Genomic DNA, 54,435 nt, shown 5'->3' on the forward strand with positions numbered 1-54,435 from the left:
CCCTGCGCATCCAACGCCGACTCCGACGACCCCGTCCGCAACTCGAACGCGTTATCCACACCCTGCGCAATATCCGGCGACTGCGCCCCAATGGAGATACTCACCCCACACGACGCCCCATCGAAACCCTTCTTCGACGAGTCATACCCGATACCCAGGATCGTCTCCCGCACGATCGACGGAATATCGGCGTACGCCTTCGTGGTCACCTCACCCGCCACATGCACCTGACCAGTCGTGATCAGCGTCTCCACCGCCACACGACTATGCGGATCCTGAGCGAGCAGGGCATCGAGAATACCGTCGCTGATCTGATCAGCGATCTTGTCCGGGTGGCCTTCCGTGACCGATTCGGACGTAAAGAGGCGGCGTGACACGCTTGTCCTTCCCAGAGCGAGACGGGGTCAGTGGATCGGGCGTTCCGTGGAATCACCCGTCAACGCAGCCTGCCATGCGGCGACCGGTGGCGGCGAGTCCATGTGTTCGGGAACGCGGACATGGATGACGGAAGGACCGCTTCGGCTGACCGACTCCTTGACGAGAAGGTCGAGTTGTTCCAGGTCGGTCGCCTTGCCGCCGGGCGGGCCCATGCCGGCGGCCAACAGCACCGGATCGATGCGGCCGGGGTCCACTCCGAAGTACCGCCCGTCGAGGTAGAGGTGCTGGATCATCTTGATCCAGCCCATCGACGTGTTGTCCAGGACCGCGTCGGTGATGGGCAGGTCGAGCCGGCCCGCCGTCTCCCAGTCGCCCAGACCCATCGCGACGCTTCCCTCGGTGGTCAGGCAGAGCACCCGTTCGCCCGGGTGTCCGACGGAGACGCCGATCGCGGCGGAGATGGCGAAGCCCATCGGGCCGTGACCCCGGGGGATCACGACGCGCCAGCCGTCGCCCGGCGCCTCCCAGTAGGAGGCCAGGTAGGGCGTGGGCGTGCCTGCGTCGGCGACGACCCAGGTCGTCGGGCCGAAGGCGCGATACAGGGCGTGGACGACGTCGCGGGGACGCAGCCGGTCCGCGCCGGGGTCGGGCTGCGGCCCGCTCTCCTGCTCGATCCAGCGTCGACCTGGAATACCTCACCGACGACGCGGGTCGACGGGTCGCGGCCTTCGGTCACTGGGCCGGTTACGTCGGCGCGGCGCTGGCCGCCCTGCACGTACGCGGACAACTGGTGGCCCCGCTGCGCGCCACCGACCGCGCGGAACTGGACGCGGCGCTGAGCAAGGGGCACGGCGACCAGGTGCGGGCGTTGGTGATCGGGGCGCGGGGACGCAGTGGCCGAGGTGCCGTCGCGGCGCTGACCGTCGCCGGGGTGGCGGTCACCGCGTGGGATCTCGCGGAGACGCGTGAGCTGGACCGCGAAGCGGTGCTCGATCACGACGTACTGGTCAACACCGTGCTGACGCAGACGCCCGCACCCCCGTTCGTCCGTCCCGAGGACCTCGACCACCCGCACCGCCGGTTGTCCGTGATCAGCGACGTGACCTGCGACGTCACCTCCGAGTGCAACCTGCTGCCGATCTACGACCGGCCGACGGACTGGACGCAGCCGGTGCGGCGGCTGTGTGCCACCGCACCGCTGGACCTGATCGCCATCGACAACCTGCCGTCGCTGCTGCCGAGGGAATCGAGCACGGCGTTCTCCGCGGACCTGCTGCCGCACCTGTTCACCCTCGCGGACGGGTCGCCGGTCTGGCGGCGTGCACGCGACCGGTTCGAGGCGGCGTCGACCGCGTCGCACGACACCCCTGGGAGGAAGTCTTGACGGTGGCTCTGATTCCGCCGACCGGACGAGTGCACTGGCTGGGCACCGGAATGTCGACCGGTAGCGGCCTGGGCATCGTGTGCGACCTCGCCGTGGAGACCACGGTGTGGGCGCGTACCGAGGTGAAGGCTGCGGCCTGCCTGGAGCGTCTCGGTCTGTCCGGGCGGGCACACACCAGGGCCTACTCGGCGCCGGACCTCGCGGCCCGACTGGCCCCGGGAGACCTGGTGGTGTCGATGCTGCCCGCCACCGAACACGCCGGGATCCTGCGGCTCTGCATCGCCGGATCGGCGCACTTCGCCAGCTCCAGCTACGTCTCGCCGGAGGTGGCCGCGCTGGCGGGGGAGGCCGAGCGGGCCGGTCTGGTCGTGTTGACCGAGGCGGGACTCGACCCGGGCATCGACCACCTGTTCGCCCATCGCCTGGTCGACCTGGCGGAACGGGCGACCGCCGACGCCGGGGCGGTGACCGCCCGGTTCGTGTCGTACTGCGGCAGCTTTCCGGCGGTGGCCAACGACTTCCGCTACCGCTTCGCCTGGGCGCCTCGCGGGGTCCTGACCGCGTTGCGGACGCCGGCGCGGTACATCGAGGACGGCCGGGAGCAGCGCGCCGATCGTCCGTACCGGACGGTCCGCGACGTCGTCCTGGACGGCGAGTCGTTCGAGGTCTATCCCAACCGGGACAGCCTGCCCTATCTGTCCACCTACCGGTTCCCGGCGTCCTGGAAGGTCGACACCTTCGTCCGGGGGACGGTCCGGCTCGACGGGTGGACCGAAGCGTGGGAGCCGGTCTTCGCGCAGGTGGAGCAGGGCGACGACGCGCAGATCGACCGGCTGGCCACGCAACTCGCCGAGCGCTATCCGGCCACCAGCGACGACCACGACCGGGTGGTGATGTTCGTCATGCTGGACGTCACGACGGCCGACGGTCGCACCTGGTCCGGCGAGTACACCATGGACGTCCGAGGCGACGAGCGGGAGAATGCCACGCCGCGCCTGGTCTCGGTGGCGTTGGCCGGCGGCATCGGGAGTTCCTCTCCGGCGTGGAGTACTACGTCAACTCGGTCAGCCGCGACGGCGCGCACCGGGTCGTGGGAGGTGTGGCGGTATCACAAGCGCCCGGTGTCCGGGCGCACCGTGTACGACTTCGAGGACCTGCTGGCCTGGGAGGACCCGACGGCCCGACGGATCGCCGACTATGCCACGGCGGTCCTCGACGCGCTGGAGATCCACAACGGGGCCGGCCACACCGAGGTGATGCTGACCGAGCGGGGGCCGGTCCTGGTCGAGTGCGGTGCCCGGCTCGGCGGCGGGCAGATGCCCGAACTGCTGTCCCGGTGCACCGGCACCAACCAGGTCGACAGCCTGGCCGAGGCGATCGCCCGTCCGGAACGCTTCACCGGCGCGGACGCGGGCGCGGGCGCGGACGCGATCAGCGGCTACCGGCTCGGCGCTCACCTGCGCTGCGTCAACCTGCTGAGTAACCGACCCGGCACGATGCCACCGGACGAGGCGTGGGCGCCGGTGCGCGCGCTGCCGTCCTTCGACAGCATGGTGCTCAACCTGCCGACGAACACGCCGCTGGCCCGGACCATCGACATGGCCACCTGCCCCGGCACCGTCTACCTCTGCTCCAGTGACCAGGACCAGGTCGAGGCGGACTACCAGCGGTTGCGTCGTCTTGAGGACGAGGGGCTGTACGAGCAGGGGTACTGATCGTGGTCGCCTCCGTGCTGTCACCGCAGCACGGAGGCGGCCAGCAGGCGCAGTTCCTTCTCGTCCTCGACGTAGTCGGTGCCGATGGTGATCGTGGCCAGTTCTCCCAGGTGGGAGACGTGGGTGCCGCCGCACGGCATCGTCGCCACCGGGGTCGTCTCGCACCGCCAGGTCCGCTGCGCGGTGAACAGGTCCGCTCCGGCGACGGTCACCGGGGCGGCCGAGGCCACCCACTTCGCCAGGATCTCGTTGGCCCGCTCGACGTAGTCGTCCAGTTCGGCCAGCAGCCGGGCGTGGTCGAAGCCCTTGCGTCGCAGCGACCTGCCCAGCCGGTAACGGTCGACACTGCCGCCGAGGTGGTGGCGGCTGTCGATGAGGGCGGCGGCGTCGAAGTTGCGGCTGCCCCGGGAGTCGCGCGGCGCCTCTTTGGACCACAGTTCCTCGGTGGCCTCGTTGAAGGCGTAGGCGACCAGGTGACAGCCGGTGTGGGCGGCGCTGAGGCTGCGGCGGCGTGCGACGTCGACGGCCAGTGTCGCGGTCCGTCCCCGCCAGCGGCTCGGATCCTGCTCGACGAGGTGGGCGACGGCGAAGACGTGGCCGTCGTCGCCCCGGCGTGCGGTGACCTCGGGACCCACCCGGATCTGTCCGGTGTCCCGCTCCGCGGTGAGGATCTGGGTGTCGACCACGGGCAGCACCTCGGTGTCGACGGTGAGCGTGCCGTGGTCGGCGGGTTGGTCGGGCCAGACGGTGTCGATCGGGTGGAACGGGGTGCGGTCGGTGACCACGGCCCAGCGCCCGGGGGACACCGGCAGCACCTCGATGATTCGGGCACTGCCCTCGGTCTCGCCGCGGTGGTAGCTGATCCGGCTCTCGGTGATGCGGGTCGCCGCACGCGGGTCGGTGGTCGATCCCGGTCGGACGGGGGGAGCGGTCGGCTCCGGCGCGTACGCCACGGGCGGCTCGGCAGGGGAAGAAGTCACCGGTGATCCTCGACATGACTGACGAACGCGGTCAATGTATCAGCATCCGCGGGTCGCGTCGGGGACGGTGGGCGGACACGGGGTGCGTCGACTACCGGTCCGTCGCGGCCAGGTCCAGCAGCGTACGCACGACGGCGTTGCGGGCCAGCGGCACCTTGAAGGCGTTGTCCGGCAGCGGCTGCGCGTCGGCGAGTTCGGCCTCCGCGGCCCGGCGCAGTCGGTCCTCGGTGGGCGGCCCACCGCGCAGCAGGTCCTCGGCGCGTCGGGCCCGCCACGGACGGTGCGCCACACCGCCCAGCGCGATCCGGACGTCGCGGATGCGCCCGTCGGCCAGGTCGAGGGCGGCGGCGACCGAGACCAGAGCGAACGCGTACGAGGCGCGGTCGCGGATCTTGCGGTAGTGGGAGCGGGTGGCGAAGGGCAGCGGGGGCAGGTCGACGGCGGTGATCAGTTCCCCGTGGGCCAGCACCGTGTCGGTCTGGGGCGTCGATCCGGGCAGCCGATGCAGCTCGGTCAGCGGGATGGTGCGGCTGCCGTCCGGGCCGGTGGTCTGCACCAGGGCGTCCATCGCGGCCAGCGCCACGGCCAGGTCGGACGGGTGGGTGGCGACGCACTCCGGGGAACTGCCCAGGATCGCCAGCTCGCGGTGGTGTCCCTCGACGGCGGAGCAGCCGGTGCCCGGGGCGCGCTTGTTGCACGCCGTGGTGACGTCCTGGAAGTAGGGGCATCGGGTGCGTTGCAGCAGGTTCCCGCCCACCGTGGCGAGGTTGCGCAACTGGGTGGAGGCGCCGGCGAGAAGCGCCTGAGCGACCACCGGGTAGCGACGTCGGATCACCGGTTCGGCGGCCAGGTCGCTGTTGGAGACGCCGGCTCCGACGCGGACGCCGTCGTCGGGCAGCTCCGTCACGCTGCGGGAGGTGACGTCCCGCAGGTCGACCAGGAGATCGGGGCGGGCCACGTCGAGCTTCATCAGGTCCACCAGGTTGGTGCCGCCGCCGAGGAAGGCCGCCTGTGGTGAGCGGGCGAGCAGGGCGACCGCGCCGGCCAGGTCGGTGGCGCGCTCGTACCGGAAGGGCCTCATGGCCGGGCCACCTCCTGGATCGCCGGGATCATGTTCGCGTACGCGGCGCAGCGGCAGAGGTTGCCGCTCATCCGCTCGCGGATCTCGTCGGGGTCGGCGGTGAGATCGACCGGGCCGTGCCCGTCCGGCTCGCGGGCGGTGACCGCGCTGGGCCAGCCGGCGGCTGCCTCGGCCAGCATGGCGACCGCCGAGACGATCTGTCCGGGCGTGCAGTAGCCGCACTGGAAGGCGTCGTGCGCGATGAAGCTCTGCTGGACGGGGTGCAGTCGGCCGTCGCGGGCGAGTCCGGCGGCGGTGACCACGTCGGCGCCGTCGTGGGCCACCGCGAGCGCGAGGCAACTGTTGGCGCGTCGTCCGTCGAGCAGCACCGTGCAGGCACCACACTGGCCGTGGTCGCAGCCCTTCTTGGGGCTGGTGTTGCCCAGCCGCTCGCGCAGCGCGTCGAGCAGGGTGGTGCGGGTGTCGACGGTGAGCCGGTGGTCGGCGCCGTCCACGCGGAGCGTGATCTCGGTGTCCATGGATCGTTCCCCGGGGATCGTGGGTCGGCGAGTTATCGCCATTAAACGGATCCGCAGCGTCCAAAGTTGTTGAAAGCGATAAAAAGGTACGCAACGACGTCTGGGGTGGGGAGTGGTCGGCGGATGTTGGCGGAGGTGTGGCCGTTCGTCGAGCGGCGGTACGCGGTCGGGCAGCCGGTCGTGCTGGCCCGGCTGGTGCGGCGGACCGGCCCCGGTTCCCGGCCGCTGGGCGCCACCATGGCGGTGGCCGCGGACGGTGGCTGGACCGGCTCGGTCTCCGGCGGTTGCGTGGAGGGGGCGCTGCTGGCCGAGGCCCGCGCGGTGCTCGACGGTGCCCGCCCCCGCCTCACCGCGATCAGTCCCGGCGCGGAGCTGATGCCCTGGGAGGCGGCGCCTGCCTGCGTCGCCGAGCTGGGGGTGTTGATCGCGCCGGTGCCCTCCGGTGCGGTGTACGCGACCATCGGGGCGGCTCTGGCCGCGCGCCGTCCCCTCGCGGTGGCCGTCGCGTTGCGGGAGCCGTTCGACTGGTCGGTCGCGGCGAGCCGGGACGGGCTGCCCGCCGACGGGGAGCATTTCGTCGAGCAGTGGCGTCCCGGCCCGCTGCTGGTGCTGGTGGGGGCGACGGACCTGGCCGCCGCGGTGGCCGCGCTGGCCGTGCCGATGGGCTACCGGGTGGTGGTGGTCGACCCGCGTCCCGCGTACGCCGATCGGGAGCGGGTTCCGGCGGCCGACGACGTGGTCTGCGACTGGCCCGACCGGTGGCTGGCCGCCGCCCCGGTGGGGGAGCGGGACGCGGTGCTGGTGTTGAGCCACGACCCGCGCATCGACGACCGTGCGATCCGTGCCGCGTTGTCCGGTCGGGTCGGGCATGTGGGCGTACTGGGGAGCCGGGAGTCGCATGCGCGGCGGTTGACCCGGTTGGCTGGCCTCGCCGGTCTCGACCGACTCGCCGGTCCGGCGGGTCTGGACCTCGGCGGGGACTCGCTGGCCCAGACCGCGTTGTCCATGCTTGCCGAGGTGGTGGCGGTGGCCAACCGGCGGGCGGGCGGCCGGTTGCGGGACGCGCACGGTCCCATCCGCATCGGCGATGCGCTGCCGGTGCCCGGGTGAGCCGATCCGTCCGGGCGGGTGGGTGCGGCATACGTCCGGCCCGCACCGAAGGATGAGCTAGTTACCTAATTTATCCGATTTGCCCCGCCACTCTCCTCCGGCCGTGGTCGTTGCAAACGATGTGCGTCGGACGGGACGGACAGCGCCACGGTGCTCACCCGGTCCCACACTGGAGGGAGCGCGGTTCTGAACCGGATCGCAGGAATGATCATCGCGGCGGGCGGCGGCCGTCGCATCGGCGGCCCCGAAGCACTGCTGCACCAGGGCGACAAGCCCCTGGTCGACCAGATGATCGACACGCTGACGGAGGCGGGCTGCGGGCAGATCGTCGTCGTCCTCGGCGCCGCCGCCGACCAGGTCCGCGACACCGCGGACCTGGACCACGCCACCGTCGTGGTCAACCGGGCGTGGGGCACCGGAGTCGGCTCGTCCATCCGTGCCGGTCTGGCCGGCATCGACGACGCCCGGGTGGAGGCGGCGGTGGTGGTCCCCGTGGACATGCCCGGGTTGACCGCCGAGGCGATCCGCCGGGTCACCGCGCTGCCCTTCCCCGACGTGCTGGTCTGCGCCACCTACAACGGACTGCGCGGCTACCCGATGCTGTTCGGCCGTCGACACTGGCCGGGCATCGCCACCCTGGCCAGTGCCGACGTCGGTGCCCGGCCCTACCTGCTGGCGCACAAGGACCAGATCGTCGACATCGCCTGCGACTCGGTGGCCGACGGCAGTCGGGTGGACACCCCCGAGCTGATGGCGCTGTACGGTCTGACCGTGCCCGAGCAGCGTGTCGGCGTCTGACCCGCTCAGTCGGGCAGGACGTTGCCGGCGGCCAGGCGCTGGTACCAGTGGGCGCTGTCCTTCCAGAGCCGCGCCTGGGTGTCGTAGTCGACGCGGATGATCCCGAACCGGCGGTCGTAGCCGTACGCCCACTCGAAGTTGTCCAACAGCGACCAGACGAAGTAGCCCCGCACGTCCGCGCCCGCCGCCATCGCGTCGTGTGTGGCGGCGATGTGCCGGCGCAGGTAGTCGACGCGGCGGTCGTCGTGCACCGCGCCGTCGGGCGAGACCATGTCGTCGAAGGCGGCCCCGTTCTCGGTGATCATCAGCGGCAGGTCGGGGTACTCGCGGTGCAGCCGCAGCAGCAGCTCGGTCAGACCGGCCGGCTCGATGTTCCAGCCCATCGCGGTGTACGGGCCCGGCTGGGGCAGGAAGTCGACCCGGTCGGCGCCGACCCAGGCCGAGTGCGCCGACCGGCCGTGGCCGTCCGCGCTCGACCGGGCGGAGACCCCGTCCCAGGCGCGGACCAGGGTGGTCGAGTAGTAGTTGACGCCGAGCACGTCGAGCGGGATGCCCGCGGTGCGCTCGTCGCCGTCGTGCACGAACGACCAGTCGGTGACCGCCGCCGTGTCGGCGAGCAGGTCGGCCGGGTACGCGCCGTCGAGCATCGGGCCGAGGAAGGCCCGGTTGGCCAGCGCGTCGATCCGGCGAACCGCGTCGGCGTCCGCCGCCGAGTCGGAGGCCGGGCGGATCACGTGCAGGTTGAGCGTGACCGACAGCCGCGCCGCCGGGGCCAGGTCGCGGATCACCCGGCCGGCCAGGCCGTGCGCCAGGTTCAGATGGTGTACGGCGCGCAGCGCCGCCGCCGGTTCGGTGCGCCCCGGCGCGTGCACGCCGGAGGCGTACCCGAGGTACGCCGAGCACCACGGCTCGTTGAACGTGGTCCAGGTGTGCACCCGGTCGCCGAGCGCCCCGACGATCGCGGTGGCGTAGTCGGTGAAACGCAGCGCGGTGTCCCGCTCCGGCCAGCCGCCGGCGTCCTCCAGTTCCTGCGGCAGGTCCCAGTGGTAGAGCGTGGCGACCGGCTGCACACCACGCGCCAGCAGCCCGTCCACCAGCCGGGAGTAGAAGTCCACGCCGGCCTGGTTGACCGGGCCGGAGCCGCCGGGCTGCACCCGGGGCCAGGCGATGGAGAAGCGGTACGCGTCCAGCCCGAGCGCGGCGACGTGGTCCAGGTCGGACTCCCACCGGTGGTAGTGGTCGGCGGCGACGTCGCCGGTGTCCCCGTTCAGGGTGCGTCCCGGTGTGTGACTGTAGGTGTCCCAGATCGACGGTCCCCGGCCGTCGATCCGGGCCGCCCCCTCGATCTGGTACGCGGCCGTGGCCGACCCCCAGACAAAGCCCTCGGGGAACACGACATCACTCACTTCGCCACCTCCGTGACCTCGCAGCGGTACCCCGACGAGTCGCCCGCCACCACCTCGGCGGTGGCCGTCCCGTCGCGGTGGTACACCTCGAACTCCGTGCCGGACCCGCCGTCGGGCGCCGGCACCCGGACCCGGGTCCGCTGGCCCGGCGCCGGAGCGTACAGGCGCAGCGTGACGTCGTCCGCCCAGCGGTAGTCGGGTCGGTCGGTGACCTTCCCGAACGGGATGACCGAGCCGGGCCGGGCCAGCACCGGGACGCTGTCGAAACCGTGCTTCTCGGTGACCCAGCACGGGCCGGTGACCTGCGCGCCGCTGGTCAGGTGGGTCCAGGTGCCGGCCGGCACGTAGTAGGTGACCTGCCCGTCGGCGCTCATCACCGGGGCGACCAGCAGGTCCGGGCCGAGCATGTACTGCCGGTCCAGGTACGCGGCGGTCGGGTCGTCCGGGAACTCCAGGACCATCGGCCGCATCACCGGTACGCCCTCCCGGTGCGCCTCGTCGGCCGCCGCCGCCAGGTACGGCATCAGCGACATCTTGAGCCGGGTGAACCGGCGCAGCACGTCGACCGCCTCCGCGTCGTAGGCCCACGGCACCCGGTACGAGCCGGAGCCGTGCAGCCGCGAGTGGGAGGAGAGCAGCCCGAAGGCGATCCACCGCTTGAACACCGCCGGGTCGGGCGTGCCCTCGAAGCCGCCGATGTCGTGGCTCCAGTAGCCGAAGCCCGAGGCGGCCAGCGACAGGCCGCCGCGCAGCGACTCGGCCATCGCCACGAAGGTGGACTCGCAGTCGCCACCCCAGTGCACCGGGAACTGCTGGCCGCCCGCAGTGGCGGAGCGGGCGAAGACGACCGCCTCGCCCTCGCCGCGTTCGGCGGTCAGCAGCTCGAAGACGGTCTTGTTGTAGAGGTGGGAGTAGTAGTTGTGCATCCGCTGCGGGTCGGCGCCGTCGTGCCAGACCACGTCGGTCGGGATGCGCTCGCCGAAGTCGGTCTTGAAGCAGTCGACGCCCATGTCCAGCAGCACCTTGAGCTTGTCGGCGTACCAGCGGGCCGCGTCCGGGTTGGTGAAGTCGACCAGCGCCATCCCGGCCTGCCACTTGTCCCACTGCCAGACCGACCCGTCCGGGTTGCGGACCAGGTAGCCGGCCTGCCGGCCCTCCTCGAACAGGTACGACCGTTGGGCGATGTACGGGTTGATCCAGACGCACACCTTGAGGCCGCGTTCGTGCAGCCGGCGCAGCATCCCCTCCGGGTCGGGGAAGGTCGCCGGGTCCCAGATGAAGTCGACCCAGTGGAACTGCCGCATCCAGAAACAGTCGAAGTGGAACACCGACAGCGGCAGGTCCCGCTCGGCCATCCCGTCGATGAACTCGGTGACCGTCTTCTCGTCGTACGAGGTGGTGAACGAGGTGGACAGCCACAGCCCGTACGACCAGGCCGGCACCCGGGCCGGGCGGCCGGTCAACGCGGTGTAGCGGCGCAGCACGTCCTTGGGCGTGGGTCCGTCGATCACATGGTAGGTCAGCGACTGCCCCGGCACGCTGAACTGGGTCTGCGACACCACCTCGGAGCCCACCTCGAAGGACACGTGCTCGGGGTGGTCCACGAACACGCCGTATCCGGCGCTGCTGAGATAGAACGGCACGTTCTTGTACGCCTGCTCGCTGGCGGTGCCGCCGTCGGCGTTCCAGATGTCGACGGTCTGGCCGTTCTTGACGTACGCGCCGAAGCGCTCGCCGAGGCCGTAGATCGTCTCGCCGACACCGAGCGAGAGCCGGTCGTGCACGTACTTGTGGCCCTCGGCGTCGGTGACCACGCCGATGCTGCGTTCGGTGGACGAGGTGACCAGCTTGTCGCCGCGCAGGAAGTCGACCCGCCACGGGCCGGTCAGCGCCACCCGCACGGTCAACTCGCCGGTGGTCAGCCGGGCGCTGAGCCCGGTGACCTCCACCTGCACCGGGTGTGCGGCGCTGTCGGCGAGGGCGAAGCGGGGCTGTTTGGGCAGCCCGCCCGAGTGGTGTCCGACGGTCACCCCGACCACGCCGGGGGCGGGGGAGAAGAAGCGCACGGTGACCACTGGGCGGTTCAGGGTGTCACCGCGTCCGGTGATCCTGCCGATCGGGGCGAAGACGGTGAAGGACCGCTCGTCCGGCTCGACCGACTCGACCGTGCCGGGGCGCAGCACGCTCACCCCGGGACGCAGTTGCCAGTATCCGTCGGTGAACTTCACTTGTCGGCTCCTGCCGTGATGCCGCGCGCCAGGGTGCGCTGGAAGACGAGGAAGAACAGGATCGCCGGGAGCAGACTGAGCAACGCGCCGGCGTTGGTGGTGGGAGCGTCCATCAGCCGATCCCCCTGCAACGAGGCGAGCGCGACCGGGATGGTCTGGGTCTGGTTGTCGATCAGCATCACCAGGGGGATGAGGAACTCGTTCCAGGTCCAGATGAAGAAGAAGACCAGCAGCACCGCGATGGTGGGCCGGATGTTGGGCAGCACCACCCGCCACAGGATCCGCCACCTGCCGGCGCCGTCCAGTGCGGCGGCCTCCAGGAGTGGACGCGGGAAGGTGCTGAGCACGGAGGCGAGCAGGTACGTGCCGAAGGCGGCCTGGATGACGGTGAAGATGATGATCACCGCCAGGCGGGTGTTGTAGAGCCCGGCCTCCTTGGCGAAGTGGTAGAGCGGGTAGATCAGGGCCTCCTGCGGCAGCATGTTGGCCAGCAGGAACAGCCCGATGATCCAGAGCCGGCCGCGGACCCGGCCGATGCCGAGCGCGTACGCGCTGAGTAGGGAGACGACCACGGCGAGCACCGCGACGGAGCCGGAGATGAGGACCGAGTTCCACAGTTTGACCGGGAAGTCGACCTGGTCCCAGTAGGTGCGCAACCCGGTGGTGTAGAACTCGGTCGGCCAGCTCAGCGGGCCGTTGGTCGAGTAGTCACCGGGTGACTTGAACGCGTTGAGCAGCATGAACGCGAACGGCACCAGCATCACCAGCGCGGCGACGGTGACCAGGGCCAGCACGATCCAGCGGGTGATGCCCCGATGGTGCCGGTCGGGCACCCGCCGGGTACGGCCGCCGGTGCGGGGTGGGGTGAGCGTGACGGCCATCAGATTCCTCCGTCGCGGCGTTCGGCGCGGTTCTGCGCGCGGATGAACAGCACCGCCACCACGACGATGATCAGTGTCAGCACCATCGAGATCGCCGAGCCGTAGCCGACGTTGAGCCGCTTGAAGAAGGTGAAGTAGGCGAAGTAGGAGGGCACGTTGGTGGCGTTCTCCGGGCCGCCCCGGGTCAGCGCGTAGATCGGACCGAACACCTTCATCGCGGCGATGGTGCAGGTCAGGCCGACCACGAAGGTCTCCGGCCGGATCTGCGGGAGGGTGATCGCCCGGAACCGTCGCCACCAGCCGGCGCCGTCGATCTCGGCCGCCTCGTAGAGTTCCGGGTTGACCCGTTCCAGCGCCGCCATGAACACGACCACCGGGTAGCCGAGCTGCACCCAGATCATCACCGCCATGACCACCGGCAGTGCGGTGCCCGGGTCGCCGAGCCAGTCGTGACTCAGCGCGCCGAGCCCGATCGCGTCGAGCAGTCCGTTGAGCGCTCCGTCGGGTCGCAGGATCCAGCCCCAGACGATGCCGGCCACCACGACCGGCAGCACCTGCGGCAGATAGAAGGCGGCCCGCAGGGCGGCGGCGGTATGCGGCCGGAAGCGCCGTCCGATGGTGTCGAACAGCACGGCGGCGAGGACCAGGCCGATCAGGGTGGGCACCACCACCATCGCGACGATCATCGCGACGGTGTTGCGGAACGAGGTCCAGAAGACGTCGTCGGTGAGCAGGGTGCGGTAGTTGTCCAGGCCGATGAAGCTGGGGTCGCCGACGCCGGACCACTTGGTCAGGGACAGGTAACCGGTGTAGATCAGCGGGCCGCCGATGACGAGCAGGAACAGCACCGCGCCGGGCAGCAGATAGAGCCAGTAGCCGGCGTCGGGGCGTCGGGGGCGGCGCGGGGTCTTGCCCGTCGGGGGTGACGGGGTCGCCCCCGGGCGGGCGGCGACGGTGTCGGGCACTGCCATGGGAGGTCCTTCCAGGGTGGGGCGGGCGTCACCGTGGTGACGCCGACGGGTACGCCCGCCCCCGCCGCCGCTCAGTCGCGCGTGATCTCCGCGACGCCGTCCTGGTAGGGCTTGGCGATCGCGTCGAGGACCTGCTCGGGCGACCGGGACTGGTTGATCAGGCCCTGGAAGCCGGAGACCAGCACGTCGTAGTAGCCGGGCACCGGCCAGTCCGGGTAGAAGGCCAGGCCGTCCTGGCCGCTGATGGTGTTGAAGTTCTCGATCAGCTTGCGGTCCTTCTCGTCGCTGATCGTGGCCGGGTCGCCTGCCACCGGCACGCCCCCGTTGTTGCCGATCAGCGCCTGGATCTCCGGCCGCATGGTGATGTCGATGAAGTCGTACGCCAGGTTCTTGGCCTTGCTGGTCTCCGGGACCACCCAGAGGTTGCCGGAGGAGCCGGCGTGCATCGTGTTGCCGGGGAAGAGGAAACTGTCCCAGTCGTAGGAGATCTCGCTCTTGAAGCGGCCGTACCACCAGCTACCGGAGACGATCATCGGTACCTTGCCGGAGATGAACGAGGTGCCCATGTCCTCGGCCTTGAGGCTGGCGGAGTCCTTGGCGATGTAGCCCTTGCGGACCCACTCGGCGAAGGTGTCCGCGCCGTACCTGAGCGGGTCGGCCTTGAAATCCACCGGGTTGGCGTAGAGCTGGTAGTCGTTCACGAAGCTGCGGTCGGCGCGGGAGAGCGCGAGCTGGTAGAAGAGCTGACCGGCCGGGTACTCGGCGCCGGACATGCCCAGCGGCGTGACGCCCTTGGCGACGAAGGTGTCCATCGCGGCGGTCATCTCGGCCAGCGTCGTCGGCACGGTGACGCCGTGCTCGGTGAAGAGTTCCTTGTTGTAGTAGACCATCACGTACTCGCCGTAGTTGGGCACGCCGTACCAGTTGCCCGAACCCATCACGCCGTTGTCGTACCGGGCGGTGGTCTGCAGGCTGGGGCTCAGTGCCTTGTCCCAACCGCGTTCGGTGGCCTCGGCGGTCAGGTCGGTGAGCAAGCCCTGCGAGGAGAGCAACCCAGCGGTGGCATTGCCCTTGTTGTACTCCATGATGTCGGGGCCCTCGGCCGAGTTGATGATCATCCCGGCGTTCTGCTGGATCTGCTCGAACGCCTTGCGCTCGAAGCGCACCTCGACCCCGGGGTGTTCGTCTTTGAAGATCTCGATGGCCCGGTCCCAGGCGATGCCCATCGCGCTGTTCGCGCTCTCGTAGTGCCAGAGCTTGAGGACGTTGGCCCCGCTGTCGTCCCCGTCACCGCCGCAGGCGGCCAGGCTCGTCGCCGTGAGCGCGGCCACCGTGGCCGCCACGGCTACGCTGCGGAATCGTCGCATTGCTAGTCTCCCTGTTGAGTATCGAGCCGGTACTCCTCAAGCCCGTCGTCGCGTGGCAGCGCGACGGCGGGCTGCTTCACTGTCCGGAGCCGGCTGGTCGCCGCCGGCCCCCGTGTCACTCGTGCCGGCCGTACGCGGCGGAGCGCTGGATCCACGGACCTCCAGCGCGCACGGCAACAGTTGCTGGTGGATCTCGTCACGACCGCCGTCGAGGTGACGCAGCAGCGTCTCGATGGCGATCCGGCCGACCGCCGAGCCGGGTGAACTCATCGCGGTCAGCGCGGGCGTGGCCAGTTCGGCGACCTGGGGCGAGGTGACCATCGAGACGACCGAGACGTCGTCGGGGACCGTCCGACCCCGGGCGGCCAGTTCGCCGAGCAGACCGAAGACCGCGTTCTCGTTCATCGCCAGGATCGCGGTCAGGTCCGGTGCCTGCCGCAGCGCGGTGTCCAGCGCGGCCCGCCCCCCGGCGGCGCTGTCCTCGGCGGGGATCATCAACGGCTCCAGGCCGTGTCCGGTCATCGCGGCGGTGAACGCGTCCCGGGTCCGCAGCGCCGGGCCGTAGCCCTCGGCGAGGGTCCCTGCGGAATGGTTGACGTAGACGATCCGGCGGTGCCCGAGGTCGACAAGGTGGCCGACGGCGTCCTCGACGGTCTGCGCGAAGTCGATGTCCACGTAGGACAGCCCGGTGGTGTCCGCGGTGCGACCGATCAGCACCAGCGGTACGCCGACCTCCCGCAACACGTCCACCCGAGGGTCGTGCACCTGCACCTCCATCAGCAGCGCGCCGTCGAGCATCCGCTGGCTGGCCAGCCGGCGCAGCTCGTCGAGGTCGCCGACGCCGATGGGGGAGAGCACCAGGTGGTAGCCGGCCGCACCGGCGGCGGCCGCCGCGCCGGTGACGAAGGCGGTCTCGGTGGCCCCGAGACCCCGCTCGTCCATCGGCAGCAGCAGGCCGAGGATCCGGCTGCGGCGGCTGGCCAGCCCGCGGGCCATCGCGTTGGGCTGGTAGTCGAGCGCGGCCATCGCGGCGAGGACCTTGTCCCGGGTGGCCTGGGAGATCGGGCGGGTGCCGGTGAGCACGTACGACACGGTGCTGACCGAGACCCCGGCGCGACGCGCCACGTCCTGCATGGTGGCCACGGGCACCTCCCTCGCGGGCTCGTCGAAACGCTTCGACTAAGCGGTTCGACAGAAGGTAGGTCACGTGTTACAGCCACGTCAATACCCCATGACAAGCCGACGTCAAGGCCCCCGGCCGCCCCCTCGCCGCTCTCCCGCTACCCCTCGCGACACTGCACTCGCCCGTCGATCATGGAGTTGTGGTCACCGCAGGCGTCACCACGGTCGCCGAGGCGGCCTTTCAAGATCGCCTATGGCACCCCGGTCTGGAGCCACTGGTCGGGATCGCCGACATTCGGGTGGTGCACTGCCAGGTCTCCGCGCAGACGGCCTTCGACCGCGTCCGGCGACGACAGGACGAGGTCGCGACCCGGCGGGCCCATGCGGATGCGCACCTCGGCGGCCGACAGACCCATGCCGTCCGCCACCACGAGTTTCAGCCCGTCCGGCTCGACGTACCCGAGATCGAGGTGGACACCAGCGACGGCTACCGTCCCGGACTCGACGAGATCGTCGCCTTCGTGGACGCCGGGCGATGAGCCGATCGCCAGCGGCCCGGCCGGTGGATGGTTCCCGGCGCGAGGAGGGGTCAGATCAGATATCGAGGTGGAACTTCTCCAGCACCGACGGGGCGACCAGGCCCAGCGCGGCCAGTGCCGAGACGACCATGAGCCCGGTGCGTACGAAGACGGTCTCGGTCCGTCCGCCGGCCCGCATCGCGATCTTGTCGGGCAGGCTGATCGGTGTCCACATCCGCCGTTTGATCGGGATCGGCCACAGGATGGGTACGCCGGCTCGGGTGATCATGTCGCCGAGGATGTGCACGAACGAGCCGACCCCGACCGCCAGCCCGATCATCGGATAGCCGCGGTCACCGGGCAGGTTGACGGCGGTGAATACGGCGGCGCCGGCCGAGACCAGCGTGACGATGACCCAGCCGGCGCGCGCGGCCCACTTGTCGAACAGGCCGCGCAGCGCCAGACCGATCATGAAGAACAGGATGCCGATGACCGCCCACTTGCCGTACTGGACGCACAGCGTGGTGGTGCCCCAGCCGACCAGCACGGTGAACGGGATGGTGTGGGTCAGCGTCCGGTGGCCGTTGTTGCGCTTCGGGTCCCGACTGAGTTTGGTGGCGTAGTAGACGCCCAGCGAGATCTTCTCCACCACCTCGGCGACGAACAGCGAGAAGACACCGAAGGTGCGGGCCACGGTCGCGCCGCCCCGGTTGCGGGTCACCTTGCCGGACAGGTCGATGTCCGGCAGCAGCGCGGCACCGGCGCAGACGGCGGTACCGACGGCCAACGCCAGCGGCGACTGCTCGTAGTCGTAGAAGTGCTGGAGCGCCCAGGACCCGCTCAGCCATACCGCCGCGCCTGACAGCGCGTGCGACGGACCCATCATCTCGGCTCGCCCTCCCCAGGGATCTTGAGCGCCAAAACTACGTCACTGTAGTTCTCCGCCACGCCGCAGGGGGACCGGCGTTCTCCTCCACAAGGGACAGCGCCGTGGCGCTGCCCGGGGAACGGCCCGACCACCAGGGAGTATGGCAGCGCCGAAGGGCTCACCGAACCGCTTGTGTCGGCCATGGGACGCGGCGTACCGCCGACCTGTCGTAGCGCGGCGGTACGGTCTCCGGGACGTCGTCGCCGCACATCGGCGCTTCCGGACGGGGTGCCCGCATGCCCACAGAGATCACTTTCGACAGGATCGCCCCGGTGGTGCCGGTGCGTGACCTGGACGCCGCGCTGGACCGCTACCGGCGGCTCGGCTTCACCGTGCGCGCCCACACCGGGCCCGAGCGGTACGGATTCGTCGAGCGGGACTCGGTCTCGTGGCACCTGACCGAGTGGGCCGAACACGACCCGACCCGCACGGCGTCGGCGCTCTACCTGTACGTCTCCGATGCCGACGCGCTGCATGCCGCCTGGGCCGCCTCGGGTGTCGACGGCCGGCTGGGCGAGCCTCACGACACCCCGTACGGGCTGCGCGAGTTCGCCTACGTCGACCCGGACGGCACGCTGCACCGCATCGGCTCACCCGTTCCCGCGCCGGGTTGACCGGACGGGCGGGCCAGCCACCGTCGCACGACGCGCCGCGCCGAGCCGGCTACGCCCGGTGCGCCGGTGTCACGTGGGCGTGCTCTCCCTGCGGACCGAAGAGCGTGAGCAGTTCCGCGGGCCGCTCGTCGGCGCTGCCGATCCAGTGCGGGATGCGGGTGTCGAACTCGGCCGCCTCGCCGACGCCGAGCCGGAACTCCTGATCGCCGAGGACGAACCGGACGGTGCCGTTGAGCACGTAGAACCACTCGTATCCCTCGTGGGTCTGCGGTTTCGTCGTCGGCGACCGCCCCGCCGGCGGATAGATCACCTTGTACGCCTGGACGCCGCCGGCCCGCCGGGTCAGCGGCACCAGCACCAACCCGGCGCGCCGGATCGGCCGGAGGTGGATGCGCGGATCGCCGGTGGGCGGCGCCGCGACAAGATCATCCAGCGGTACGCCGTACGCCCGCGCCAGCGGCAGCAGTTGCTCCAGTGTCGGGCGCAGCTTGCCGTTCTCGAGGCGGGACAGGGTGCTCGCCGTCAGGCCGGTCTCGCTCGCCAGCGCCGCCAGCGTGGTCTGACGCGCTCGGCGCAGCGCCCGCAGTCGCGGCCCGACACCGGCCAACACGTCCCCGGCAGAGTCGTCCATGCCCCGATGATTGCGGATCTGCAAGAGAAATTGCAAACGGGCAAAGGTGCTGGTGATGCTGGCGGCACCGCACCGCGCGATCGGCCTGCCGGACGCCGGTGCGCCGACCTGACGAAAGGGCACCAATGGACGCCACCGGAGCATCGGACCCGAACGGGCCGGACGACGCCGTTCGGTTCTGGGAGCGGCACTACCGCTCCCGGCGTACCTGGGGCGGACGGGCCAACCCGCTGCTCGCCGAAACCGCCACGCCACTGCATCCCGGCGACGCCCTCGACCTGGGCTGCGGTGCCGGCGGCGACACCCTATGGCTGGCTCGCCACGGGTGGCACGTCACCGCCGTGGACATCTCCGCCACCGCCGTCGACCGGGTCCGGGCCCGCGCCCGCGAGCTCGGCCTCGGCGACCGGGTCGTCACCGAACGGCACGACCTGACCAGCGGCTTCCCGGCCGGCCGGTTCGACCTCGTCTCCGCCCAGTACTTCCACACGCCGTTCGCGATGCTGCGCAGCCGGATCCTTCGTACCGCCGCACGGGCCCTGCGCCCCGGTGGACACCTGCTGATCGTCGACCACGGCTCCACCGCCCCCTGGTCCTGGAACCAGGACCCCGACGTCCACCACCCGACCCCGCACGAGGTCGCCGCCGACCTCGAACTGGACCCCGCGCACTGGACGGTGCTGCGCGCCGATGCGCCCCATCGTCGCGCGACCGGACCGGCCGGTCAGGTCGCGACCGTCATCGACCACGTCCTGCTCATCCGACGTGCCACCGGAACGGAGTGACGGACGTGCCGACCGGCCGCCCACGACGAACCCGCGCCCGGGCCCGGGACACCGGACCGGCCTGGACCGGCGCCGACGAGAAGGCCACCCTGCGAGGCTTCCTCGACTACCTGCGTACCTCGATAGCGAACAAGGTCGCCGGCGTCGACGAACCGCAGGTCCGTACGGCCGGGGTGCCCTCGGGGACCAACCTCCTCGGGTTGATCACGCATCTCACGCACGTCGAACGCTTCTACTTCCTCGGCGAGACCGTCGACAACTGGCGGGCGACCATGCGGCCGTCCGCCGACGACACCGTCGAGGGCGTACTCGCCGAATACCGGGCCACCGTCGAGCGGGCCAACCAGGTCATCGACGCCTGCCCGGACCTGTCCCATCCCGCCCCGCGACCGCCTCGACGCGGACCGGCACCGTCGATGCGGTGGGTGCTGGTGCACATGATCGAGGAGACCGGCCGGCACGCCGGCCACGCCGACATCCTCCGCGAACGGATCGACGGCTCCACCGGCCGCTGACCGGCCCGTCACCATCGACCCCAACCATCGGTGTGCCCTCTGACGTTCTAGAGCGGTGAGGGGGTGGGCATGGTCCAGTCGTTCCACGAGTTCGTGGTGCATCGTTCGCCGGGGTTGTCGCGGACGGCGTATCTGCTGACCGGGGATCATCAGCTCGCCGAGGATCTGTTGCAGGTGGCGTTGGCGCGGACGTATCGGCATTGGCGGCGGGTTGCCGATGGTGACCCGGAGGCGTACGTGCGTCGGGTGATGTATCACCAGCAGGTGTCGTGGTGGCGGCGGCGTCGGTTGGTGGAGCGGCTGGAGGCGCAGCCGCCGGAACGGCCGGCCGGTGACGGCACCGAGGCCAGCGAGTTGCGTCTCAGCCTCGCTGCCGCGTTGCGGCAGCTGACTCCGCGTCAGCGGGTGGTGATCGTGTTGCGGTTCTACGAGGACCTGACGGAGGCGCGGGTCGCCGAGGTGTTGGGTTGTTCGGTCGGCACGGTCAAACGCCATGGCCATGACGCATTGCGGCGGCTCCGGCAGATCGCCCCCGACCTGGTCGACGACACGGCCGAGAGGAGTGCACGGTGACCAGCCGACTGCGCGAGGCGTTGCGGGACACGGCGGAGGACGCGCCGGTCTACCCGGTGTACGAGCGGGCGCTGGCCACCGCACGACGCACCCGACGCCGGAACCGGGGCGCGGCAGCGCTGGTCCTGGTCCTGGTCGCGCTCGCCATGACAGTGGCGCCGGTGGGACGCGCCCCGAGCGTGGACCCGGCCGACGGGGTCGCCGGTGCGCTGCCGGACCGGATCGGCCTCCCGCCGATCGGTGCGCTGCACGTCACCGACCGACCGCGCCTCGGCCCGGCCGCCGTCCTGTTCAGCGGGGAACGAGGGCGGCTGAACGGGCCGGACCCGACGGGTTACGTCGGGGCGGTCGGTGCCGACTCCGATCGCTATCGGATCCTGCGGATGGGAGCCCATTCGCCGGCCGGCGAGAAGGTGCTGCTGTCCCCGGACGGCCGGTACATCGCCCGGTCCGCCGACGATCCGGAGCGGCCGGGTGTCGACGTCATCGACCTGGTCACCGGTCGCACCCGGCACGTCGAGAGCACCTCGGAGCACGTGACGTTCGCGTACCCGGCGGGGTGGACACCGGACGGCCGGCACATCGCCATGGTGGACATCGTGTTCGCCGACGCGCGGCAGTCGAGCCTACGGTCGGTGCTCAGCGTCGTCTCGGTCGACGGGCGCGAGCGGACTCGCGTGCGCGAGGCAGCCCACCAGCAGATCTTCGCTCACCCGGTCGCGTTCACGCCGGCCGGCGACCGGCTCGCCTACCAGGTCGGCAACACGGTCTGGGTGGCCGCGCGGGACGGTACGCGGCTGTCGTCGTTCGCGGTGCCCTACGAATCCACGTTGGCCGGCAAGGGAGCGTGGACCCCGGACGGTCGATGGCTGACCCTGGCCACCCGTCGCGTGGACAGCACTGAATGGCACCTGCGCCGGGTGGACCCGCTGACCGGCCGCGACGCCGGAACGCTGGACCTGCCGGCCGTCTCCGACGTGACCACCATCCGCCTGCTCGGCTGGGGACCGGACGGGTCCGCGCTGGTCGCGGGCTTCATCCCGAACCCACTGTCGCCCGCCCGGTTCGACCAGCCGTTGGAGATCGACCAGCGCACCTCGTCCGGCAGCGTGCGGGGTGTCCGGGTGCTCGCGCTGACTCCGGGTGCTGACGAGCCGCGTACGGTGCTGACCGCTCCGGATCAGATTTTCGCGATCGACGTGGCCGACGGTGTGATCGAGAGCGGTCGGGTGCGGGAGGCGAGTCCGCCCGGTGGGGTGGGCGGCCGGTTCTGGTGGTGGACGGGGCTGATCATCCTGGTCTGGGGCGGGATCGCCGCCTATCGGGGCCGGGTCGGGCTGGCGCTCTGGTTCGATGACCGGCGGGTCCGGCGGGCCCGTGCCGCAGCGGGCGAGGAGTGATCAGCTCCACCAGCGTTTGCGGGGCGCCCGGACGGTCACGTCGCCGAAGATCGCCCGGCAGGTCACCTCGATCACCGGGCTGCCGGGGGTGACCGGACCGGTCAGCTTCGACTTCTTGTCACCGAAGACCGCGCTGCCGGTGAGCCGGACGTCGGTGCCCTCCGGCACGACGATGACGACGCTGCCGAAGATCGCGTCCGCGTCGATGCGGATCACGCGGGCGGAGAGCTGGGCCTCGTGCAGCTCGATCCGGCAGTCGCCGAAGACGGCCCGTGCTTCGATCAGTTCCGGTGCCGCCCAGGCGCCCTTGCGGACCTCGCTGCCGAAGATCGCCAGGAGCTTCTCCGGGGTCGGGGCGTGCCCGCCCAGGGGCTGCACGCTACGGCCGGGGTGATCCGGCAGGTCCGTGGTCAGCCGGGCCAGCTCACCACGCGTCTGGGAGGCGTGTGCGGCACCGGCCCGCTCGGTGTACTCGTCGAGGGTGATCCGGCCCTCGGTCACCGCTTTGCCGAGCACCTCCACGACCTCCTCCCGTTCCCGGTCGGAGACTCGCAGCCGGTCAGTGTCGTCGTGCCGTTCCCGTTCCACGCCCCCGAGCCTAGCGGCGTGCCGCACCGACCCACCCCACCCGGCCTCCGTCGATCCTCCGGGACAGCCGGTGATTCAGGCGCCGAGGAGTCAGCGGCGGGGGCGGAAGCCGGAGCGGATGGTGGCGAACTGGGCGGTCGAGGGCTCCCAGTCGTACTCGTGGGTGATCCAGCCGAGCGTCCAGGCGCGGTCGCGGACCCGCCCGTCCGGCACGAGTTGCGTGGCACGGAGCCGGTCGCCGTGCGGGGTCAGCCAGCCGAACTCCCACGCGGTGGCGTCGCCCATCCGGCCGAGCCGGAACTCCTGGTACCCGGGGAGGGTGCCGGCGGCCAACTCCCGGTCCCGGACCGCGCGCAGCCGCGCCACCGGGCCGAGGCTGGTGTCGGTGCTGCGGGCGACGGTGAGCGCGCGCCCGGTCGCCGGGTCCTGGAAGCAGGCCACGTCGTCGTCGCGGGAGTACCGCCACTGTTCCGGCAGGGCCACCCGGAAGTCGGTGCGGTCGGTGTGCCAGGCCCAGCCGGACGGTGGCCGGAACGTCTCGTCGTCGGGCACCGGCGCGGCGGTGTCGAGCGGCCCGCCGTCGACCCACGGTCGCACGCAGGGCAGCGGCGGTGGTACGAGTCCGCCCGGCGGCGGTGGGGGCGGGCGTCTCCCGTCGGGTGGGGGCGGACCACCCGGGCCCGGGTGAGGGCCACCGGCTTCGTAGGGGGCCGTCCCCGGCCACGATTCGGTGACCCCGTGGGGTGCGTCCGGGTGGTCGTCGCCGGTGCCCACCACGGTCAGCGCGGTACCGATACCGGCGGCCATCGCCACCAGGACGGCGACGGCGGCGAGCGCCCAGGGCCGTGCCACCGCACCTCGCTCGCGGTCCGGCTCGCCGGTGCGGGTCCGCAGCTTCAGCGGAGTGGTTTCGTCCGGCAGGTCGTCCCGGTCGTCGGGAGCGGCCGTCCTTTCCTCGATGGTGGGAGCGGCCGGGTCACCCTCCGTCCGATCGTCGGCGTGGTGTCCGGAGGTGGGGTGGTGCGGGCCGGGGTCGGGGGATCGCCCGTCGCCGGGCAGGGGAGCGGTCTCGTCACCGGTCTGCGGTGGCGTCTCGTCGGGGCCGGCGGCGGCGAGCAGTCGGCGGCGGGTCTCGGGGTGGTCGGCGCGGTGCGCGGGGTCGCGGTGCAGCAGCCCGGCCAGGACAGCCGAGAGCGGCCCGGCGTGGCGGGCCGGGTCCGGTGGTGCGCAGGCCAGCGCGCTGAGGGTGGCCATGGCGGTGCTGCGGGCGTACGGCGAGCGGCCCTCGACGGCCGCGTAGAGGGTGGCGCCGAGCGACCAGAGGTCGGCCGGCGTGCTGGACACGCCTTCGGCGGCGCGTTCGGGGGCGACGTACTGCGGGGAGCCGAGGATGGTACCGGCGCCGGTCATCGCTCCGTCGCCGTCGAACACGGCCAGCCCGAAGTCGGTCAACAGGACCCGGCCGTCGTGGGCGAGGAGCACGTTGGCGGGTTTGACGTCGCGGTGCAGGACGCCGGCACTGTGGGCGGCCTGCAACGCCTCCAGCAGGGCCAGGCCGATGCGGGCGGCGCGTCGCGGAGGCAGGGGCCCGTCGGTGTCGAGGACGTCCTGGAGGGTGCGCGAGGGCACGTACTCCATGACGATCCACGGGGTGCCGCCGTCGGAGACCACGTCGTAGACGCGGACCACGTTGGGGTGGTTGAGCCGGGCGGCGGTGCGGGCCTCGCGCAGCGTCCGGGCGCGCAGGTGGTCGAGTTCGTCACCGCCGAGCCGGGCCGGCAGGACGACCTGTTTGACGGCGACCTGCCGGTGCAGCAGTTCGTCGTCGGCCCGCCACACGGTGCCCATCCCGCCGCGACCGACCAGGTCGAGCAGTCGGTACCGGTCGGCGATCAACGCTCGCACGTGTCCCCCATCCACCGTCCGGCGTACACCTTAGCCAGCGGATCGGGGATCACCTATCTCGCGCGCGCGTGTCTCGACGGTGAGCCGGCGGCCCCTCACACGGCCAGCAGGTTGCCGTCGGGGATGGTGATGGCGCGGCGGCGGGGTACGGAGTCGACGACGGGGTGCCGGGAGTGCGTGGGCCCGTGGTCGCGGCGGGCGACGGCGTAGGTCTCGGCGGTGCGGGCGGCGATGGTGGCCCAGCCGTACCGGCGGCCGACCATGGTGCGGGCCGCGCGGGCGACGCGGCGGGCGAAGACCTCGTCGCCGAGGAGTTGGCCGACCGCGCCGGCCAGTGCCGACGGATCGCTGTGCGGGAAGGTCACGCCGGTGACGCCGGGTTCGACGATCTCGGCCAGGCCGCCGGTGCGCGCCACCGCCAGGGGTGCGCCGGCCGCTGCGGCCTCCAGTGCGACCATGCCGAAGGGCTCGTAGAGGCTGGGGACGACGGTGGCGTCGGTGGCACCGAGGACCGCCGGGAGCTGGGTGTTGTCCAGGAACCCGGCGAAGCGGACGGTACGGCCGAGCCCGAGCTGCCCGATGCGGTCCTCCAACTCGCCCCGGTACGGGCCGTCGCCGGCGATCAGCACCCGCAGCCCGGGGTGCCGTTCCCGTAGCTCGGGTACGGCGTCGACGAGGTGCTGCACGCCCTTCTCGTAGACCAGTCGGCCGGCGTACCCGAGTAGTGGGCCGTCTCCGGCGAAGCGGGCACGGGCGGTGGCGACCGCGCGGGGGCGGGCCCGCCAGGCCCGGTCGTCGACGCCGTTGGGGACCACGTCGACGTGTCCGGCGGGTACGTCGAACAGCGTGGTGATCTGCTCGCGCATGTAGCCGGAGCAGGCGATCAGTCGGGTGGAGGCGTTGCTGAGCCAGTGTTCGACGCCGTGGATGGTGCGGTTCATCTCCTCGGGCAGCCAGCCCTGGTGTCGGCCGGCCTCGGTGGCGTGGATGGTGGTGACCAGTGGCAGATCCAGGTGTTCGGCGACGGTGATCGCGGTGTGCGCGACCAGCCAGTCGTGGGCGTGGACGACGTCGTAGTCGCCGGTGTCGGCGGCGCGCAGCGCGGCGCGGGTGAGGGTGTGGTTGAACGCCATCGTCCAGGCCAGCAGGGAGCCGGTGGCCAGGGGAAAGGTGACCGGGTCCTCGGCGGCCCGGACGACGCGTACGCCGTCGACGTGTTCCTCCAGCGGCGCGCCGTCGGCGTGGCGGGTGACGACGGTGACCTGGTGGCCGGCGGCGGCCAGGGCGACGGAGAGGGCGTGCACGTGGCGGCCGAGTCCGCCGACGAGGACGGGTGGGTACTCCCAGGACAGGATCAGCACCCGCTGCGAGCGTGCGGGGTTGATGTCGATCACGTCGGCGTTCGGTGACATACGCGCCCCCTCGGAGTCGTCCCCGCGCGCCCGGCAGCAGGCCCCCCGGCGGGCCTGTCGGTGTCGCGGCTGGATCGGGACCAATCCTGGTCGGGCCTGGATAACCAGCGGAGACGTAGCCGTTGCGGTGGTGTAAAGGGCTGCCGGCGGCTGGGCCGGTGTGGGGTGGCGGTACCGCCCGACACCGGTCTGCGACATTCGTAGGAGTCGATCGGTGGTTTGTCCCGCAGGTGTCGGATGACCTACCACGTCCGGCTTCGTAGGTTCTATTCGGACGGTGTACCGACCGACCCTGGGTCCGCCCGCCAGCCGGTGCGCGGCGGTCGACGTCGGGTGCCGGGAAGGAGAAGCAGGATGCGAACCACGAGGCGATGGTGGGTTCCGGCGGTGGCGGTCGCGGTGATCGCCGCCGTCCTGCCGGTGACCCCGGCGGCGGCGCAACCCGTGTCCGCCGGCACGGGACCGGTCGTCGCGGACGGCGTCACCCAGCCGGTGTTCGGGTACGCCGATGCGATCCGCGAACGGATCTTCGTGACCTCCGACGTCGACACCGACGCCGACGGCGCGCTGGACGTCGTGGCGATGGACATCATCCGGCCCAAGGCCAGCGATCAGGGCCTGCGGGTGCCGGTGGTGATGGACGCCAGCCCGTACTTCTCGACGGTCTGCCGGGGCAACGACAGCGAGTGCAAGGCGGACCTGGACGGCGACGGCCTCAACGACCGCTGGCCGCTGTTCTACGACAACTACTTCGTCCCGCGCGGCTACGCGGTCGTCCTGCTGGACATGATCGGCACCAACAACTCGACCGGATGCCCGGTGACCGGCGGGCGGGCGGACAACATCAGCGCGCCGACCGGCATCGACTGGCTCAACGGCCGTCGCAAGGGCGTCGACGCCGACGGCAACGAGGTCGTCGCCGACTGGCACAACGGCCGGACCGGCATGATCGGCAAGTCGTACGACGGGACGCTGGCCAACGCAGCCGCCGCCACCGGCGTCGACGGGCTGACCACCATCGTGCCCATCTCGGCGATCTCCAACTGGTACGACTACTCGCGCAGCAACGGGTTGGTGACCCGGGCCAACAACTACTCGGGCAGCCTGGCCAACACCGTCACCGATCCGGACCGGCGGCAGTACTGCGCCCCGGTGCGGACCCAGCTCGGCCAGGGCGGTGACGACGCCACCGGCGACTACAACGACTTCTGGGCGGAACGGGACTACCTGCCGCACGCGGGCCAGGTCAAGGCCAGCGTCTTCGTGGTGCACGGCATCAACGACGACAACGTCCGGGCCGACCACTTCAGCAAGTGGTGGTACGCGCTGGCCGAGCAGAACGTGCCGCGCAAGCTCAGGCTGACCGGCACCGGGCACATCGACCCGTTCGACTTCCGGCGCGCCGAGTGGGTGCGGACCCTGCACCGCTGGTTCGACTTCTGGTTGCACGGCATCGACAACGGGATCATGCGGGAGCCGACGGCCGACGTCGAGCGGCTGCCGGACGTCTGGGAGACGCACGCCGACTGGCCGCTGCCGGCCAGCCGACCCACCCAGGTGTTCCTGCGGCCGGGCACCGACGGTGGCCCCGGCGGGCTGTCCGTGCGCTCGGGCCCGGGCAACCGCTCGGCGACGTTCCGGGACACCCCGATGATGAGCCAGGCCACCGCGATCCGGCACCCGTCGGACCCGTCGGCCAACACGGACAACCGGCTGGTGTTCCTCTCCGCGCCGCTGACCGCGCCGCTGCACATCTCCGGTACGCCGATCGTGCGGATCAAGGCGTCGGTCGACGGAACGGACACCAGCTTCGCCGGGCTGCTGGTCGACTACGGCACCCGGGAGCGGTTCAGCACCAGCGGCGACGGCATCCAGACCCGCAGCACCGAGGACTGTTGGGGCGAGGCGGCCACCTTCGGCGGGTACGCGGAGGAGGGCTGCTACCGGCAGACCGTCAAGACCGTGGCGAGCAACCCGCAGGAGCTGGTCACCAAGGGGATCGTGGACGGGCTGAACCTCGACTCGCTGTACGTGTCGACGCCGCTGGTGCCGGGCGCGAAGTATGGCGTGGACGTGCCGCTGATGCCGGAGGACTACGTCTTCGAGACCGGGCACCAGATCGGCGTGGTGCTGCTCGGCTCCTACTCCGGCTACAGCAGCCGGGCCAAGCAGACCCGGGCGCAGATCACCGTGCACTTCGACAGCACCCGGATCACCCTGCCGGTGGTCGGTGGCCGTCCGGCCGCCGTCGCGGCGGGTCTGGGCTGACCGACGGGCCCGGCTGACCCGCCGGGCCGGGGCTGACGTTGGTGGGGCGTCCCGTGCGGGCGCCCCACCTTCCGGGTCAGCGGCGGGCGCGCAGCAGCTCCGCCACGGACCAGGCCTGGAACGGGCAGCCGGTGGCGATGTGCGGGGACGCGCCGTCGGCGGTCTCGCTGACCGACCCGAGGCCGTACTCGGTCAGGTGCGCCTCCAACCCGGTGAACAGCGTGTCGACGGCCAGACCGGCGCGTCGGCCGGCGTCGGCGTACGGGCCGATCAGCCACGGCCAGACGGTGCCCTGGTGGTAGGCGCTGTCCCGCTCGGCCGGTCCGCCCCGGTGCCGGCCGAGGAAGCCGGGGCAGTCGGGGGAGAGGCTGCGCGGGCCGAGCGGGGTGAGCAGCCCGGCTCCGACCAGACCGACGGCTCGCGGGTCCGGCTCCAGCGGCGCGAACGGCAACGACCAGGCCAGGAGCTGGTTGGGGCGCAGCAGGTCGTCGTCGTGGAAGGCCGCGCCACCGAGCGGGTACGCCGGGGCGGGCGCGTCGACCACGTCGTTGAGCCAGCCGCCCGGGGCGGGGAAGCGGTCCCGGAACGCCTTGACCGCCCGTTCGTGCAGTCGGTGCAGCCCGTCGGAGTCCTGCCCGGCCAGGTCCGCCAGTTCGGCCACGCCGGCCACCCCGTTGATCCACAGCGCGTTGACCTCGACCGGCTTGCCGTGGCGAGGGGTGACCGGCACCCCGTACACGCGGGCGTCCATCCAGGTGAGCGCGGCTCCGGGGGCACCTGCGGTGAGCAGTCCGTCGGCCGGGTCGACGGCGATGCCGTAGCGGGTGCCGGCCAGGTGGGCGTCGAGGACACCACGCAGCGCCGGCAGCAGTTCGTCGCCCAGGTCGGTGTCGCCGGTGACGGTGACGTGGCGGCTGACCGCGTGCAGGAACCACAGGGTGCCGTCGACGGTGTTGTACTCGACCCGGCCGGTGTCGGCGGTGTTGGCCAGCATCCCCTCGGACAGCGTGGCCGCGTACGAGCGCAGCAGCTCACGGCCGCGATCGGCCCAGCCGGTCCGCAGGAACAGACCCTCGTAGGAGATCATCGTGTCCCGGGACCAGGCGCCGAACCACGGGTAGCCGGCGACCACCTCCACCGGCGCGTCGTCGGTGCGCACGATGAACGCGTCGGCGGCAAGGGCCAGGGTGGCCTCGACGTCGTCGGCGGGCTTGGCGGAGGCGACCACCTCCCGGTTGCGGCGGCGGGCCGCCGCGACCACCTCGGTGGCCGGCGGCGGTGCCGCAGCCGCGTCCTGCGCCCAGGCCAGCACCGACACGGTGTCGCCGGGGTGGCGCAGGGTGTCGCGGAACTGGCCCGCGTACCAGAGGTCCTCCTCCGGGTGCAGGCCGCGTGCGGCCTCCTCGCGGTGGTAGACGCCCCGCCACCAGTGGCCCTGCGGGGTCCAGCCGGGCCCGGACAGCCGGTAGGCGCCCTCGATGACCGCGCCGCCGTCGACCGGGTCCATCCGCAGCGGCGGACCGTCGGCGCGCCGCTCGCCGTGGGCGTCGCGCCAGGTGCACGCCGCCGCCAGCTCCAGCTCGACCGGACCACCGCTGATCAACCGGTGCACCACCGCCACGCAGGAGCGGCCGTGCGACATGGCCAGCTCCCGCTCGATCACGACGTCCCCGATGCGCCACCGCCACCGGGGCAGCCCGTCGGTCAGGTCGAAGCGCTCCAGCAGCTCGAAGCCGCGCGGGTCGACGTCGCCGGAGACCCACTCGTGCGCGCCGAGGCGGACCCGGGCCCCGGAGGGCAGCAGCACCGACGGGTCGAGGCTGACCAGCCCCACCTTGCGGGCGGCCGGTGTGTCGCCCGGCACCACCAGCAGCCCGTGGTACCGGCGGGTGCGCAGCCCGCCGACGGTGCCCATGGCGTACCCGCCGAGGCCGTCGGGCACCAACCACTCGCGGCCGGCGGCGCTGGTCAGCTCCCCGCAGACCTGCGAGCCGAAGCGAATCTCGATCAACTTTCCTCCACCGGCGGCGAGGTGTAACACGACACGACGACAATGGCCGCTGTGGTGAAGTACCCCAGCGGCGTCGAAGATGTAAAGGTGATCACCGAAGGTTCACCCTCCGCCCCGGCCCCCGACGCGGAACGGCTCCGGCTCGCCCAGGCTGATGCCGGCGAGCAGGACTGGCGTGCATGGGGTCCCTATCTGTCCGAGCGGGCGTGGGGGACGGTACGGGAGGACTACAGCGAGCACGGCACAGCCTGGGACTACTTCCCCCATGACCACGCGCGGTCCCGAGCCTACCGGTGGTCCGAGGACGGCATGGCGGGCGTGTGTGACGATCGACAGACCTTCTGTTTCGCCCTCGCGCTCTGGAACGAGCGGGACCCGATCCTCAAGGAACGGATGTTCGGTCTCGGCGGGGACGGCGGCAACCACGGCGAGGACGTCAAGGACTACTGGTGGTACGAGGACTCCACGCCCACCCACTCGTGGATGCGCTGGCGTTACCACTACCCGCAGGCCGCCTTCCCGTACGACGAACTGGTCGCGGTCAACGGGCTGCGGGGGCGGGACGACACCGAGTACGAGCTGGTCGACACCGGCATCTTCGACGACGACCGGTACTGGGCGGTGACCGTCGACTTCGCCAAGGCCACCCCGACGGACCTGTGCGTGGTGGTCACCGTGGTCAACCGGGGGGACCGGTCCGAACGGCTGCACGTACTGCCGCACCTGTGGTTCCGCAACACCTGGGCGTGGGGGCTGCCCGGCGGTGACCGGGTGCCGCAGATCGTCGGGCAGGGGGCGCGGCTGGTCGGTGAGCACTGGGTGCTCGGGCAGGTCCGGCTCGAAGGCGACGGCGACCCGACGCCGCTGCTGTGCGACAACGACACCAACGCCGAGCGGCTCTGGGGACTGCCGAGCCGCACGCCGTACCCGAAGGACGGCATCAACGACCACGTGGTCGACGGAGCCGAGACGGTGAACCCGGAGCTGACCGGCACCAAGGGCGCGCTGCACTACGTGCTGGACGTACCACCGGGCGGACAGCGCCAGATCCGGCTGCGGCTGACCCGCACGGCACCGCCGCCCGGCGCCGTCGACCCGCCCCCGGCGGACCTGGGCGACGGCTTCGAGGCCGTGGTGTGGGCGCGGCGGGCGGAGGCGAACCGCTTCTTCGACGGGGTGATCCCGACCAAGGCCAGCGCCGACGAGACGCTGATCGCCCGGCAGGCCATCGCCGGGCTGATGTGGGGCAAGCAGTTCTACCACTTCGACGTCAAACGGTGGCTCGACGGCGATCCGGGGTCGTCGCCGCCGGCCGGGCGCCGACACGGGCGCAACAGCGCCTGGTGGCACATGACCAGCTTCGACGTGATCTCCATGCCGGACCCGTGGGAGTACCCGTGGTACGCCGCGTGGGACCTGGCCTTCCACTGCGTGAGCATCGCGCGGGTGGACCCCGGCTTCGCCAAGGACCAACTGCTGCTCCTGCTGCGTGAGTGGTATCTGCACCCCAACGGGCAGATCCCGGCGTACGAGTGGGCGTTCGGCGACGTCAACCCGCCGGTGCACGCCTGGGCGGCGTTGAAGGTGTTCGAGATCGACGGCAGCCGGGACCACGACTTCCTGGCCCGGATGATGCACAAGCTGCTGATGAACTTCACCTGGTGGGTCAACCGCAAGGACACCGGCGGCAACAACGTCTTCGAGGGCGGTTTCCTCGGGTTGGACAACGTCGGCCCGTTCGACCGGTCGGCGGCGTTGCCGGTGGCCGGGGTGCTGGAGCAGTCCGACGGCACCGGCTGGATGGCGATGTACGCGCTCAACCTGCTGGACATCGCCATCGTGCTGGCCGAGCACGACCGCACCTGGGTGGACACCGCGACGAAGTTCTTCGAGCACTTCACCTACATCGCGGCGGCCGCGTACGACCAGGGGCTCTGGGACGACGAGGACGCGTTCTTCTACGACGTGCTGCGGCTGGCCGACGGGACGAAGGTGCCGTTGAAGGTGCGCTCGGTGGTGGGGTTGCTGCCGCTGGCGGCGGTCACCCGGCTGCCCGCGCGTACGCTGCACCGGCTGCCGGAGTTGGGGGCCCGGCTGCGGTGGTTCCTCACCCACCGCCCGGAGTACGCCTCGGTGGTCGGCGCCCGACGCATCGGCCCGGACGGGCGGCAGCAGCGACTGCTGTCCATGTGCGGCCCGGAGCAGGTGGTCCGGCTGCTCGCCCGGATGCTGGACACCGACGAGTTCCTCTCCGAGTACGGCCTGCGGACGCTGTCCCGCGCACATCTGGACAAGCCGTTCGCGGTGACCCTGGGCGGGCAGGAGTTCTGCGTCGGCTACGAGCCCGCCGAGTCCACGAGCGGGCTGTTCGGCGGCAACTCCAACTGGCGCGGTCCGATCTGGATGCCGACGAACTTCCTGCTGATCAGCGCGTTGCGGGATTACGCGGCGTTCTTCGGCGAGGACCTCCAGGTGGAGTATCCGACGCGCTCCGGGGTGAAGAGGACGCTGGACGAGATCGCCGACGACCTCTCCGCCCGGCTGATCGCGTTGTTCACCCGCGACGACTGGGGGCGGCGGCCGATCTACGGCGCGGCGCAGTTGTTCCAGACCCATCCGGACTGGCGGGACCTGATCGCCTTCCCGGAGTACTTCCACGGCGACAACGGCGCCGGGCTCGGTGCCTGGCACCAGACCGGCTGGTCGGCGCTGGTCGCCGACCTCATCCTGACGCTGCGGCGCTGACCAGGCGCGGCAGAGTCGCCATTCCGTCGCGACGGGGCCACCGGTGGGCGTCGCGACTACGCTCGGCGGGGTGTCCGGAGCAGAGCACGGAGACGGTGTGCCAGGCGGTGACGCGATCGTCGCGACCGCCGGGCGGTTGGCCGAGGCCGAGGGGTGGGCGGGGGTCACCGCCCGCCGGTTGGCCGAGCGCGCCGACGTGGACCTCGGGGCCCTCTACGAACGCTTCGCCGATCGGGAGGCGGTGGTCGCCGCGGTCGCGGTGCGGGGCTTCGCCGACCTGTCCGCCGCGTTGACCGCCGCCCGCACGGGGGTGGACCGGCCGGCCGAGGTGTGGCCGGCGGTGATGGCGGCCTATCTCGACTTCGCCTACGCGTACCCGGAGATCTACGACGCGATGTTCGCTCACACTCCGGATCTCACGCTCGGTGCCGAGGAGGTGCCGGAGACCGTCGCGGCGGCCTTCGGTGAGCTGCGCGCGGCACTGACCGCGTCCGCCGCCGCGCAGGACGACGACACGCTCGCCGAACTCGGCTGGAGCCTGTTGCACGGCATGGTGATGCTGACCCGGGGTGGTCGGTTGCGTCCCGAGGCCCAGGAGCAGCGCGAGCGGCTGCTCGGCAACCACCTGTTCAGCCCGCGCTGATCCGCTCACCTCGCCGGTGGCGTGGGGCTGTTGCCGTACGTGCCGGGGTCACCCGGTCGCCAGCCGGCCCGCGCGCCCGGTCCGGTGCCGCTTCATGTGCTCTCGATGTGTGCGTGAACATTGTGGTCATCCTCCGGGCCTGCAACGGCGGCGCGAACCAGCAGTGGACTCGACGTAGCTGAGAGCGACCCTCTGCGGGGCCAGGCGTGTCTCCGCCTGGCCCCGGGCCGACCTCTCGTCGGCCCGAGCGAGGACGCGACCACGGACCTGAGGCGCTGCACCGCTCATCGGGGGTGCCGGCTACCGCAGTAGCGTCCGGATCCTGTCGTCTGCGTGGGTCTGTCTCGACGGGACGATTTATCGGGTCGCCGGGGTCGGTGCGGTTGCCTAGGGTCGCAGCGTGACACATGAACCGATCGAGCCGGGCCGGGTGCTGGTCTTCGACGCGGACGACACGCTCTGGGAGAACAACGTCGTCTTCGAGCGGGTGATCGACGACTTCCTCACCTGGGTGGACCATCCGACCCTCGACCGGGCGCAGTTGCGGTCGGTGCTCGACGACATCGAGCGGGCCAACGCCGTGGCGCACGGGTACGGCAGCAAGGTCTTCCTGCGCAGCCTGCGGGAGTGCCTGGAACGGCTGCGGGAACGCCCGGCGACCGAGGCGGAGCGCCGCGAGATCGACGAGCTGGCGGTGGCGCTGGTGAACCACCAGGTCGAGCTGATGCCGGGGGTGGCCGACGCGCTGGACGAGTTGGCCGGGCGGCACGAGTTGCTGCTGCTGACCAAGGGGGAGCGCGAGGAGCAGCAGCGCAAGCTGGACGCGTGTGGGTTGCTGCACCACTTCGCGGCGGCGCACATCGTGCCGGAGAAGAACGTGGCGACCTATCACCGGCTGAGCCGGGAGCACGGCGTCGACCCGACCCGGGCATGGATGATCGGCAACTCGCCGCGGTCGGACATCCTGCCGGCGCGGGCGGCCGGCTGGGGGGCGGTGTTCATCCCGAACGCCAACACCTGGGTGTTGGAGCACGACGAGTTGGACCCGAGCGACGAGGGCGTCCTGCATCTGCGCGCCTTCCCCGACCTGCTCAGGCACTTCTGAGGCCGCCGGGCCGGTCCGCTGTAGCTCCGACCGGGTCAGCGCTTCACGCCCGTCAGGTGTTACAGGCTCCTGCCGCTTTTTCCCGTGGCCGGCAATAGTGCGTACCGGCCCGCGCGGGCTCGGCCCTGGCACGCCTAGCCTCGGCCCAGGTACCGCGACCCGCCGGGGTGGGTCACGGTACCGGGTCCGGTCGTGGGGCACCGTGGAGCTGAGTGCCGGCGGGCCGGCTGCCGTGCTGGGGCTTGCTGACACGCGCGTCGGTACGCGGCCGGTGCGCTGCCCACGCCGGACGGGTCAGGGCCGGAGCGTGCGGCTCCGGTCCTGACCCGTGTCGTCGGGTCGGCTCAGGTGGTCTCGCCGCGCACGATGGCGACGGCGACCCGGCAGAACTCGTCCATGTCGGGCTGGAAGGCCGCGGCGATGTCCGGGTGCAGGCCGGCTCGGGTCTCGTCCAGCAACTGCTGGCAGACCTGCTCCACCGGCTCACCGGTGTAGGAGTCCCGGATCCGGTCGGCGGCCACCTGGAGTGCCGATGTCAGTTGCTGCTCCAGGGGCCCACGCAGTTTCTCCTGGACCGGGTCACGCGGTTCCAGCGTGACGTGTGGCTCCGACATCGGTGCTCCCTTCGTCGGCGGCAGCGGTACCCGACCACCACCGTCCGTCAAACCACGTTCGGTACCGCGGCGACGCGTACCTGGTACGAGAATTCCTCGCCCGGCTCCTCCAGGTACGACAACCGGCGGATCTGCCTGTCGTCGTCGTAGAGGGCCACATCGACGAGGACACCGAGGTGGGCGAGGCCGATGCTGGTGACCCGCTTCTTGTCCTGCAACACCGCACACACCCCGCCCAGCAGGGTGCTGGCGTCGGAGGTGCGGTGCCCGGGCGGGCAACGCAGCGTCAGGTCCACCTCGATCGGGCCGGACAGTGGGGTCCAGCCGGTCTTCTGTGCCGCCTCGCAGGCGGCCTGGAGCAGGGCGCGGACCCTCGTCGCCTGCCGGTGGCCGGCGGCGAAGATGGACAACGCCTCGGTCTTGACCGGTGGCAGGCCGCTCACCTCGAACGTCAGGGCGAGAGCGCGGGTGTCCTGCACCACGGCGGCACCTCCTCGTTGGGGACGATCCTGCCCAACCGGTGGACCGGTGACGGGGTGTTCCCGCGAGAACCCACCGATCGGCGGATCGGGGTGGGCCGGTGGCGTAACGGCGGCGACGGCGTACGCGCTGGCGGCACGGCAGGTGTCACGCTAGTCGACCGGATGGACGACCGGTATCACTCAAGCGGTGGGATGCGGCGCGAACGCACAGAACTCGTTACCCTCCGGGTCGGCCAGCACCCACCAGCTCACCGTGTCGTCGGGCTCCCGCAGCAGACTCGCCCCGGCGGCGATCAGCGCGGACGGCTCGGGGGCGACGAGGTCGACGTCCCAGTGCATGCGGTTCTTGACCGTCTTGCGTTCCGGCACCTTGTCGAAGATCCAGAAGTCCCACGGGAACCCGGCCGCACCCACGATCTTGGCGTACCCCTCGTCACTGGGGTGTACCTCGCCGCCGACGACGCCGGACCACCAGGCCGCCTGGGCGGCCGCGTCGGCGGAGTCGACCACCAGCTCGAACGGCCCGGGAGCAGCGTCCCCGTCGGGCGGGACGGCACAGAACAGGTTGCCCTCCGGGTCGGCCAGCACCCACCAGTCGATCTCCGAGTCGGGCTCGCGGACGATCCGCGCGCCGGCCGCCAGCAGCGCCGTCGGCTGCGGCTCGGCCAGCCACAGATCAAGATGTACGCGGGTCTTGGCGGTACGCGGCTCGGGCACCCGGTTGATCCAGATCGACTCGGCCGAGGGCCGTCCGGCCGGCGGGTCGACCCTGCCGTCCCCGTCCCCGGTGTCGACCAGGCTCCCGTGGAGGATGCCGGCCCAGAATCCGCCCAGGGCACGAGTGTCGGCGGCGTCGAGACAGAGGTCCTTGAAGCGCGCGAGCATGCCGCCGATCCTGCCCCCAACCCCACCCACCCGCACCCCGCCCCGCCGCACCCCGCCCCACCGTGCCCGCCGTTCCGCGCCCTGGCGCGCCGATCATGGAGTTGAGGTCGCCGAGAACACGGAGTGTCCGGACATCTCGGGGGCCACAAGTCCATGATCGACGCGGAGGGGGCGACCAGCGCGGGATGGGCAGGTTCCGTACAGGGGCCGCGCCGCTCGGGGGGTGACCGAGCGGCGCGGGGCGGCGAGGTGGGTGATCGGCGGGGGAGAGGTCAGCGGCGACCGCGCTTGACCTCGTGAAAGGCCGACATGCGGAGCAGCGGGAGCAGGTTGTCCCAGAGAGTCAGGGTGTCGTCGAGGTCGGGTACCTCGGTGAGGATCGGGCCGTGCAGACCCCGGTCGGCGCCGGGGACCATCAGCACCGGCGAGCCGATGTCCGGCCCGGCCGAGCCGAACGCCAGCGCGTGCGAGGCGTGCACCTCGGTGTCCCAGCGGTCGTCGTCCAGCGCCACGGCCACGTCGTCGAGACCGGCCGCCGTCACCGCCTCCGCCACCAGCTTGTCGCTGGGCGGGTTGCCGGCATCGTGGGTACGGGTGCCCAGCTCGGTGTAGAACCGGCCGGCGTCCTCGTGGCGGTCCGCCGCGCGCAGCGCCTCCACCAGCCGCAGCGCCCGGCCCGACGCCGCCATCGCCTCGGCGTACTCCGGTGGGGCCTGGCCGCCGCTGAGGATGCTCAGGCTGAACGCCCGCCACTCGATGCGCAGGTCACGGGCTTCGGCGGCGGCGACCAGCCAGCGCGACGTGCGCCAGGTCCACGGGCAGGCGGGATCGAAGAAGAAGGTGGCGTCCACCGCCCGAGACTAGCTCCCACCGTCCGGGTCGGCCTCCGGTGTGACCTGGACCACGCAAAGTGACGTTTACGTCGTGTCGCGCGGTGGGTTTCGCGACTTCCCGGCTCGGGCAGTGTTGCAGCCACGAGGCGCCGGGGCGGCGAACCAGCAGGTCAGAAGCCCTGGCCGTGTCGTCGTGCGCCGGGGCACGAGACCTCTTCCCCGGTTGTCGGCCGAGACCGAGGGAGGGGTCATGGATCAGCCGTACAGCAGGCCCGGTGCCGTGGTGCCGGGCGACGCCCCGGAGCGTGGCGGAGTGCCGGTATGAGCAGACGCCGACCTCGGGCACGTGTCGCGGCGGCGACCGCCGCGCTGACCTTGCTGGCACCGATGGCCGCCTGCGCCTCTGGCGGCGACGGCGGGGTGCCCACGATCAACCTCTACTACCCGCCGGAGGAGAACTTCCAGCAGGTGGTCGACCAGTGCAACGCGCAGGCCGGCGGGCGCTACCGGATCGACTACCGCGTGCTGCCCCGGGAGGCCGACGAGCAGCGGGTGCAGATGGTGCGGCGGCTCGCGGCCGACGACGACGGCATGGACGTGCTCGGCCTCGACGTCACCTGGACGCAGGAGTTCGCCGGCGCGAAGTGGATCCTGGAATGGACCGGGCAGGACCGGGCCGAGGTCGAGGACGGCACCCTGGAGGGACCGTTGGAGACCGCCCGGTACGAGGACAAGCTCTTCGGTGCGCCGAAGAACACCAACGTCCAACTCCTCTGGTACCGCAAGGATCTGGTGCCCGAGCCGCCGACCACCTGGAACGAGATGATCCAGATGGCGCAGCGGCTCAAGGAGCAGGGCCAGCCGCACCAGGTGCTGACCATGGGCGCCCAGTACGAGGGCCTGGTGGTGCTCTACAACACCCTGGTGGCCAGCGCGGGCGGCAACATCCTCGACGCCGAGGGCACCGAGGCCGCGATGGACGAGGGCGCGGTGCGGGCGCTGGAGCAGCTCCGCGACTTCGCCACGTCCGGCGTGACCTCGCCGTCGTTCAGCAACGCCATGGAGGACCCGGTCCGGCTCGACTTCCAGTCCGGTAACGGCGCCTTCCAGATCAACTGGCCGTTCGTCTATCCGGCCATGCAGGAGGCCAACCCGCAGTTGGCCGAGCAGGTCGCCTGGGCGCGGGTGCCCGGCATCGACGAGGGCACGCCCGGCCGGGTCACCATCGGCGGGATCAACCTCGCGGTCAGCTCGCACTCGAAGCACCCGGCGGAGTCCTTCGAGGCGGCCAGGTGCCTGCGCAACGCAGAGAGCCAGAAGTTCTCGGCGATCAACGACGGTGTGCCGCCGACCATCGAGAGCGTGTACGACGACCCGGAGATGGACGAGGCGTACCCGATGAAGGAGACCATCCTCGAACAGTTGCAGGACCCGGCGGTCCGGCCGCTGACCCCGGCATACCAGAGCATCTCGACGGTGATGTCGGCGATCCTGTCGCCGCCGTCGGCGATCGACCCGCCCGCGACCGCGGACGAGCTGCGTGACGCCATCGCGGACGCGCTGGAGTCGAGGGGGGTCCTGCCGTGACCGAGCGAACCACGACGACCGGCACCGACCCGGTCGACGAGACGACCGACGCCGCCCGATCGGTGCCCGCGCAGCGGTCCCGCCGTTCCGCCAAGGCCCCGCTGAGCGAGAACAAGCGGGCCGAACGGAAACTGGGCTGGCTGCTGTGCGCACCGGCCGCGCTGGTCATGGTCGCGGTGACCGGCTATCCGATCCTCTACTCGGTGTGGTTGTCGTTGCAGCGCTTCGACCTGCGCTTCCCCGACGAGCGGGAGTTCGTCGGCCTGGACAACTACGTCACCGTGCTGACCAACGACTTCTGGTGGACCGCGTTCGGCGTGACGATGCTGATCACGGTGGTCACCGTCGCCGTGGAACTGGTGCTCGGCATGGGGCTCGCGCTGGTCATGCACCGTACGCTGGTCGGCCGGGGCATCGTGCGGACGGCGGCGCTGATCCCGTACGGCATCGTCACGGTCGTCGCCGCCTTCTCCTGGCGGTACGCGTGGACCCCCGGCACCGGCTATCTGGCCAACCTCTTCTCCGACGGCGCACCGCTGACCGAACGGGCCAGCTCGCTGGCGATCATCATGCTGGCGGAGATCTGGAAGACCACGCCGTTCATGGCGCTGCTGCTGATGGCGGGGCTGGCGCTGGTGCCGGAGGACCTGCTCAAGGCGGCCTCCACGGACGGTGCCACCGCCTGGCAGCGGTTCACCAAGGTGATGCTGCCGGTGATGAAGCCGGCGATCCTGGTCGCTCTGCTGTTCCGCACCCTCGACGCGTTCCGGGTCTTCGACAACATCTACGTGTTGACCAACGGGGCCAACCAGACCTCGTCGGTGTCGATGATCGCCTACAACAACCTGATCCGGGGCCTGAACCTCGGTATCGGGTCGACCATGTCGGTGCTGATCTTCATCGCCGTGGCGATCATCGCCTTCATCTTCGTGAAGCTGTTCGGTACCGCTGCCCCCGGCAGTGACGACGGGGAGAGGCGCTGAGATGGCCGACACCACCAAGGTCAAGCTCCAGTGGGGCGTGATGAACACGATCGTGGTCGTCTTCGCCCTGATCCCGGTGCTGTGGATCATGTCGTTGTCGTTCAAGACGCCGGCCACGCTGACCGACGGCAACTTCATCCCGCGCGAGTGGACGCTGGAGAACTACCGCAACATCTTCGCCACCGACCAGTTCGTCCGGGCGCTGATCAACTCCATCGGCATCGCGCTGATCGCCACCACGATCGCCGTGGTGCTCGGCACCATGGCCGCGTACGCGATCGCCCGGCTGGACTTCCCCGGCAAGCGGCTGCTCGTCGGCGTCGCACTGCTGATCGCGATGTTCCCGCAGGTGTCGCTGGTCTCGCCGCTGTTCGAGATCGAGCGGCAACTGGGGCTCTTCGACACCTGGCCGGGGTTGATCCTGCCGTACATCACCTTCGCGCTGCCGCTGGCGATCTACACGTTGTCCGCCTTCTTCAAGCAGGTCCCCTGGGATCTGGAGAAGGCCGCGAAGATGGACGGCGCCACCCAGGGCCAGGCGTTCCGGCGGGTCATCGCCCCACTCGCCGCGCCCGGGGTCTTCACCACGGCGATCCTGGTCTTCATCTTCTGCTGGAACGACTTCCTGTTCGCCATCTCGCTGACCTCCACCGAACGCTCGCGCACGGTGCCGGTGGCGTTGTCGTTCTTCACCGGTGAGTCGCAGTTCGAGGACCCCACCGGGGCGATCTGCGCCGCCGCAGTGGTGATCACCGTACCGATCATCCTGTTCGTCCTCTTCTTCCAACGCCGCATCGTCTCCGGCCTGACCTCCGGCGCCGTCAAGGGATAGGTGATAACTCGTGGCTGACATCGTGCTGGACAAGGTGAGCAAGAAGTTCCCGGACGGCACCACGGCGGTGCGGGACGTCGACCTGGAGATCGCCGACGGCGAGTTCGTGATCCTGGTCGGTCCCTCCGGCTGCGGCAAGTCCACCACGCTCAACATGATCGCCGGGCTGGAGGACATCAGCTCCGGTGACCTGCGCATCGGCGGCGAACGGGTCAACGACAAGGCCCCCCGGGACCGGGACATCGCGATGGTCTTCCAGTCCTACGCGCTGTACCCGAACATGACCGTCCGGGAGAACATGGCGTTCCCGTTGCGGCTGGCGAAGCTGGACAAGGAGACGATCAACCGCAAGGTCGACGAGGCGGCCAAGGTCCTCGAACTGACGTCGCTGCTGGACCGCAGGCCGGCCAACCTCTCCGGTGGGCAGCGGCAGCGGGTCGCGATGGGCCGGGCGATCGTCCGCCAACCCAAGGCGTTCCTGATGGACGAACCGCTGTCCAACCTGGACGCCAAGCTGCGGGTGCAGATGCGGACCGTGGTGTCCCGCCTACAGAAGAAGCTCGGCACCACCACCGTCTACGTCACCCACGACCAGACCGAGGCGATGACCCTCGGCGACCGCGTGGTGATCATGCGAGGTGGGGCGGTCCAGCAGGTCGGACCGCCACAGGAGCTGTACGAGAACCCGAACAACCTCTTCGTGGCCGGATTCATCGGCTCCCCGTCGATGAACTTCCTGCCCGCCACCATCGAACAGGGAACCCTGCGTACCGCCCTGGGTGACGTGCCGATCGGCGACCGGATCCGCCGCGAACTGGAGGCCGCCGACGCCTCCCGGGACCTGATCCTCGGCATCCGGCCCGAGCACTTCGAGGACGCCGAGCTGATCGACGAGGAGACCCGCCGCCGGGGCATGGAGTTCGAGGCGCCGGTGGACATCGTCGAGTCGATGGGCTCGGACAAGTACGTCTACCTGACCGTCGAGGGGGAGCGGGCCACCGCCGCCGAACTGGAGGAGCTGGCCGCCGACACCGGTGCCGCCGACTTCGCCGGTGGCGGGTCGAACCTGGTCACCCGCCTGTCGGCCGAGTCGACGGTGACCGAGGGCGAGAACCGGCGGGTCTGGTTCAACCTGGAGAAGATCCACCTGTTCGACCCGTCCAACGGCCGCAACCTCACCCTCCACGAGGGCCGCGCGGCCGGCACCCTGGACGCCTGACCGCGTACGCCCGGCGCCCCTCGACGTCTCCCGTCGAGGGGCGCCGGCTTGTCGCGCCCGGGCGCTCCGGTGCCCGGGCAGAGAGAGGACCAGGGGTCGGGAGACACAACCTCGACCACCTCCTCGCTCTGATGCCCCCGCATCCGGTGACCTCTACTGGTGGGCGCCATCGAAGATGCAGGCACTAGGTATGCCTAGGCGGCCCGCGTACTCCGCTAAACCCGGGTGAGCAGTGAAGATAGGTATTCGTTGCCCGATGTGGCGGCACCGGTGTCAACCGACGATTGGTCCATCAGCGGTTGACAAGGAGACAAGCCATGTGGATGGACCCGGACACGATGCTGGCTCTGGCGAACGATCGTCGCCGCGAGTTGATCGCCGAGGCCGACAGCGAGCGCCTACTCACCAACGCCCGTCGGGCCCGCCGGGTCCGTCACACCCTGGCCGTCCGTGGACAGCCCGACGGTAACCTCACGTCGTGCGAACCATCCGCGGCGGTGCCAGCCCAGTGATGATCGGACGGGAAAGCGAGCTGCGCCGGTTGGCGCAGCTCGCTTCGGCGCGTGAGCCGGCGGTTGCGCTGATCGCGGGCGAGCCGGGCATCGGGAAGACCCGGCTGGTGCACGAGCTGCTGACCACCGTGTCGGCGGAGACCGTCGTGCTGGTCGGCCAGGCGGAACCCGGCTCGCTGTCCCGGCCGTACGAGGTGCTCCTGGGCGCCATCGACGGCCGTCCTGGCAGCGGCGAGGAGCAGCTTGCGGCCCTCGCGGACCCGCGGCGCAGCCCGGTCGAGCGCCTGCACACCGGCCTCGCCATCCTGGCCGACCTGATCGGCGACTCCCCTGCGGTCATCGTCTTCGAGGACCTGCATTGGGCCGACTCGGAGAGCGCGGCGCTGTTCGAGCGGATCGCCGACCAGCGCGGGCCGCGGCTGCTGATCGGAACGTACCGGCCGGACGAGGTGACCCGCCGCCAACCGGTGGCGGGCCTGCTGGCCCGGATGGAACGCCGGCACACCGTCACCCACGTACGCCTGGACCGCCTCACCCCCGCACAGACCGCGGCGTTGCTGGCGGCGGCCACCGGCGCTCCGGCGCCGCTACGCGCCGTGGCGGCACTGCACCACCGCACCGGTGGCAACCCGTTCTTCCTGGAGGAGTTGCTGCGTGCGCTGCCCGGGTACGACGTGGAGGCGCTGGTCGAGCAACCGCTGCCGTGGAGTCTCGCCGAGGTGTTACGCCGACAGGTCGACGACCTCGACCCGGTCAGCCACCGCGTCGTCGAGGCGGCCACCGTGCTCGGCCACCGCATTCCGTTCGACTTGCTCGCCGACGTGACCGGTATGGGCGAGGACGAGCTCATCGCCGTGTTGCGCGACCTGGTCACCCGGGGCGTCCTGGTCGAGTCCGGCGACGACGAGTTCGCGTTCCGGCACGCACTGGTGCGCGAGGCGATCGTCGACCAGATGCTCGGCCGGCAGCGCCGCCGGCTACACGAGAGGGCACTCGACGTACTCCTGAGCGGCGGTGCCTCCGACCCGGCCATGGTGGCGCACCACGCTCGCGGCGCCGGCCGGTACGACGACATGGTCGCCGCGGCCCGCCGCGGCGCTGAGTTCTCCCTCTCCATCGGCTCCGCCTACCAGGCCCTGCAACTGGCGGAGATGGGTCTCGACGAGATGCCCGACGACACCGACCTGCTCGCCTCCGCCGCCCGAGCGGCGTGGTTGGCCGGACTGCTGGATGACGCCCTGCGGTACGGCCGACGCTGGCGGGACCTCGCCGACACCACGACCGACCGGGCTGAGTCGCTGTACCTCCTGGTGCGCATCGCGTGGGAGTCCCGCGAGACCGACGAGATGCGCGCTTTGACACGCGACATCGGGAACCTGATCGCGCAGCTTCCCCCCGGCGCCGACCAGGCGCGGGCGATGACCGCGATCGCGCAGTCGGCGTACCTGCGCGGCGACTGCGACGCCGTCCTGCTCTGGTCCGACCGCGCGCTGGCGCTGGCGGACGAGTTCGACCTGCCAGCCGTACGCCTGGCCGCGCTGATCGAGAAGGGTGCGACGCTTGTCGAGCGCCCGCAGACCGCCGCCGACGGCCGCAGGATCCTGTCCGCTCTCGTCGACGAGGCCGAAAAGGCGGGCGAGTGGGTGCTGGCCGCCCGTGCCCTCGATTTCCTGGTGCACGGCGAGCCACCCACCTCGCCGATCGAGCACGCCGAGACACTGGAGCGAATGCGGGTCGACGCCGAGCGAGCCGGCTTCGAGTCACTCGCGGTGGCCACGTACTTCCAGGGACGAGCCCGGCTGGCGGTGCGGGCCGGCGACCTGCGCGCCGCGACCGGGGCGCTGGAGGAGGGGCGCGAGCAGGACCGCAGCTACCGGCGCCGGGGCCGCTGGGCCGACTATCACGGGGTCTTCCTCGCCGGGCTCTATCTGGAGGCCGGCGAGCTGGATCAGGCCGAGCAGCTCGTCACGGACCTGGCGGCGCTGCCCGACAACTGGCCGGCGACGATTCCCAGCCTCGCGTTCCACCTCGCCTGCCGTCGCGGCGACCTCCCGCGCGCCGAAGCGAGCCTGGAGGAACTCATCGCGGCCCTATCCAGGCAGCCCTGGCGCAGCAATGACACGGCCCACGATCTGATCTCTGCCGCGCTTCACATCGGCTTGCCGACGCACCGGCTCGACCAGATGGCCGCCGCGCTACTCGATGCCAACGTATGGGACGCCTACCGGACGCTCGTCGATGCCCAGCTCGCGGAAGCACGCGGCCGGCACGTCGAGGCGCTGGCCGGCTACCTGTCCATCGCAGAGGCACACATCCTGTCTCCGGCGACCCGCGGCACCGTACGCGTCGGCGCGGCCCGTTGTCTGCTCGCCGACGACCAGCGCGAGGAGGCTGCCGCCCAGGTGGAGGCGGCCGCTCCCCTGCTGGCCGAATGGCGTGGCTGGCGGGTGGCCCAGCTCGCCCACGTCCGCGCCCAACTGGGTATGGCCCCGGTCGACGCGGCACCCGCGGTCACAGGTCCGACCGCCCTGACCCCCCGCGAGCGGGAGGTGGCAGTACTGATCAGCGACGGGCTGACCAATACCGAGCTGGCCCGGCGCCTCTACATCTCACCGAAGACCGCCGCCGTTCACGTCTCGAACATCCTGCGGAAGCTGGGCGTCTCGTCCCGGACCGAGGTGGGTGACCTCGTCGGGCGGCATTGACCGCCACCGCCGATCAGGCAGCCGTGCTGCAACGGCTGGCAGCGACGCTGCGGGATGCAACAGGTTGCGGCTACTCGGCGGCCACCTGTCGCGTCAAGCGCACCAGGCCGGCTTTGCCCCGTCGGCGTGAGGTGATGCGGGTGTGCCGGTGCGCGGAGCGGAAACCGCTCTGCGAACGACACTCGAACCCCGCCCGAGCGGGCACCGGTCATCCGGCGGCGTCCGGCAGGGCGTCGATCAGCGCGGCCTCCCGGGCGCTGCTCAACCCGGCGCGGCGATCCCGGTGCAGCCCTTCGGCACGTTCCCAGGCGAGGGTGTCGGCCAGCAGGTCGGTACGCGGGCGGTGCCGGAGACCGGCGGCCTCGGCCGCCGCACCGCTGCGGGCCGCCCAGCCGCGCGCTGCCGGGTCGGCGATCCACATCGGCAGCGACTCCGGGCCCATGTACTCGGCCACGCCCTGCGCCACCAGCCACGCCGGGTCCGCGTACCCGAGCGGACCGGTGTGGCCGGCCACGGCCCGGGACCGGGCGATCCAGTCGGCGAAGGGTACGACCGGGCCGACCGCGTTGAACGTGCCGACCGTGCCGGCCCGGGCGCTGTCGAGCAGCCAGGCAGCCAGGTCGCGGACGTCGACGACCTGGGTCGACAGCTCGGGGGCACGGGGTACCAGCATCGGCGTGTCGGGGTCGCGGGCGGCGCGGGCGACCCAGTAACCGGACCGGCCGCTGTGGTCACCCGGCCCGCCGATCAACCCGGCGCGGGCCACCAGGGCGCGGTCACCCACCTCGCTCGTGGTGATCTGCTCGCAGGCCACCTTCGCCGCGCCGTACTCGTCGCGGTCGACCGTGTCGTGGGCCGTGGCGGGCAGCGTGGCCGCCGACTCGTCGGCGCCGGGGGTGTCGTGGTCGGCGTAGGCGCTGACCGAGGAGACGTAACTCCAGTGCCGGGCCCGGCCCCCCAGGGCGTGCAGCGCCTCCCGCACGAAGCGCGGCTGCCACGACACCTCGACGACGGCGTCCCAGTCGCGGTCGCGCAGCCCGTCGTACGCGTCGGGGTCGCCCCGGTCGGCGGCCACGAGAACCGCGCCGGGCGGCACCGTCCCGCTCTCGCCCCGGGCCAGGCAGGTGACCGCGTACCCCCGGTCGACCGCCTGCCGGGCGACCTCGCGTCCGAGCCATGCCGTCCCGCCCAACACCAGCATCTCCATGTCCGTCAGCGAAGCAGCGAGGTACGCGGCACGCCAAGGTTCTTCGCCGACGGCAGAAGCCTGCGGGCGTACGCCACCGGTCGTAGGCTCGATGTCATGTTCCGCGACGAGGATCTCGCTCTGCTCACCCGGCCGCTGCACGCCTTCCTCACCGTGGCGCCCCGGGGCGACCGCTGGCCCGCGCCGCGCCCGGTGTGGTTCGAGGTCACCGAGGACGGGGACCTGCAGATGTTCTCGCTGCCGGACGCGCCGAAGCTGGACCGTATCCGGGAACGGCCCCGGGCCTCCGTGGTCGTGGCCGCGCCGACCGGTGAGCCGGAGCACTGGGTGTCGGTGGAGGGCCCGGTCACGCTGCACGACGACGGTGGCGTGGAGTTGGCGACCCGGCTCGCCGAGCGGTACTACGACATGAGCGATCCGAAGCGTCAGAGCCTGGTCGACGAGTGGCGCAGCGCGGGAGTGGTCCGCATCCTGCTGCGTCCCGAGCGGGTGAACCGCTTCTCCGTGTGACGGTCCGCGCCACCGGCTAACCGGGTCCGCTGTTGACTCTCAGGCGGCTTGAGACGCCAGGGTGGTGGTCATGAACGAGTGGTTGTCGATCGGGGACGTGGCCCGGCGTACGGGTCTGAGTGTCAGCGCCATCCGGTTCTATGCCGACGAGGGCATCGTCGCGCCGGCCGGGTACACCGGTGCCGGGTACCGGTGCTACGACGCGCGGGGCGTGGCTGCCCTCGAACTGGTGCGGACGCTGCGGGATCTGGGGGCGGGGCTGGACGAGATCCGTCGGTTGCTGGCCGACGAGATCACGGTGCGGGATCTCGCCACGGCCCATCTGGCGCTCGTCGAGCGGCAGATGGGTCAGCTACGTACCCGCCGCGCGGTGCTGCGGGCGGTCGTGCGGCAGGACAGCGAGGCCGGGCAGGTGAGTCTCGTGCACCGGCTGGCGTCGATGTCCGACGACGACCGTGAGCAGCTCGTGGAGGAGTTCTGGGCCGAGGTCACCGACGGCCTCGACCTGCGGGAGTTCGTCGACTACCTGCGCCCGTGGCGGCCCCGGCTGCCGGCGGACCCCACCGGCGAGCAGCTCGATGCGTGGGTCGAGCTGGCCGACATGGTCCGTGACCCCGAATTCCGGCAGGCGGTGCGCCGGTTCTTCGGCGAGACCTTCACCGCCACCGGCGACGAGCGGGCGGACCCGTCGGCGGAGGCGGACGTCGCGGCGCAGGTCGAGATCCTCGCGCAGGCCAGGGCCGCGTCCGAGGCCGGCGTACCGGTCGACTCCCGGGAGGCCCGGCAGTTGGCGACGCGGTGGGTGGCGTTGGCCGCGAGTCGCAGCGGCGAACGAGACCTGACCGAGGTACGGCGGCAGGTCGCCGCCGCCGACCCCGGTCCGCAGGTGCGCCGACACGCCGCGCTGCTCGGCAGATATCACGCGCTGACCGCCACCATCAACGGCACGCCGCAACCCGTGGTGGACGCACCGGCCTCGACCTGGCTGCACGCGGCCGTCGCCGCCCTGACCTGACGCCCCGAGCTGAATCGCCCCGACACCCGTCAGGACAGGATCTCGACGTACCCGTCGGTGCCGTGCACCCGGATCCGCTGCCCGTCCCGGATCAGTCGGGTGGCTGCCTCGACGCTCACCACGGCCGGCAGGCCGTACTCCCGGGCGATCACCGCGCCGTGGGTCATCAGGCCGCCCACCTCGGTCACCAGACCCGCGACGCCGAGGAACAGCGGCGACCAACTCGGGTCGGTGTAGGCGGTGACCAGGATGTCGCCCGGTGCGAGGTCGGCCTGCCCGAGGTCCAGCACGACGCGGGCGCGTCCCTCCACGGTCCCGGTGGAGACCGGCAGGCCGACCAGGGCACCGGCCGGCACGTCGTCGCGCCGGTACGCCCCGGTCAGCGCCTCACCGTCGGAGGTGAGCACCCGGGGCGGGCTGAGCGCGTGGTACGACCGGAACGCGTCCCTGCGCCGCCGGAGGAGTCCGGCGTCCACCCGATGCGTACGCGACACCTCGTGGAACTCGCCGAACGTGAGGTGGAAGACGTCCTCGACCTCGGCGAGCACCCCGGCCAGCACCAGGCGTTCGGCCTCGCCCAGCAGGGCCTGCTTGTAGACGAGGTAGCGGCTGACGATGTCGTACTTCGGGTACTCCCGGTACCCGACGAAGGTGCGGACCCGGTCGATCATCCGCTTGGTCTCGTCGGCCTTGGCCGCCCCGTCGGGCAGGGCCCGCAACCGGGACAGGATCTCCTGCTCCTTCTGCCGCGCCCGCCGCCGACCGTCCGTGACGCGTCGCCCGGCCTCGCCCGGGGCGAAGTTGCGGACGTTGTCCAACAGCACCGGCAGCAACGTGCTCGGGCGCTCGCACCACCGTGGCCGGGTGATGTCGATCTCGCCCACGCCCCGCATCCCGTACCGCTCCAGGTACGCCTCGATCGCGGCACGTGCCTCACCGCCGCCCTCGACCTCGGGCAGCCCGTCCAGGAAACCGTCGTCGCCGACCCTCGCCAGAAACGCCACCACCTGCGGGTACGGGCGGATCACGTCGGCGACGTCGAGCAGCGCCAGACCCATCTCCGAGGTGACGTTGTCGGGTACGGCCAGCGTGAGCGTGTCGGCGGCGTTCTTCTCACCCAGCCACTCCCACAACCGGTCGTTGAGCCACCAGGTGGCCTCCATCCCCGCCCTGATCGCCTGCCCGCTCAGCGGATCGGCGAGGACACGCTTGTGCTCCTCGAAGGCCGCCAGCAGGAAGTCGAACAGCTCGGGCCCGGTCCTCGTGGCGATGTCGCGCCGCAGCGCGGCGATCGACGTCCGGCTGCGCTCGACCAGCTCGGCGACGATCGCCGGGTCCGTCGGGATCGGGGCGGGAGCCCCGCCGGCCGGTGGACCGGCGGCAACGGTGTCCGGCGGCGTCGGCACGAAGTCGCCCCGGTCCAGGACCGCCTGCAACGCGTCCCGGGTCAACGGGTCGGACCGGCCGATCATGTCCAGGAAGGCGGCGCGTCCCGGGCCGGCCAGCATGCGGATCGCGTCGACGAACAGCCGACCACCGGCCTCGACCATCGGCGCCATGGCCGTGAGCTGCCACATCGAGATGCCCAGCGGCCTCATCGGGTCGGTCATCATCTGCTGGTGGCCCACCGAGACGTAGACGTGGTTGCCGGGGTCGACGCTGTCGGGGACGGGGAACAACGTGGTGATCGGGCGACTCTGCACGACGTGGAACCGGCCGTCGGCCAGGCACCACTCGATGTCCTGCGGCCGACCGAAATGCGCCTCGATCCGCCGCCCGAGCTGCACCAACGCCACGACCTGCGAGTCCGTCAGCGCCGGTTGCCCACGCCGGGACCCCTCGACCGGCACCTGCGTGGTCCCGCCGCCCGGCAGGGCCTGCACGGCGAGCTGCTTCGCGGCGACCGACCGGCCGATGACCTCGTCGTCGCGGACCCGGTAGACGTCCGGGTTCACCAGCCCGGCGACCAGGGCCTCACCGAGCCCGAAACCGGCGTCCACGGTGGCCACCCGCCGGTCACCGCTGACCGGATCGGCGGTGAACAGCACGCCGGACGCCTCCGGGACGACCATCTGCTGCACCACCACCGCCATCCGCACCGCCCGGTGGTCGATGCCGTTGCGCTGACGGTAGGCCACGGCCCGCTCGGTGAACAGCGACGCCCAACAGCGCCGTACGTACGCCAGGACCGCCTTCGGCCCCACCACGTTCAGGTACGTGTCCTGCTGCCCGGCGAACGACGCCGACGGAAGGTCCTCGGCCGTCGCGCTGGACCGCACGGCGTAGGCGGTCTGCTCTCCGTACCAGGCGAGCGCGTCGATGATCGCGGCCGTGACCTCGCCCGGGACACTGACGCCCTCGATGATCCGGCGGATCCGCGCACTGTGCGTGCCGATCGTCTCCCGGTCGTCCGCCGCCGGGCGGGCCAACTCGTCGAGCAGCGTGCCGACCGGCGCGTCCGCGATGATCCGCCCGAAGGCGTCCGTGGTCACGCAGAAGCCGGCCGGCACCCGTACGCCGTCGATGCGGGACAGCTCGCCCAGGTGCGCGCCCTTGCCACCGACGACCGCGATCCGCGTCGCGTCCACCTCGTGAAGATCCACCACGTACTGCTCGGTCATCGCGACACCTCCGACCCCGACGGGCACCCCGGCCCGACCTCCCCGTGACTGCCGTCAGTCGACCTCAACACCTGCACGTCTGCCCCCGTTTCCGCAGGTTGTGGACTCGGCCGGCAGATTCTGCGGCATACCGGGGGCCTTGCCGCAAGCCCCCCGGTGCGCTATACGTTAAGAAGGGCAGGGAGAGATCTCCTTGCCCTTCGTCGTCGACAGGCCCAGGTGAGCGGCGCTCGGGTTCACCGCAGCCGGGTACGCACCACCAGGTCGTGCAGGTCGTACACCGCACCCGGCTGGGGCTGCTCGGGCAGAGCCATCGATCACGACGGCCGGTGGCCCTTGAACTATGCTGCGGTGAGCGTCGCGTGCCGGTGGCAGGCCGTGTCAGGCATGGAGGCGCCCTACCGAGGGAGGCCGACGGTGTTCACGTCGCATCCTTCGTCTTCGCGTGTCTGAGCGCGAGACGACCAGGCTCGTCGCCTGGAGCTATGAGCTACGCCAGGTCCACAGCCGTCTCCGCGCGGCGCTCGACCTCGTCCGCACCGCGGTCGCCGACGGGACATCCGGCGAGGCGGCCACCCGTGAGCTGCTGCTCTACTGCCACGGGTTCTGCGCCGCCCTCGACGGACACCATCGGGGCGAGGACGACACCCTGTTCCCGGCGATCGAGGCGGCCCACCCGGAGCTGGCACCCGTGCTCCGTCACCTCCGCCAGGACCACTCGATGATCGCGCACCTGCTCGGCGGCCTCCAGGCCGCCATCGACCGGGCCGCGCCGGTCGCCGAGCTGGATCGCCACCTGGAGGGGGTCGCCGCGATCATGGAGAGCCATTTCCGGTACGAGGAGCGACAGTTGCTCCGGGTCCTGGAGACACTCTCCCTGGACGCCGCACCCGGCCAGGTCCTGGGTCCGCTCTGAGCCCCCGACCGGAAACTCCGTGGCCGGGTGGCGGCTGCCGCGACGACAATGCTCGGCTCAGCGCCGGGGCGCGGCCTCCTGGAGCAGCCCACGGGCGGCCATGAAGGTCCGCAACGTCTCGGCGTCCTCGGCGGACATCAGCCGGCGGGGGATGACCGTCGCCGGCATCCGGTCGACGTACACGACCCAGAACTCCGGGGTGTCCTTCACCCGGGAGACACCCTCCCAGGCGATGCCACCGGACTCCGAGCCGCTGCGCATCATGATGTTGTCGTCGGTGATGTCGTAGCTGCCGTCCACGGCGTAACCGCTGGAGCGGCGCCGGGCCCGCAACCGCACCCACGGCCAGTAGAGGATCGCCAGCAGGCCAAAGATGGCCATCGCCATCCACAACGGCGTGATCTGCGCACCCCACGACGACCCCCGGGAGAGCAGCAGACCGATCACGCCGACCGTCAGCAGCACCGCGCCGACCGAGGCGTACCTGCGGAGCTGGTCACTGCTCATCGCCGCGGCCACCCGGCCGGGGTAGGCGGGATCGGCGGGGATGTCGAAACGGATGTGCACGCCGCAACGATAGTGCGCCGCACCCGCCTGCCGCGCAGCGCCGCGGACACGCCCGCCGGTCGGGCCGTGCCGTCACCGGCCGTAGCGGGTCACGCGGACGCCGACTGCGGCGGCGTGGCCTTCTGCGGGTGGAACGTCTCGTGCCGGGCCAACATCGCGACGAACTCGACGATCTTCCGTTCCCGGGTCCGGGCCTGCTTCACCGCGTTGAGGCGGTGCACGAAGGCGTACCGGTTGGTCTTGGTGAGCACGTCGAACATGGCCTGGGCGGCGGGTTCGGCGGCGATCGCGGCGAGGAGGTCGGCGGGCACCTCGGCCTCCGACGACGGGGCGTACGCGGCGGCCCACCGCCCGTCCGCCTTCGCGGCCTCCACGGCGGCGCGCCCGGCGGGCAGCATCCGCCCCTGCTCCTCCAGCCGCGCCACGTGCGCCACGTTGCGCTGAGACCAGATACTGCGCGGTCGACGCGGCGTGAACCGGATGCAGGAGGTCTCCTCGTCCCGCTTCCTGGCCTGACCGTCGATCCACCCGACGCACAGTGCCTCGTCGACCGCCTGCTGCCAGGTCAGCGTGGTGACCGTGCCGCCCTTCTTGGTCAGGGCGAGCCAGACACCGGGCGACGTGGCATGGTTGGCCGACAACCACGCACGGAGCTCGTCGGCGTCCGCCACGATCAACTCATCCAGGGCATCGCTCGCCATGTCGGTAGGCTAGCCCCTGCCTTGCGGCGGCACCGTCACCTGCCGGGCGGCCCGGTCGGCACCCGGGCGGGTCCGGACTGCTATCGCCGGGCGGCAGCGGTCCGCTGGCGTGCCGATTCGTACAACACGACCGTCGCGGCGGTGGCCGCGTTCAGCGAGCTGGCGGACCCGAACATGGGGATCCGCACGAGCTGGTCGCAGGCATCCCGCCAGCCGGAGCTGAGGCCGGTGGTCTCGTTGCCGATCAGTGCCAGCGTGGGCTGGGTGAAGTCGTGTTCGGCGGCGTCCAGCGCGCCGCGCTCATCGGTTCCGACGATGCTCATGCCGATGCCGTCGGCGCGCACGTCGGCGACCCAGGACAGCACGGCCTGCTGCGAGGGCACCCGGACCACGGGCAGGGCGAACAGCGATCCGGTGCTCGCCCGGACCGCCTTCGGGTCGTACACGTCGGCGGCGTGACCGGTGACGATGACGCCGCACGCGCCGAAGGCGTCCGCGGACCGCACGAGCGTCCCGATGTTGCCGGGGCTGGTGGGCCGATCGAACACGACGGTGAACATGCTCGGCCCGAGCGGGATCCGGCGCAGGTCGTCCTCCGGCAGCGCGACCACGGCCAGCAGCTCCGGAACCGTGTCCGCCTTGCCGCCCAGTTCGTGCATCAGGTCACGGGAGACGGCGATCTTCTCGGCCCGGACGGTGTCCAGGGCCTCGCGTGCCCAGCCGGAGAGCTGAGCGCTGGTGTCGTAGAGCAGCTCGCGGATCTGCCAGCCGTGTTCGACGGCCATGCTGATCGGGCGTACGCCCTGCACGAGGAACTCGCCGCGCCGCTGCCGCTTGGTCCGGTTACCGAGGAGCGCCTCCCACTGCTGGAACCGCGCATTGCGGCCACTCACCCGCAGACCCACCGCCACCCCCGCCTCCGTCGCACACCCACGCCCTGCCTGCCGCGCCGGACCGGCCACCGCGCCGCAGTGGGGAACGGTGACAACCTACCGTGAAGTGACCCCCTGAGGCCGGACACCTCGATGTCTGTCAGGGACTTTCGGTGGATCTTCTCGTAGGTGTCGGGGCTGACGTTACCCAGTCGGCTGTGTCGGCGGCGGGGGTTGTAGAAGCCTTCGATGTAGGAGAACACTTCCATTTCCAGTTCGTGTCGGGACGGCCAGGCGCGGGTGTAGACCAGTTCGGTTTTGAGGGTGGCGAAGAAGGTCTCGGCCATGGCGTTGTCGTAGCAGTCCGCGACCGAGCCCATCGAGGCCAGGACGCCGCAGGAACGCAGGGTGCGGCCGAACTCGAACGACGTGTACTGCGTCCCCCGATCCGAGTGGTGAATGACCTGGTTACGGGCCGGTCGGCGGTGCTGGATAGCCATACCGACCGCGTCGAGGATCAACTCGGTGCGCAGGTGATCAGCCATCGCCCAGCCGACGACTCGCCGCGAGTAGGCGTCAACGACGACCGCGAGGTAGAGGAACCCTTCCCAGGTGCGCAGGTAGGAGATGTCGGCGACCCACAGCCGGTTCGGTGCGGTGGCAGTGAACTGCCGCTGGACCAGGTCCGGTGCGGTGGCCGTGGACGCGGCCTTGCGGCGGGGCTTGCCGCGCCGCCGGCGGTGGGCGCCCTCGATACCGGCCAGCCGCATCAGTCGGGCCACCGCCTTGCGGTT

50 protein-coding genes are annotated in these 54,435 nt (G+C 71.4%); 23 read left to right on the top strand and 27 right to left on the bottom strand.

Going from position 1 to position 54,435, the window contains the following annotated elements; all coding sequences use genetic code 11:
• Positions 1–377: S-adenosylmethionine synthetase N-terminal domain-containing protein (locus tag ACIBMZ_RS28895; protein WP_396699197.1), on the bottom strand; the 377-nt coding region annotated here is incomplete at its 3' end.
• Positions 378–404: 27 nt separating this feature from the next.
• The gene (locus tag ACIBMZ_RS28900) at positions 405–1,070 is read right to left on the bottom strand and encodes a thiamine pyrophosphate-dependent enzyme (RefSeq protein ID WP_396699282.1); all 666 of its coding nucleotides are present in this window, start codon (positions 1,068–1,070) and stop codon (positions 405–407) included.
• Between the two features lie 98 nt (positions 1,071–1,168).
• Here ACIBMZ_RS28900 and ACIBMZ_RS28905 point away from each other — a divergent pair, with 98 nt between their 5' ends.
• Together ACIBMZ_RS28905 and ACIBMZ_RS28910 are read left to right on the top strand one after the other, a co-directional pair.
• Positions 1,169–1,762 carry a hypothetical protein gene (locus tag ACIBMZ_RS28905; RefSeq protein WP_396699199.1) on the top strand — a complete coding sequence of 198 codons (594 nt, stop codon included), beginning with the start codon at positions 1,169–1,171 and terminating at the stop codon, positions 1,760–1,762.
• A 2-nt stretch (positions 1,763–1,764) separates the two neighbouring features.
• The gene (locus tag ACIBMZ_RS28910; protein WP_396699202.1) at positions 1,765–3,477 is read left to right on the top strand and encodes a saccharopine dehydrogenase C-terminal domain-containing protein; all 1,713 of its coding nucleotides are present in this window, start codon (positions 1,765–1,767) and stop codon (positions 3,475–3,477) included.
• Positions 3,478–3,497: 20 nt separating this feature from the next.
• Here ACIBMZ_RS28910 and ACIBMZ_RS28915 read toward each other — a convergent pair whose 3' ends face one another.
• From ACIBMZ_RS28915 to ACIBMZ_RS28925, 3 genes are all read right to left on the bottom strand, one after another.
• Positions 3,498–4,457 carry a hypothetical protein gene (locus tag ACIBMZ_RS28915; RefSeq protein WP_396699204.1) on the bottom strand — a complete coding sequence of 320 codons (960 nt, stop codon included), beginning with the start codon at positions 4,455–4,457 and terminating at the stop codon, positions 3,498–3,500.
• 91 nt (positions 4,458–4,548) lie between these two features.
• Positions 4,549–5,538, bottom strand: coding sequence for an FAD binding domain-containing protein (locus tag ACIBMZ_RS28920; RefSeq protein ID WP_396699205.1), 990 nt, complete (start codon positions 5,536–5,538; stop codon positions 4,549–4,551).
• Entirely contained in the window at positions 5,535–6,056 is a 522-nt protein-coding gene (locus tag ACIBMZ_RS28925) for a (2Fe-2S)-binding protein (RefSeq protein ID WP_396699207.1), read from the bottom strand. The genes ACIBMZ_RS28920 and ACIBMZ_RS28925 overlap by 4 nt, the downstream gene beginning before the upstream one ends.
• Before the next feature lie 123 nt (positions 6,057–6,179).
• On the opposite strand from ACIBMZ_RS28925, the gene ACIBMZ_RS28930 reads away from it, so the two are divergent.
• Complete coding sequence (locus ACIBMZ_RS28930; RefSeq protein ID WP_396699209.1) at positions 6,180–7,166, top strand: XdhC family protein; 987 nt, start codon at positions 6,180–6,182, stop codon at positions 7,164–7,166.
• Between the two features lie 204 nt (positions 7,167–7,370).
• Positions 7,371–7,964, top strand: coding sequence for an NTP transferase domain-containing protein (locus ACIBMZ_RS28935; protein ID WP_396699211.1), 594 nt, complete (start codon positions 7,371–7,373; stop codon positions 7,962–7,964).
• 5 nt (positions 7,965–7,969) lie between these two features.
• On the opposite strand, the gene ACIBMZ_RS28940 is transcribed toward ACIBMZ_RS28935, so the two are convergent.
• The 6 genes from ACIBMZ_RS28940 to ACIBMZ_RS28965 all read right to left on the bottom strand — a co-directional run bounded on the left by ACIBMZ_RS28940 (position 7,970) and on the right by ACIBMZ_RS28965 (position 15,951).
• Complete coding sequence (locus ACIBMZ_RS28940) at positions 7,970–9,370, bottom strand: GH1 family beta-glucosidase (RefSeq protein ID WP_396699212.1); 1,401 nt, start codon at positions 9,368–9,370, stop codon at positions 7,970–7,972.
• Positions 9,367–11,598, bottom strand: coding sequence for an alpha-xylosidase (gene yicI, locus ACIBMZ_RS28945; RefSeq protein WP_396699214.1), 2,232 nt, complete (start codon positions 11,596–11,598; stop codon positions 9,367–9,369). The genes ACIBMZ_RS28940 and yicI overlap by 4 nt, the downstream gene beginning before the upstream one ends.
• A complete protein-coding gene (locus tag ACIBMZ_RS28950; protein WP_396699216.1) occupies positions 11,595–12,479 on the bottom strand; it encodes a carbohydrate ABC transporter permease in 885 nt (294 codons plus the stop codon). The genes yicI and ACIBMZ_RS28950 overlap by 4 nt, the downstream gene beginning before the upstream one ends.
• Positions 12,479–13,450: a carbohydrate ABC transporter permease gene (locus tag ACIBMZ_RS28955; RefSeq protein WP_396699218.1), complete on the bottom strand. Its 972-nt coding sequence runs from the start codon at positions 13,448–13,450 to the stop codon at positions 12,479–12,481. The genes ACIBMZ_RS28950 and ACIBMZ_RS28955 overlap by 1 nt, the downstream gene beginning before the upstream one ends.
• 71 nt (positions 13,451–13,521) lie before the next feature.
• Complete coding sequence (locus ACIBMZ_RS28960) at positions 13,522–14,817, bottom strand: extracellular solute-binding protein (protein ID WP_396699220.1); 1,296 nt, start codon at positions 14,815–14,817, stop codon at positions 13,522–13,524.
• Between the two features lie 36 nt (positions 14,818–14,853).
• Complete coding sequence (locus tag ACIBMZ_RS28965; protein WP_396699284.1) at positions 14,854–15,951, bottom strand: LacI family DNA-binding transcriptional regulator; 1,098 nt, start codon at positions 15,949–15,951, stop codon at positions 14,854–14,856.
• A 188-nt stretch (positions 15,952–16,139) separates the two neighbouring features.
• Here ACIBMZ_RS28965 and ACIBMZ_RS28970 point away from each other — a divergent pair, with 188 nt between their 5' ends.
• The gene (locus tag ACIBMZ_RS28970; RefSeq protein WP_396699222.1) at positions 16,140–16,478 is read left to right on the top strand and encodes an ATP-binding protein; all 339 of its coding nucleotides are present in this window, start codon (positions 16,140–16,142) and stop codon (positions 16,476–16,478) included.
• A gap of 55 nt (positions 16,479–16,533) precedes the next feature.
• Here the strand turns inward: ACIBMZ_RS28970 and ACIBMZ_RS28975 are convergent, their stop codons facing one another.
• Positions 16,534–17,343, bottom strand: a complete 810-nt coding sequence (locus ACIBMZ_RS28975) for a metal-dependent hydrolase (RefSeq protein ID WP_350700646.1) — start codon at positions 17,341–17,343, stop codon at positions 16,534–16,536.
• A 278-nt stretch (positions 17,344–17,621) separates the two neighbouring features.
• Here ACIBMZ_RS28975 and ACIBMZ_RS28980 point away from each other — a divergent pair, with 278 nt between their 5' ends.
• A complete protein-coding gene (locus tag ACIBMZ_RS28980) occupies positions 17,622–17,999 on the top strand; it encodes a bleomycin resistance protein (protein WP_396699223.1) in 378 nt (125 codons plus the stop codon).
• A gap of 49 nt (positions 18,000–18,048) precedes the next feature.
• Here ACIBMZ_RS28980 and ACIBMZ_RS28985 read toward each other — a convergent pair whose 3' ends face one another.
• A complete protein-coding gene (locus ACIBMZ_RS28985; protein ID WP_396699225.1) occupies positions 18,049–18,630 on the bottom strand; it encodes a helix-turn-helix domain-containing protein in 582 nt (193 codons plus the stop codon).
• Between the two features lie 125 nt (positions 18,631–18,755).
• Between ACIBMZ_RS28985 and ACIBMZ_RS28990 the strand changes: the two genes are divergently transcribed.
• The 4 genes from ACIBMZ_RS28990 to ACIBMZ_RS29005 all read left to right on the top strand — a co-directional run bounded on the left by ACIBMZ_RS28990 (position 18,756) and on the right by ACIBMZ_RS29005 (position 21,903).
• Positions 18,756–19,415 carry an SAM-dependent methyltransferase gene (locus ACIBMZ_RS28990; protein ID WP_396699227.1) on the top strand — a complete coding sequence of 220 codons (660 nt, stop codon included), beginning with the start codon at positions 18,756–18,758 and terminating at the stop codon, positions 19,413–19,415.
• A gap of 5 nt (positions 19,416–19,420) precedes the next feature.
• Positions 19,421–19,930, top strand: coding sequence for a DinB family protein (locus tag ACIBMZ_RS28995; protein ID WP_396699229.1), 510 nt, complete (start codon positions 19,421–19,423; stop codon positions 19,928–19,930).
• Positions 19,931–19,999: 69 nt separating this feature from the next.
• On the top strand, positions 20,000–20,503 hold the full coding sequence (locus ACIBMZ_RS29000) for a SigE family RNA polymerase sigma factor (RefSeq protein ID WP_396699231.1): 504 nt from the start codon (positions 20,000–20,002) through the stop codon (positions 20,501–20,503).
• The gene (locus ACIBMZ_RS29005) at positions 20,500–21,903 is read left to right on the top strand and encodes a TolB family protein (RefSeq protein WP_396699233.1); all 1,404 of its coding nucleotides are present in this window, start codon (positions 20,500–20,502) and stop codon (positions 21,901–21,903) included. The genes ACIBMZ_RS29000 and ACIBMZ_RS29005 overlap by 4 nt, the downstream gene beginning before the upstream one ends.
• On the opposite strand, the gene ACIBMZ_RS29010 is transcribed toward ACIBMZ_RS29005, so the two are convergent.
• The 3 genes from ACIBMZ_RS29010 to ACIBMZ_RS29020 form a co-directional block, all read right to left on the bottom strand.
• Positions 21,904–22,491 carry a DUF1707 domain-containing protein gene (locus tag ACIBMZ_RS29010; RefSeq protein WP_396699236.1) on the bottom strand — a complete coding sequence of 196 codons (588 nt, stop codon included), beginning with the start codon at positions 22,489–22,491 and terminating at the stop codon, positions 21,904–21,906.
• Positions 22,492–22,581: 90 nt separating this feature from the next.
• Positions 22,582–24,396, bottom strand: a complete 1,815-nt coding sequence (locus tag ACIBMZ_RS29015; protein ID WP_396699238.1) for a serine/threonine-protein kinase — start codon at positions 24,394–24,396, stop codon at positions 22,582–22,584.
• A 95-nt stretch (positions 24,397–24,491) separates the two neighbouring features.
• Positions 24,492–25,808 carry a glycosyltransferase family 4 protein gene (locus ACIBMZ_RS29020; protein ID WP_396699240.1) on the bottom strand — a complete coding sequence of 439 codons (1,317 nt, stop codon included), beginning with the start codon at positions 25,806–25,808 and terminating at the stop codon, positions 24,492–24,494.
• 354 nt (positions 25,809–26,162) lie between these two features.
• Here ACIBMZ_RS29020 and ACIBMZ_RS29025 point away from each other — a divergent pair, with 354 nt between their 5' ends.
• On the top strand, positions 26,163–28,076 hold the full coding sequence (locus ACIBMZ_RS29025; protein WP_396699242.1) for a Xaa-Pro dipeptidyl-peptidase: 1,914 nt from the start codon (positions 26,163–26,165) through the stop codon (positions 28,074–28,076).
• A 76-nt stretch (positions 28,077–28,152) separates the two neighbouring features.
• Here the strand turns inward: ACIBMZ_RS29025 and ACIBMZ_RS29030 are convergent, their stop codons facing one another.
• The gene (locus tag ACIBMZ_RS29030; RefSeq protein ID WP_396699244.1) at positions 28,153–30,087 is read right to left on the bottom strand and encodes an amylo-alpha-1,6-glucosidase; all 1,935 of its coding nucleotides are present in this window, start codon (positions 30,085–30,087) and stop codon (positions 28,153–28,155) included.
• A 42-nt stretch (positions 30,088–30,129) separates the two neighbouring features.
• Here ACIBMZ_RS29030 and ACIBMZ_RS29035 point away from each other — a divergent pair, with 42 nt between their 5' ends.
• From ACIBMZ_RS29035 to ACIBMZ_RS29045, 3 genes are all read left to right on the top strand, one after another.
• Positions 30,130–32,832, top strand: coding sequence for an MGH1-like glycoside hydrolase domain-containing protein (locus tag ACIBMZ_RS29035; protein WP_396699246.1), 2,703 nt, complete (start codon positions 30,130–30,132; stop codon positions 32,830–32,832).
• A gap of 97 nt (positions 32,833–32,929) precedes the next feature.
• Positions 32,930–33,475, top strand: a complete 546-nt coding sequence (locus tag ACIBMZ_RS29040) for a TetR/AcrR family transcriptional regulator (protein ID WP_396699248.1) — start codon at positions 32,930–32,932, stop codon at positions 33,473–33,475.
• Positions 33,476–33,905: 430 nt separating this feature from the next.
• Entirely contained in the window at positions 33,906–34,580 is a 675-nt protein-coding gene (locus ACIBMZ_RS29045; protein WP_396699285.1) for an HAD family hydrolase, read from the top strand.
• A 344-nt stretch (positions 34,581–34,924) separates the two neighbouring features.
• On the opposite strand, the gene ACIBMZ_RS29050 is transcribed toward ACIBMZ_RS29045, so the two are convergent.
• The 4 genes from ACIBMZ_RS29050 to ACIBMZ_RS29065 all read right to left on the bottom strand — a co-directional run bounded on the left by ACIBMZ_RS29050 (position 34,925) and on the right by ACIBMZ_RS29065 (position 37,412).
• Positions 34,925–35,194 (bottom strand): hypothetical protein, encoded by a 270-nt coding sequence (locus tag ACIBMZ_RS29050; protein ID WP_350699500.1) that lies wholly within the window; start codon positions 35,192–35,194, stop codon positions 34,925–34,927.
• A 47-nt stretch (positions 35,195–35,241) separates the two neighbouring features.
• A complete protein-coding gene (locus tag ACIBMZ_RS29055; RefSeq protein WP_396699287.1) occupies positions 35,242–35,673 on the bottom strand; it encodes a hypothetical protein in 432 nt (143 codons plus the stop codon).
• Between the two features lie 183 nt (positions 35,674–35,856).
• The gene (locus tag ACIBMZ_RS29060; protein WP_396699251.1) at positions 35,857–36,561 is read right to left on the bottom strand and encodes a VOC family protein; all 705 of its coding nucleotides are present in this window, start codon (positions 36,559–36,561) and stop codon (positions 35,857–35,859) included.
• Positions 36,562–36,833: 272 nt separating this feature from the next.
• The gene (locus tag ACIBMZ_RS29065) at positions 36,834–37,412 is read right to left on the bottom strand and encodes a DsbA family protein (RefSeq protein ID WP_396699254.1); all 579 of its coding nucleotides are present in this window, start codon (positions 37,410–37,412) and stop codon (positions 36,834–36,836) included.
• Positions 37,413–37,715: 303 nt separating this feature from the next.
• Between ACIBMZ_RS29065 and ACIBMZ_RS29070 the strand changes: the two genes are divergently transcribed.
• The 6 genes from ACIBMZ_RS29070 to ACIBMZ_RS29095 all read left to right on the top strand — a co-directional run bounded on the left by ACIBMZ_RS29070 (position 37,716) and on the right by ACIBMZ_RS29095 (position 45,232).
• On the top strand, positions 37,716–38,981 hold the full coding sequence (locus tag ACIBMZ_RS29070; RefSeq protein ID WP_396699256.1) for an ABC transporter substrate-binding protein: 1,266 nt from the start codon (positions 37,716–37,718) through the stop codon (positions 38,979–38,981).
• Positions 38,982–39,043: 62 nt separating this feature from the next.
• Positions 39,044–39,964 carry a carbohydrate ABC transporter permease gene (locus tag ACIBMZ_RS29075; protein ID WP_396699290.1) on the top strand — a complete coding sequence of 307 codons (921 nt, stop codon included), beginning with the start codon at positions 39,044–39,046 and terminating at the stop codon, positions 39,962–39,964.
• Between the two features lies 1 nt (position 39,965).
• Complete coding sequence (locus ACIBMZ_RS29080; RefSeq protein ID WP_350699490.1) at positions 39,966–40,796, top strand: carbohydrate ABC transporter permease; 831 nt, start codon at positions 39,966–39,968, stop codon at positions 40,794–40,796.
• A 10-nt stretch (positions 40,797–40,806) separates the two neighbouring features.
• The gene (locus ACIBMZ_RS29085) at positions 40,807–42,015 is read left to right on the top strand and encodes an ABC transporter ATP-binding protein (protein ID WP_396699258.1); all 1,209 of its coding nucleotides are present in this window, start codon (positions 40,807–40,809) and stop codon (positions 42,013–42,015) included.
• A gap of 317 nt (positions 42,016–42,332) precedes the next feature.
• Complete coding sequence (locus tag ACIBMZ_RS29090; RefSeq protein ID WP_396699260.1) at positions 42,333–42,527, top strand: hypothetical protein; 195 nt, start codon at positions 42,333–42,335, stop codon at positions 42,525–42,527.
• Positions 42,527–45,232, top strand: a complete 2,706-nt coding sequence (locus ACIBMZ_RS29095) for an ATP-binding protein (RefSeq protein ID WP_396699261.1) — start codon at positions 42,527–42,529, stop codon at positions 45,230–45,232. Before ACIBMZ_RS29090 ends, ACIBMZ_RS29095 begins: the two co-directional genes overlap by 1 nt.
• A 208-nt stretch (positions 45,233–45,440) precedes the next feature.
• Here ACIBMZ_RS29095 and ACIBMZ_RS29100 read toward each other — a convergent pair whose 3' ends face one another.
• The gene (locus ACIBMZ_RS29100; protein WP_396699263.1) at positions 45,441–46,439 is read right to left on the bottom strand and encodes an NAD-dependent epimerase/dehydratase family protein; all 999 of its coding nucleotides are present in this window, start codon (positions 46,437–46,439) and stop codon (positions 45,441–45,443) included.
• A 96-nt stretch (positions 46,440–46,535) separates the two neighbouring features.
• Between ACIBMZ_RS29100 and ACIBMZ_RS29105 the strand changes: the two genes are divergently transcribed.
• A complete protein-coding gene (locus tag ACIBMZ_RS29105) occupies positions 46,536–46,949 on the top strand; it encodes a pyridoxamine 5'-phosphate oxidase family protein (protein WP_396699265.1) in 414 nt (137 codons plus the stop codon).
• 70 nt (positions 46,950–47,019) lie between these two features.
• Positions 47,020–47,964, top strand: a complete 945-nt coding sequence (locus ACIBMZ_RS29110; RefSeq protein WP_396699267.1) for a MerR family transcriptional regulator — start codon at positions 47,020–47,022, stop codon at positions 47,962–47,964.
• 29 nt (positions 47,965–47,993) lie between these two features.
• Here the strand turns inward: ACIBMZ_RS29110 and rph are convergent, their stop codons facing one another.
• On the bottom strand, positions 47,994–50,585 hold the full coding sequence (rph, locus tag ACIBMZ_RS29115; protein ID WP_396699269.1) for a rifamycin-inactivating phosphotransferase: 2,592 nt from the start codon (positions 50,583–50,585) through the stop codon (positions 47,994–47,996).
• Positions 50,586–51,030: 445 nt separating this feature from the next.
• On the opposite strand from rph, the gene ACIBMZ_RS29120 reads away from it, so the two are divergent.
• Complete coding sequence (locus ACIBMZ_RS29120; protein ID WP_396699271.1) at positions 51,031–51,501, top strand: hemerythrin domain-containing protein; 471 nt, start codon at positions 51,031–51,033, stop codon at positions 51,499–51,501.
• A 57-nt stretch (positions 51,502–51,558) separates the two neighbouring features.
• Here the strand turns inward: ACIBMZ_RS29120 and ACIBMZ_RS29125 are convergent, their stop codons facing one another.
• The 4 genes from ACIBMZ_RS29125 to ACIBMZ_RS29140 all read right to left on the bottom strand — a co-directional run.
• Positions 51,559–52,068: a YcxB family protein gene (locus ACIBMZ_RS29125; protein ID WP_396699273.1), complete on the bottom strand. Its 510-nt coding sequence runs from the start codon at positions 52,066–52,068 to the stop codon at positions 51,559–51,561.
• Positions 52,069–52,157: 89 nt separating this feature from the next.
• Positions 52,158–52,769, bottom strand: a complete 612-nt coding sequence (locus ACIBMZ_RS29130) for a YdeI family protein (protein ID WP_396699276.1) — start codon at positions 52,767–52,769, stop codon at positions 52,158–52,160.
• Positions 52,770–52,849: 80 nt separating this feature from the next.
• Positions 52,850–53,680: a TrmH family RNA methyltransferase gene (locus ACIBMZ_RS29135; RefSeq protein WP_396699278.1), complete on the bottom strand. Its 831-nt coding sequence runs from the start codon at positions 53,678–53,680 to the stop codon at positions 52,850–52,852.
• A partial coding sequence (locus ACIBMZ_RS29140; protein WP_396699280.1) for an IS3 family transposase occupies positions 53,659–54,435 on the bottom strand: 777 nt, incomplete at its 5' end. The genes ACIBMZ_RS29135 and ACIBMZ_RS29140, both read right to left, overlap by 22 nt.

Source organism: Micromonospora sp. NPDC049900, assembly GCF_044461025.1.
Taxonomy (GTDB): Bacteria; Actinomycetota; Actinomycetes; order Mycobacteriales; family Micromonosporaceae; genus Micromonospora.

Bases quoted from the DNA above. Each gene is read 5' to 3' on its own strand.
- ACIBMZ_RS28920 (WP_396699205.1), bottom strand. From the start codon at position 5,538: ATGAGGCCCTTCCGGTACGAGCGCGCCACCGACCTGGCCGGCGCGGTC.
- ACIBMZ_RS28925 (WP_396699207.1), bottom strand. From the start codon at position 6,056: ATGGACACCGAGATCACGCTCCGCGTGGACGGCGCCGACCACCGGCTC.
- ACIBMZ_RS28930 (WP_396699209.1), top strand. From the start codon at position 6,180: ATGTTGGCGGAGGTGTGGCCGTTCGTCGAGCGGCGGTACGCGGTCGGG.
- ACIBMZ_RS28935 (WP_396699211.1), top strand. From the start codon at position 7,371: ATGATCATCGCGGCGGGCGGCGGCCGTCGCATCGGCGGCCCCGAAGCA.
- ACIBMZ_RS28950 (WP_396699216.1), bottom strand. From the start codon at position 12,479: ATGGCCGTCACGCTCACCCCACCCCGCACCGGCGGCCGTACCCGGCGG.
- ACIBMZ_RS28955 (WP_396699218.1), bottom strand. From the start codon at position 13,450: ATGGCAGTGCCCGACACCGTCGCCGCCCGCCCGGGGGCGACCCCGTCA.
- ACIBMZ_RS28960 (WP_396699220.1), bottom strand. From the start codon at position 14,817: ATGCGACGATTCCGCAGCGTAGCCGTGGCGGCCACGGTGGCCGCGCTC.
- ACIBMZ_RS28965 (WP_396699284.1), bottom strand. From the start codon at position 15,951: ATGCAGGACGTGGCGCGTCGCGCCGGGGTCTCGGTCAGCACCGTGTCG.
- ACIBMZ_RS28975 (WP_350700646.1), bottom strand. From the start codon at position 17,343: ATGATGGGTCCGTCGCACGCGCTGTCAGGCGCGGCGGTATGGCTGAGC.
- ACIBMZ_RS28980 (WP_396699223.1), top strand. From the start codon at position 17,622: ATGCCCACAGAGATCACTTTCGACAGGATCGCCCCGGTGGTGCCGGTG.
- ACIBMZ_RS28985 (WP_396699225.1), bottom strand. From the start codon at position 18,630: ATGGACGACTCTGCCGGGGACGTGTTGGCCGGTGTCGGGCCGCGACTG.
- ACIBMZ_RS28990 (WP_396699227.1), top strand. From the start codon at position 18,756: ATGGACGCCACCGGAGCATCGGACCCGAACGGGCCGGACGACGCCGTT.
- ACIBMZ_RS29000 (WP_396699231.1), top strand. From the start codon at position 20,000: ATGGTCCAGTCGTTCCACGAGTTCGTGGTGCATCGTTCGCCGGGGTTG.
- ACIBMZ_RS29020 (WP_396699240.1), bottom strand. From the start codon at position 25,808: ATGTCACCGAACGCCGACGTGATCGACATCAACCCCGCACGCTCGCAG.
- ACIBMZ_RS29025 (WP_396699242.1), top strand. From the start codon at position 26,163: ATGCGAACCACGAGGCGATGGTGGGTTCCGGCGGTGGCGGTCGCGGTG.
- ACIBMZ_RS29035 (WP_396699246.1), top strand. From the start codon at position 30,130: ATGGCCGCTGTGGTGAAGTACCCCAGCGGCGTCGAAGATGTAAAGGTG.
- ACIBMZ_RS29050 (WP_350699500.1), bottom strand. From the start codon at position 35,194: ATGTCGGAGCCACACGTCACGCTGGAACCGCGTGACCCGGTCCAGGAG.
- ACIBMZ_RS29060 (WP_396699251.1), bottom strand. From the start codon at position 36,561: ATGCTCGCGCGCTTCAAGGACCTCTGTCTCGACGCCGCCGACACTCGT.
- ACIBMZ_RS29070 (WP_396699256.1), top strand. From the start codon at position 37,716: ATGAGCAGACGCCGACCTCGGGCACGTGTCGCGGCGGCGACCGCCGCG.
- ACIBMZ_RS29080 (WP_350699490.1), top strand. From the start codon at position 39,966: ATGGCCGACACCACCAAGGTCAAGCTCCAGTGGGGCGTGATGAACACG.
- ACIBMZ_RS29090 (WP_396699260.1), top strand. From the start codon at position 42,333: ATGTGGATGGACCCGGACACGATGCTGGCTCTGGCGAACGATCGTCGC.
- ACIBMZ_RS29095 (WP_396699261.1), top strand. From the start codon at position 42,527: ATGATCGGACGGGAAAGCGAGCTGCGCCGGTTGGCGCAGCTCGCTTCG.
- ACIBMZ_RS29100 (WP_396699263.1), bottom strand. From the start codon at position 46,439: ATGGAGATGCTGGTGTTGGGCGGGACGGCATGGCTCGGACGCGAGGTC.
- ACIBMZ_RS29105 (WP_396699265.1), top strand. From the start codon at position 46,536: ATGTTCCGCGACGAGGATCTCGCTCTGCTCACCCGGCCGCTGCACGCC.
- ACIBMZ_RS29110 (WP_396699267.1), top strand. From the start codon at position 47,020: ATGAACGAGTGGTTGTCGATCGGGGACGTGGCCCGGCGTACGGGTCTG.
- rph (WP_396699269.1), bottom strand. From the start codon at position 50,585: ATGACCGAGCAGTACGTGGTGGATCTTCACGAGGTGGACGCGACGCGG.
- ACIBMZ_RS29130 (WP_396699276.1), bottom strand. From the start codon at position 52,769: ATGGCGAGCGATGCCCTGGATGAGTTGATCGTGGCGGACGCCGACGAG.